Origin of the sequence: Streptomyces sp. TM32, from assembly GCF_004122755.1 — a bacterium.
Taxonomy (GTDB): Bacteria; Actinomycetota; Actinomycetes; order Streptomycetales; family Streptomycetaceae; genus Streptomyces; species Streptomyces sioyaensis.
Genome location: NZ_SDIG01000041.1, coordinates 1 through 40,464 on the forward strand (window position 1 = coordinate 1; position 40,464 = coordinate 40,464).

The 40,464-nt window shown below is 72.2% G+C and carries 34 protein-coding genes and 1 pseudogene; 17 read left to right on the forward strand and 18 right to left on the reverse strand.

What is annotated here, in order from left to right; all coding sequences use genetic code 11:
• The first annotated feature begins 259 nt into the window (after window positions 1-259).
• Complete coding sequence (locus tag EST92_RS12640; RefSeq protein WP_129281029.1) at window positions 260-655, forward strand: hypothetical protein; 396 nt, start codon at window positions 260-262, stop codon at window positions 653-655.
• Between the two features lie 300 nt (window positions 656-955).
• Window positions 956-2,554, forward strand: coding sequence for a SulP family inorganic anion transporter (locus EST92_RS12645; RefSeq protein WP_129281030.1), 1,599 nt, complete (start codon window positions 956-958; stop codon window positions 2,552-2,554).
• A gap of 100 nt (window positions 2,555-2,654) precedes the next feature.
• Here the strand turns inward: EST92_RS12645 and EST92_RS12650 are convergent, their stop codons facing one another.
• Window positions 2,655-3,764: an RNA-guided endonuclease TnpB family protein gene (locus tag EST92_RS12650; protein WP_129281031.1), complete on the reverse strand. Its 1,110-nt coding sequence runs from the start codon at window positions 3,762-3,764 to the stop codon at window positions 2,655-2,657.
• A gap of 317 nt (window positions 3,765-4,081) precedes the next feature.
• On the opposite strand from EST92_RS12650, the gene EST92_RS12655 reads away from it, so the two are divergent.
• Together EST92_RS12655 and EST92_RS12660 are read left to right on the forward strand one after the other, a co-directional pair.
• Window positions 4,082-5,485 carry a M1 family metallopeptidase gene (locus EST92_RS12655; RefSeq protein WP_129281032.1) on the forward strand — a complete coding sequence of 468 codons (1,404 nt, stop codon included), beginning with the start codon at window positions 4,082-4,084 and terminating at the stop codon, window positions 5,483-5,485.
• A gap of 203 nt (window positions 5,486-5,688) precedes the next feature.
• Window positions 5,689-6,624 carry an AraC family transcriptional regulator gene (locus tag EST92_RS12660; protein WP_129281033.1) on the forward strand — a complete coding sequence of 312 codons (936 nt, stop codon included), beginning with the start codon at window positions 5,689-5,691 and terminating at the stop codon, window positions 6,622-6,624.
• Window positions 6,625-6,751: 127 nt separating this feature from the next.
• Here EST92_RS12660 and sigJ read toward each other — a convergent pair whose 3' ends face one another.
• The 4 genes from sigJ to EST92_RS12680 all read right to left on the reverse strand — a co-directional run bounded on the left by sigJ (window position 6,752) and on the right by EST92_RS12680 (window position 9,902).
• Window positions 6,752-7,753, reverse strand: a complete 1,002-nt coding sequence (gene sigJ / locus EST92_RS12665; protein ID WP_254068785.1) for an RNA polymerase sigma factor SigJ — start codon at window positions 7,751-7,753, stop codon at window positions 6,752-6,754.
• A gap of 117 nt (window positions 7,754-7,870) precedes the next feature.
• On the reverse strand, window positions 7,871-8,734 hold the full coding sequence (locus tag EST92_RS12670) for a class I SAM-dependent methyltransferase (protein WP_129281034.1): 864 nt from the start codon (window positions 8,732-8,734) through the stop codon (window positions 7,871-7,873).
• Window positions 8,735-8,861: 127 nt separating this feature from the next.
• Window positions 8,862-9,431 (reverse strand): hypothetical protein, encoded by a 570-nt coding sequence (locus tag EST92_RS12675; protein WP_129281035.1) that lies wholly within the window; start codon window positions 9,429-9,431, stop codon window positions 8,862-8,864.
• Between the two features lie 153 nt (window positions 9,432-9,584).
• Window positions 9,585-9,902, reverse strand: coding sequence for an SH3 domain-containing protein (locus EST92_RS12680; protein WP_129281036.1), 318 nt, complete (start codon window positions 9,900-9,902; stop codon window positions 9,585-9,587).
• Window positions 9,903-10,072: 170 nt separating this feature from the next.
• On the opposite strand from EST92_RS12680, the gene EST92_RS12685 reads away from it, so the two are divergent.
• The gene (locus EST92_RS12685) at window positions 10,073-12,343 is read left to right on the forward strand and encodes a PQQ-binding-like beta-propeller repeat protein (protein ID WP_129281037.1); all 2,271 of its coding nucleotides are present in this window, start codon (window positions 10,073-10,075) and stop codon (window positions 12,341-12,343) included.
• A 160-nt stretch (window positions 12,344-12,503) separates the two neighbouring features.
• On the opposite strand, the gene EST92_RS12690 is transcribed toward EST92_RS12685, so the two are convergent.
• Complete coding sequence (locus tag EST92_RS12690; RefSeq protein WP_129281055.1) at window positions 12,504-12,695, reverse strand: hypothetical protein; 192 nt, start codon at window positions 12,693-12,695, stop codon at window positions 12,504-12,506.
• Between the two features lie 203 nt (window positions 12,696-12,898).
• On the opposite strand from EST92_RS12690, the gene EST92_RS12695 reads away from it, so the two are divergent.
• Together EST92_RS12695 and EST92_RS12700 are read left to right on the forward strand one after the other, a co-directional pair.
• The gene (locus tag EST92_RS12695; protein ID WP_129281056.1) at window positions 12,899-13,741 is read left to right on the forward strand and encodes a helix-turn-helix transcriptional regulator; all 843 of its coding nucleotides are present in this window, start codon (window positions 12,899-12,901) and stop codon (window positions 13,739-13,741) included.
• The gene (locus EST92_RS12700) at window positions 13,723-14,019 is read left to right on the forward strand and encodes a DUF397 domain-containing protein (RefSeq protein WP_129281038.1); all 297 of its coding nucleotides are present in this window, start codon (window positions 13,723-13,725) and stop codon (window positions 14,017-14,019) included. Before EST92_RS12695 ends, EST92_RS12700 begins: the two co-directional genes overlap by 19 nt.
• 151 nt (window positions 14,020-14,170) lie before the next feature.
• Here the strand turns inward: EST92_RS12700 and EST92_RS12705 are convergent, their stop codons facing one another.
• The 6 genes from EST92_RS12705 to EST92_RS12730 all read right to left on the reverse strand — a co-directional run bounded on the left by EST92_RS12705 (window position 14,171) and on the right by EST92_RS12730 (window position 19,950).
• Complete coding sequence (locus EST92_RS12705; protein WP_129281039.1) at window positions 14,171-14,842, reverse strand: nucleotidyl transferase AbiEii/AbiGii toxin family protein; 672 nt, start codon at window positions 14,840-14,842, stop codon at window positions 14,171-14,173.
• Window positions 14,839-15,207: a hypothetical protein gene (locus EST92_RS12710; protein WP_129281040.1), complete on the reverse strand. Its 369-nt coding sequence runs from the start codon at window positions 15,205-15,207 to the stop codon at window positions 14,839-14,841. Before EST92_RS12710 ends, EST92_RS12705 begins: the two co-directional genes overlap by 4 nt.
• 149 nt (window positions 15,208-15,356) lie before the next feature.
• The gene (gene ilvD, locus EST92_RS12715; protein WP_129281041.1) at window positions 15,357-17,207 is read right to left on the reverse strand and encodes a dihydroxy-acid dehydratase; all 1,851 of its coding nucleotides are present in this window, start codon (window positions 17,205-17,207) and stop codon (window positions 15,357-15,359) included.
• Window positions 17,208-17,460: 253 nt separating this feature from the next.
• Window positions 17,461-18,123 (reverse strand): TetR family transcriptional regulator, encoded by a 663-nt coding sequence (locus EST92_RS12720; protein WP_129281042.1) that lies wholly within the window; start codon window positions 18,121-18,123, stop codon window positions 17,461-17,463.
• The gene (locus EST92_RS12725) at window positions 18,120-18,944 is read right to left on the reverse strand and encodes a sugar phosphate isomerase/epimerase (RefSeq protein ID WP_174243998.1); all 825 of its coding nucleotides are present in this window, start codon (window positions 18,942-18,944) and stop codon (window positions 18,120-18,122) included. The genes EST92_RS12720 and EST92_RS12725 overlap by 4 nt, the downstream gene beginning before the upstream one ends.
• Before the next feature lie 79 nt (window positions 18,945-19,023).
• Window positions 19,024-19,950, reverse strand: coding sequence for a Ppx/GppA phosphatase family protein (locus EST92_RS12730; RefSeq protein ID WP_129281043.1), 927 nt, complete (start codon window positions 19,948-19,950; stop codon window positions 19,024-19,026).
• Window positions 19,951-20,025: 75 nt separating this feature from the next.
• Between EST92_RS12730 and EST92_RS12735 the strand changes: the two genes are divergently transcribed.
• Window positions 20,026-20,886, forward strand: coding sequence for a hypothetical protein (locus EST92_RS12735; protein WP_129281044.1), 861 nt, complete (start codon window positions 20,026-20,028; stop codon window positions 20,884-20,886).
• A 46-nt stretch (window positions 20,887-20,932) separates the two neighbouring features.
• On the opposite strand, the gene EST92_RS12740 is transcribed toward EST92_RS12735, so the two are convergent.
• Entirely contained in the window at window positions 20,933-22,714 is a 1,782-nt protein-coding gene (locus EST92_RS12740) for a sigma-70 family RNA polymerase sigma factor (RefSeq protein WP_129281045.1), read from the reverse strand.
• A gap of 218 nt (window positions 22,715-22,932) precedes the next feature.
• On the opposite strand from EST92_RS12740, the gene radA reads away from it, so the two are divergent.
• Both radA and disA read left to right on the forward strand, forming a co-directional pair.
• Complete coding sequence (gene radA / locus EST92_RS12745) at window positions 22,933-24,345, forward strand: DNA repair protein RadA (RefSeq protein ID WP_129281046.1); 1,413 nt, start codon at window positions 22,933-22,935, stop codon at window positions 24,343-24,345.
• 125 nt (window positions 24,346-24,470) lie between these two features.
• Complete coding sequence (gene disA / locus EST92_RS12750; RefSeq protein ID WP_129281047.1) at window positions 24,471-25,595, forward strand: DNA integrity scanning diadenylate cyclase DisA; 1,125 nt, start codon at window positions 24,471-24,473, stop codon at window positions 25,593-25,595.
• Between the two features lie 145 nt (window positions 25,596-25,740).
• Here disA and EST92_RS12755 read toward each other — a convergent pair.
• The 3 genes and pseudogenes from EST92_RS12755 to EST92_RS12765 all read right to left on the reverse strand — a co-directional run bounded on the left by EST92_RS12755 (window position 25,741) and on the right by EST92_RS12765 (window position 28,395).
• Window positions 25,741-26,725, reverse strand: a pseudogene (locus EST92_RS12755) (NAD-dependent epimerase/dehydratase family protein).
• 136 nt (window positions 26,726-26,861) lie between these two features.
• On the reverse strand, window positions 26,862-27,668 hold the full coding sequence (locus tag EST92_RS12760) for a hypothetical protein (RefSeq protein ID WP_129281048.1): 807 nt from the start codon (window positions 27,666-27,668) through the stop codon (window positions 26,862-26,864).
• A gap of 193 nt (window positions 27,669-27,861) precedes the next feature.
• The gene (locus EST92_RS12765) at window positions 27,862-28,395 is read right to left on the reverse strand and encodes a pyridoxamine 5'-phosphate oxidase family protein (protein WP_129281049.1); all 534 of its coding nucleotides are present in this window, start codon (window positions 28,393-28,395) and stop codon (window positions 27,862-27,864) included.
• A 192-nt stretch (window positions 28,396-28,587) separates the two neighbouring features.
• Between EST92_RS12765 and EST92_RS12770 the strand changes: the two genes are divergently transcribed.
• From EST92_RS12770 to cseC, 5 genes are all read left to right on the forward strand, one after another.
• On the forward strand, window positions 28,588-29,547 hold the full coding sequence (locus tag EST92_RS12770; RefSeq protein ID WP_129281050.1) for an A/G-specific adenine glycosylase: 960 nt from the start codon (window positions 28,588-28,590) through the stop codon (window positions 29,545-29,547).
• Window positions 29,548-29,947: 400 nt separating this feature from the next.
• Complete coding sequence (locus tag EST92_RS12775; RefSeq protein ID WP_040900274.1) at window positions 29,948-30,505, forward strand: SigE family RNA polymerase sigma factor; 558 nt, start codon at window positions 29,948-29,950, stop codon at window positions 30,503-30,505.
• Between the two features lie 292 nt (window positions 30,506-30,797).
• A complete protein-coding gene (locus EST92_RS12780; protein ID WP_254068786.1) occupies window positions 30,798-31,340 on the forward strand; it encodes a hypothetical protein in 543 nt (180 codons plus the stop codon).
• Window positions 31,341-31,349: 9 nt separating this feature from the next.
• On the forward strand, window positions 31,350-32,060 hold the full coding sequence (gene cseB, locus EST92_RS12785) for a two-component system response regulator CseB (RefSeq protein WP_129248540.1): 711 nt from the start codon (window positions 31,350-31,352) through the stop codon (window positions 32,058-32,060).
• 8 nt (window positions 32,061-32,068) lie between these two features.
• Entirely contained in the window at window positions 32,069-33,373 is a 1,305-nt protein-coding gene (cseC, locus tag EST92_RS12790) for a two-component system sensor histidine kinase CseC (protein WP_129281051.1), read from the forward strand.
• Window positions 33,374-33,560: 187 nt separating this feature from the next.
• Here the strand turns inward: cseC and EST92_RS12795 are convergent, their stop codons facing one another.
• Window positions 33,561-35,201 carry an MDR family MFS transporter gene (locus EST92_RS12795; RefSeq protein WP_275540877.1) on the reverse strand — a complete coding sequence of 547 codons (1,641 nt, stop codon included), beginning with the start codon at window positions 35,199-35,201 and terminating at the stop codon, window positions 33,561-33,563.
• 140 nt (window positions 35,202-35,341) lie between these two features.
• Here EST92_RS12795 and EST92_RS12800 point away from each other — a divergent pair, with 140 nt between their 5' ends.
• The gene (locus EST92_RS12800; protein ID WP_129281052.1) at window positions 35,342-35,953 is read left to right on the forward strand and encodes a TetR/AcrR family transcriptional regulator; all 612 of its coding nucleotides are present in this window, start codon (window positions 35,342-35,344) and stop codon (window positions 35,951-35,953) included.
• Here the strand turns inward: EST92_RS12800 and EST92_RS12805 are convergent.
• Window positions 35,935-36,606 carry a M23 family metallopeptidase gene (locus EST92_RS12805; RefSeq protein WP_129281053.1) on the reverse strand — a complete coding sequence of 224 codons (672 nt, stop codon included), beginning with the start codon at window positions 36,604-36,606 and terminating at the stop codon, window positions 35,935-35,937. The two genes, EST92_RS12800 and EST92_RS12805, sit on opposite strands and share 19 nt — an antisense overlap.
• A 634-nt stretch (window positions 36,607-37,240) precedes the next feature.
• Between EST92_RS12805 and EST92_RS12810 the strand changes: the two genes are divergently transcribed.
• Window positions 37,241-40,464 (forward strand): NACHT domain-containing protein (locus EST92_RS12810; RefSeq protein ID WP_161981734.1); only part of this gene is annotated, 3,224 nt, incomplete at its 3' end.

Consider the following 40,464-nt stretch of genomic DNA (forward strand, 5'->3'; position numbering starts at 1 on the left):
GGGTGAGGAGGCGGTGGGGTCGCTGTCCGGGAAGGGCCGGAGGCGGCCGGGCCGTTCAAGGTGGCGGGAGGGGCGGAATGGAGTGCAAGGGCGGCGCATTGCGGAACGGCGTGGAAGCAAAAGGGCGCCGGAGTGAACGGAAGCAGTCATTCCTGTCGGATAACTCCGCATTCACAGGGTGATTACATATTGAGTGACAATGTTGCGTGTTCGCTTGGACACAATGGGGTGACTGTCCAGCCGCGCCGGAAGGGGCGACATGGCGAAGACCCGGGCCGGCCGCATCGGCCGGCTCCTGTTGCTCGTCGTGGCGCTCGTGCTGGCCCTGCCGGCCGTCGCCGGGGGCGCGTACGGGGAGAGCGTGTCGGCGACCGCGAAGAGCGCCGCCCGCGGTGATTCCCCGGACGACGCGCAGTGGGCTTCGGACACCTCCGAGCACCCGCAGTCCGGCGCCGACCGCTGCCGGACGCGGCACGGCGGGCGCTCCACGGCCACGGTCTCCGCGCCGCAGCCGCCGCGCACGACCGTGTCGAGCGCCGGTCCGGTCCGCACCGAGAGCGGGCTGAGCGTGACCGTCCCGCTCACCGGCCGCCGGGCCGTTCCGCTGTCGAGATCAGGCGAACTGCCGCTCCGGCACCTCGTGATCCGCTGCTGAGAGCGGAGGGCTGTCCCCAGGGCCTCCCCCGGCCCGCGCAACCGACGGATCCAGCCGTCATCCCTTTCCTGGCGTGCGCCTCATGACACGGCGCGACGGCGGGTGAGCGCAGCCCTCGGGCCCGCGGTCACCGGCCGGTTGCGCGCCGCGTTCCGCTCGTGTGTCCCGGTGCGTCCTCGTGCGTACCCGGGCGCCCGCGCGCCGCCGCATCTCCTACTCGATGGAGGCATGCTCATGCGAAGGTTCCGTGTTGCCCGGCTCCGCCCGTCCCCGCCGTCCATACCGTCACGTCACACGCTGGTGCGCGCACGCGCCGACTTCACCGCCTCGCTCGTCGTCTTTCTCGTCGCCGTCCCGCTGTGTGTCGGGGTGGCCGTCGCGTCCGGGGCGCCGGCCGAACTGGGGCTGGTGACCGGCATCGTCGGCGGGCTGCTCACCGGGCTGTTGCCCGGCAGCAGCCTCCAGGTCAGCGGTCCGGCCGCCGGGCTGACCGTGCTGGTCTACGAGGCGGTGCAGGAGTACGGGCTCGGCGCGCTGGGCGTCCTGGTGCTGTGCGCCGGGGTGTTGCAGCTGGTCATGGGGGCGCTGCGGATGGGGCGCTGGTTCCGGGCCATTTCCGTGGCGGTGGTCCAGGGGATGCTCGCGGGCATCGGACTGGTGCTGATCGCCGGGCAGTTGTACGCCCTGGCGGATGCCAAGGCGCCGGGCAACGGGCCGGCGAACATCGCCGGACTGCCCATGCTCGCGGTGGACACCCTCGCCTCCGACCCGGCGCTGTCGGCGCTGGCCGTGGGCGCGGGCACCATCGCACTGCTGGTGCTGTGGCCCAAGTGGCAGCGGGCGGCGCGGGTGCTGCCGGCGCCGCTGGTGGCGGTGGCGCTGGCGACGGCCGTGGTCTCCGCGCTGGATCTGCCGGTGGCCCGGGTCGAGGTGGCGGGGCTGCTGGATGTCGTCCAGCCGCCGGGCGGTGCGGACTTCGCGCGGCTGGCGGACCCGGGGGCACTGGCCGGGGTGCTGGGCACCGTGCTGGCGTTCGCCCTGATCGCCTCGGCGGAGTCGCTGTTCAGCGCGGCCGCGGTGGACCGGCTGCACGACGGGCCGCGGACCGATTACGACAAGGAGCTGATGGCGCAGGGCGCCGGCAACACGGTGTGCGGGCTGCTCGGTGCGCTGCCGATGACCGCGGTGATCGTGCGCAGCGCCACCAACGTGCACGCCGGGGCGCGGACGAAGGCCTCGCGGGTGCTGCACGGGGTGTGGCTGCTGGTCTTCGCGGCGGCGTTTCCGGCGGCCCTGGGCGTGGTGCCGATCGCGACGCTGGCCGGCGTACTGATCCATGCGGGCGGCAAGTTGATCCCGGTGAAGCAGTGGCCGCCGCTGTGGCGGGAGCACCGGGGGGAGGCCGTGGTGCTGGCCGCGACGGCGGTGGCGATCGTGGCCACGAACATGTTCGAGGGGGTGCTGCTGGGGCTGCTGATGGCGGTGGCCAAGTCGGCGTGGGAGACCTCGCACGTCCACCTGGAGATCGTGGAGGCGAGCGAGCCCGGGGCGGGCGACGGCGGGGCGGGCCGCGGCGGCACGAACGGCGCTGACGCCGCGGGCCGTACCTCACCAGGCAAGGGGAAGCCGCGCACGGGGGCTCCGGGCCACGGCACGCCGGCCGGCCCGTCGTCCCGGCGGCCGCTCCTCGTCCGGGCCGTCGGCAATGCCACCTTCCTGCGGCTGCCGAAGCTGCTCGACCAGTTGGAGGCGCTGCCCGAGGACCGGGAGATCGAGCTGGACCTGTCCGGACTGCGTCATCTGGACCATGCCTGTGCGGCCGCCCTCGGCAGCTGGGCGGAGCAGCGGAGCGGTCGGGGCGGGCCCACCCGGCAGAAGGCGCCGTCCGTCACGCCGTGACGCGACCGGAGCGGAAGGGACCGGCGGAACGGCCGAAATGTCCGTAAGGTCGGCATGCTGGTGACCGCCGACCCTTGGAGTGCCTTGAATCCTCCCCCGCCTAAGGGTGGGGGATTCCTGGCTCACGTCGGCTGCGGACCGGCGGCCCGTCAGCTCTTACACGATCAGCACCAACCGGGTGGAGACCAGCCCGGACGAGCATCACGCGGGCGGAGTTCTTGTCTCTGGGCGAGACGGCTCCGCACGCGATGCACGCGTAGGTTCGTTCCGAGAGAGGTAGTGCGTGCTTGGTTCTCGCTCCGCACCGTGCGCAGTCCATGGTGGTGTGCGCGGGGTGGACCAGGTACACGGCCCTGCCGTGCTTGCGGCCCATCTCGACCAGGGCAGCCTTCGTGGCGCCGATGGCCGCATCCGCTGCCTTGCGAGCCATCGTGGACTTGGCCAGGAACTTCGGGCGGAAGTCCTCCACGGCCAGAGCATCATGGTCGCGCACGACACACTTGGCCCACTTTCGAGCGGTGTCCTGGCGTTGCCGCGCGACCTTCTTGTGCAGCTTCACGGCCTGCCTCTGTGCCCGGCGGTAGCCCCTGGATGCGGCCTTGCCGCGCGGGGCACGGCGGCGGGCCATCATCCGCTGATAGTGCGCCAGGCGCGTCGCGGCCTTCTTTCCGTGTTCGGCATGGGGAAGGTCGTGGTCGTCGCTGGTGGTGGTCGCGGTCTCCTTGACGCCCCAGTCAATGCCGATCACCGCGCCGGTTTCGGGCAGGTACTCGGTGGTGGTGGCCACGACGAACGAGGCGTACCAGTGCCCGATGCTGTCGCGGTATACGCGCACGGACGACGGGGGCTTGGGCAGCTTGCGCGACCACACAACCGTCACGACGATGCCGCCGGCGAGGTGCAGGCGGCCACCTGTGATCCGGAATCCGCGCTGCGTGTAGTTGAGGCTCGGGTCGGCCCGGTGCTTCTTCTTGTACTTCGGCATCCCCGCCCGCTGCCGCATCGGCAACCGGCCTTTGATGTCCTTCAAAGCCTTGGCACGCGACGTGGCGAAATCGCGTACGACCTGCTGCTGAGGAACGCTGGAACCCGCACGCAGCCACGCCATGCGGGTCCGGGCCTCGGTCAGCATCTTGTCCAACCGAGCCGGACCGCACTTCTCGCCCTCGGCATACGCCTTCTTCGAGCGGGCGCAGCACTCATTCCACAGCCACCGGCATCGCGCTTACTCCGCCTCCAGCAGGGCGGCTGCGGTGGACGACACACGCACACGGTAGGTGTACCGGGCCCGCCCGCCGCCTGCCGATTCCTGCGCCGTCGCCATAAGCACCAACATACCTAGGAGGTACGACAGTTGAAATCAATTGATCTCGGTAGGCCACCTCACCACCGCGACAGATCGACGCCGAACCGCCCTGACAGCAATCCGACATTCCCCGCCCTGCTCCACAGGGGCCCGATCCTCCCCCGCAAGCGGGAGGTACCCCCACCCCAGCCTGAAGGCCTGGGCATCCTCGGAGGTAGCCGGTGAACCGCCGGCCCCTTCGCTCCTGTGGTGCGACCGCCGCCCTCTCCGCCAGCCTGCTGCTCTCCGCGTGCACCAGCAGTGACCCGCGGGGGGCGGCGGGCAGCGGCGGGGTGGGCGATCCGCTCTTCCCGGCGCTCGGCAACGGCGGCTACCAGGTGCGCCATTACGGGCTGGACCTCGACTACGACGTCGAGAAAGGACGGCTGGACGCGACCGCCGACCTCACCGCCGAGGCCACCAAGGACCTGCGGTCCTTCCAGCTCGATCTGCAGGGGCTCAAGGTGTCCGGCGTCCGGGTCGACGGCGAGGACGCCGCGTTCTCCCGCAAGGGGCACAAGCTGATCGTCCGGCCGGCCGACGGGCTCCGCAAAGGCGCCTCGTTCCGTACGACCGTCCACTACGGCGGGAGTCCGCAGGAGCTGACGGATCCGGACGGGACGACGGAGGGGTGGGTCAAGACCCCCGACGGGGCCTTCGTCGCCGGTGAGCCCGCCGGCTCCATGACGTGGTTCCCCGGCAACAACCACCCCGCGGACAAGGCGACCTACGACGTCACGATCACCGTGCCGAAGGGGTATACCGCCGTCTCCAACGGCGAGTTGCGCGCGCAGCGGACCTCCGGAGGCCACACCACCTTCACGTGGCACAACGGCCGGCCGATGGCCAGTTATCTCGCCACCGCCACCATCGGCAGATTCGATGTCCGCACCTCCCGTACGCCCGACGGGCTGCCGCTGTACGTCGCGGTGGACCCGGCGGAGGTCGGGGCGAGCCGGGGGCCGCTGGAGAAGCTGCCGGAGATCGTGGAGTGGGAGAGCGGGCTGTTCGGCCCGTACCCCTTCGCCTCGGCGGGTGCCGTCGTCGACCGCACGCCGTCCCGGATCACCTGGGGGGCGCTGGAGACCCAGACCAAGCCGATCTACGCCGGGGCGCCGGACACCACGACCGTGGTGCACGAGATGGCCCACCAGTGGTTCGGTGACTCGGTGACGCCGAAGACCTGGGCGGACACCTGGCTCAACGAGAGCTTTGCGACCTACGCCGAGTGGCTGTGGGCGGAGCACAAGGGCGGCAAGACACCGCAGCAGCAGTTCGACGCGCTCTACAAGGACGCCCCGCACCACGAGCGCTGGGACTTCCCGCCGGCCCGTCCGGGCACGGCGAAGAACGTGACCGGCCCGCCCGTCTACGAGCGGGGCGCGATGTTCCTCCAGCAGCTGCGGAACGCCGTCGGCGACCAGACGTTCTTCCGGATCCTCAAGGAGTGGCCCGCCGCGTACCGCTACCGCACGGCCGATTCGGCGGATTTCCTCGCCTTCTGCCAGGAGCGCACGGACGTGGATCTGGCGCCGCTCTTCCAGGCCTGGCTGTACGGGGAGGGAAAGCCGAAGCGGCTGTACTGAGCGGGAGAGGCTGTACGGAGCGGTGCTGCCGTGCCTTCGTGCCCAGGTCACGCACGGGCGGCGGACCGGTTGCTCCAGCGTCGGTCGCGACGGACCCGACCGCCGGACCCGACCGCCGGACCCGACCGCGCCGGGCACAGGATGTCGGGTGCGGCAGGCTCGCCGCTTCCTAGCGTGAGGGTCGAAAGGGAAGGAGGCCCGGGGTGCTGGAGCGGCTCAACCAGGCCATGGAGCACATCGAGTCGCATCTCGACCAGCCGGTCGAGGTGGCTCATCTCGCGCGCATCGCCGTGACGTCGGAGTACCACTTCCGTCGGCTGTTCTCCGCGTTGGCGGGCATTCCGCTGTCGGAGTACATCCGGCGCCGGCGGCTGACCGTGGCGGGCGCCGAGGTGCTCGCCGGTGAGCGGACGCTGCTGGACGTCGCGACGCGCTACGGCTACGGATCGGGGGAAGCCTTTGCGCGTGCGTTCCGCGGCATGCACGGGGTGGGTCCGGGCGAGGCCCGGCGAACCGGTGCGGCGCTGCGCTCCCAGCCACGGATGTCCTTCCGACTCATCGTCGAAGGGAGCAGCAGTATGCGATACCGGATCGTGGACAAGGAGGAGTTCCGGGTGGTGGGCAGGAAAGCCCGGGTCCCGCTCGTCCACGTGGGGGTCAACCCGGCGATCGCCGAGTTCGTCCGGGGCATCGGCCCCGAGACGCTCCGGCGTATGACGGAGCTGTCCGACCAGCAGCCGGAGGGGATCGTCGCGGTGAGCGACCAGCTCGATCCGAGCCGGGCGGAGGGGACCGAACTCGACTACTACCACGGCGTGGTGACCCGCGCCGAGGCACCCGAGGACATGGACGTCCTTCCCGTTCCGGCGGGGGCCTGGGCCGTCTTCGAGAGCTCCGGCCCGTTCCCGCAGGCCCTGCAGTACCTGTGGCGGGACGTGTTCACGCAGTGGTTCCCGTCGAATCCGTACCAGAGCAGGCCGGGGCCGGAGATCCTGCGGGTCCGCCTGTCGCAGGACGGGACCCAGGCGGACGGGACCCAGGCGGACGGGACCCAGGCGGACCGGGCGCCGTCAGAGGGGGCGCAGGCGGACGCGGAGTTGTGGATACCTGTGGAACGGGTGGAGCGATCCGCCGTCTGAGCGGGCCCGTCGCGGCGGGCCGATGCGAGGTGGCCGGAGCCCGGGGCGGTGCCGTCGGCGCCGCCCGGGGTCCGGCCGGTTCACAGCAGGTCGTACGGCCGGTTCACAGCCGGTCGTACGGCTGGGTTCACAGCCGGTCGAGGTCCAAGTGGCCCAGCTTGTCGGGGTTGATGACGGCGTCCACCTCCGTGATCCGCCCGTCGTGGACGGTGAAGGCGAAGACCCCGGCCTGCCCGCTCTCCGGGTGGGCGAAGAGCAGCCCGGCGGCGCCGTTGACGTCCGCCACCGCGACCCGCAGCCCGCCTTCCTGGACGCCGCGGGTGACCAGTCCCCGCACAAAGCGGGCGACCTTGTCGCGGCCGATCACCGGTCGGCGGGCGGAGCTCACCTTGCCGCCGCCGTCCGAGCGCCAGATGACCTCGGGGTCGAGCACCGCCAGCAGCGCATCGAGGTCGCCGCCCATGACGGCGGACAGAAAGGCCTCGACGGTACGGCGGTGCTCCGCGCGGTCGACGGTGCGGCGCGGCGCCTCGGCCCGTACCCGCTTGCGGGCGCGGGAGGCCAACTGCCGTACGGAATCGGGGGTGCGGCCGACCGTCTCGGCGATCTCCGGGAAGGGGACCGCGAAGACGTCGTGGAGGATGAACGCGATCCGCTCGGCCGGGGTGAGCCGTTCCAGGACGGTGAGCAGGGCCATCCCCACCGATTCGTCGAGGGTGACCCGGTCCTCGGGGCCCTCGCTCCGGCCGGCGCCCGCGGCGCCGACGGGCAGCGGGCCGCCGGCGTCGTCGAGCAGCGGCTCCGGCAGCCAGGGCCCGACGTAGGTCTCGCGGCGGGCGCGGGCCGAGCCCAGCAGGTCGTAACAGATGCGGCTGACGACCGTGGTGAGAAAGCCGCGCGGGCTGGCGACCGTCGTGCCGGCGGGCACGGACTGCCAGCGCAGCCAGGTCTCCTGGACGGCGTCGTCGGCGTCCGAGACCGTGCCCATGATCCGGTAGGCGATGGCCCACAACCGCCCGCGCTGCTCCTCGAACTGCGCGAGCCGATCCCCGTCCGGCGCGCCCTCGCCACCGGCCGTTTCCGTCTCCCTCACCGCCTCCACCTCCGTCTCCGTCTCCGGCTGCGCCATCACCCGCTCCTCTGCTCTCGTACGCGGTCGCCGACCGCCGTCGTACGGGGCCGCGTCCGCCGTCATACGTGGCCGCGAACGCCCTACGACCCTGCCGGTCATCCTGGCCCCTCCCCCTCAGGACGAAGCGGCCGGCCGGAGTGTGACAGTCAGGTCCAGCGCATACGCCTCCTCGACGATGCCGTCCGGGAAGACGTCCAGCAGCGCGGTCCGCTCGTCCGCGAGGACCGGGGCGGCGGCCTCGGGTCCGATGGCCGAGAAGTACGAGCGGCTGCCCAGCATCGCGAGGTGGGTGTCGAGGGGGATCCGCCGCGTCCAGTGCAGGACGCGGCAGACCGGGTGGAGTCCCAGGCCGAGGCCGCGGATCAGGTCGGGGGCCTCCGGCGCGACGCCGTGCTCGTGGTACCCGGGAAGCCGCCGGGCGATCCTGGCCTCCTGTTCGGCCGCCCAGTCGACGTCCGGGTCGGGCACGTTCCACCACAGGGCGAGCGCGCCACCGGGCCGCAGCACCCTCATCGCCTCGGGGACGGAGCGGGCCGGGTCGGTCCAGTGCCAGGCCTGCGCATAGCCGACGAGGTCGAAGCCCGCGTCGTCGGAGAACGGCAGCGCGTCGCCGAGCGCGCGGACGAGCGGGGTGCCGGGGTGGGCGGCGCGCAGCTCGGCGGCCATGCCGGCGCCCGGTTCGACGGCGGTGACCCGGGCCCCGCGGGCGGTGAGCAGCGCGGTGGCGATACCGGTCCCGGCCCCGACGTCCAGCACCCGGGCCCCGGCCAGCGGCTGCCCCGCCAGCTCCTCGATCGCGTCGAAGAGGGCCGGTGGATAGCCGGGGCGGGCGGCGGCGTACTGGGCGGCGACCGCGTCGAACGACCGGGCCAGGGTGGCGTGGGCCGGTGACGGAGCGGGCGCCGGGTGTTGGGGTGAACGGGCCGGCGGTTGCTGGAGCGAACGCGACGGCTGTTGTTGCTGAGAACGTTCCGGCATGGGCGTCATCCTGCCCGCGCCACGGAGAGCGGGGAGGGCCATGGAAAAAATCAAACCCGGTTCAATTTTGAACCCGGTATGGCTATGGCGGGGCCGCGCCCAGGGGCCAGGGGCCCGGGCCCCTGGGTCAACGACGCTTCTTGCCCCCGGCCTTGGCCCCCGTCTTGGCCCCGGACTTGCGCGCGGCCGGGTTGCCGGTGCGGGCGCCGCGGCGGCGCTCGTACCGCTCGCGGGCCGCTTCGTACTCGGCGCGGTGCCGCTGCTCCCCGGGAGCCTCGACGAGGCTGCGGCAGAAGTAGGCGAGCAGCGAGCCGACGAAACCGATGAGCAGCAGGCCCTGCCCGGAGCCGTCGGCCACGGACGGCCCCGGCCGGCCGGTGAGGCCCGCCCAGGTGTGGCGGAAGGCCAGCGCGCTGCACACGGCGAAGCCGACGACGACGAGGGTGTTGACGAACGGGCCCACGGAGGCGATCTCCAGGCCCTGGAACGCGAAGCGCAGCACGGCCGCACCCGCCGCGGCGAGCGCGAGCGAGCCCACCGCGACGCCGGCCCGGCGCAGGCCGTAGCCGCCGTCGTGCCGGACCCAGCTGGTGCCGAAGAACCGGATCGGCGCCGGCTCCGGGCCGCCGTGCCCGGTACCACCGGACTCCCGGCCGCCCGGCTCCGGACCGTCGGCGGGCGCGTGCTGATCGCTCATGCCCCGATTATCCCCGGCGGGACACGGAAGAGGGACGCGGACGACGGGAGCGCGCTGAAGCGGCGGGCCGCAACAGCGGGCGGGCACCGGACCGACGGCCTCAGAGCAAGCCCCGACGGCACCCCGCCCGCCGCCCACGGCCCGCCTCGCGCCTCAGCTCGTGCAGCGCGGCGCGACCATGCCGCTGCTGCCCGTGTGGACGAAGGCGTCGGAGACGTACTGACCGGGCGCGATGTTGTCCCAGATGTCCGAGGTGCCGTACGGGCCGGACACCCGCTGGCCGTGCCGCTGGCAGCGGATCTGCACCCGGGCTCCCTCGGCCAGCTGGCGGACGACCGGGGAGTCGGTGGTCGGGCCCTGCCGGACCTTGACGCGGTAGCCGGGCGCGAGGGGATAGGTGAGGCCCCCCGCGGCGGCGAGCGCCTGCCCTTCCGCCGGCTCCTGCGCGCTCTGCTGATCCTGTGTGGTCATTTCTCATTCCCCCGTTTGCTACTGATCTTTTTCCTGCGGTGGCGATGCTCGCCGTGGTAGTGCAACGCGCACGCTAGCAAGCTTCATTCATCTCGTACGTGTTATCGACTAAGCTCCGCGCGTCGCACCTGCGACCCGCATGGCAATGGGAACGACACGGGGGTGGATCCATGCCAGCGCTGCGCGATTCCGGGCTGGGCCCGGAAGCGGAGCATCCGGAATACGCCGGGCAATACCGTCTGGAGGCGCGCCTGGGCTCCGGCGGAATGGGCGTGGTGCATCTCGCGCGCTCGTCTTCCGGGCTGACCCTCGCGGTCAAGGTCGTCCATGCCGAATTCGCCCAGGACCCGGAGTTCCGCGGGCGGTTCCGGCAGGAGGTGGCGGCCGCGCGGCGGGTCAGCGGGGCCTTCACGGCATCTGTCGTCGACGCCGATCCGGACGCCGAGCGCCCGTGGATGGCGACCCTGCACATTCCCGGCCCGAGCCTCTCCGACCATGTGAAACGGAATGGCCCGATGGTGCCCGCCGAGGTGCGGCAGCTGGCCGCGGGGCTCGCCGAGGCGCTGCGCGACATCCATCGCGCCGGGGTCGTACACCGCGATCTCAAGCCGGGAAATGTGCTGCTGGCCGCAGATGGGCCGAAAGTCATCGATTTCGGAATCTCGCGCCCGTCCGACAGTGAAATGCGCACCGAGACCGGCAAATTGATCGGTACGCCGCCGTTCATGGCGCCCGAGCAGTTCCAGCGGCCGCGCGAGGTGGGGCCCGCCGCGGACGTCTTCGCGCTGGGTTCGGTGCTGGTGCACGCCGCGACCGGGCGGGGGCCGTTCGACTCGGACAGCCCGTATCTCGTCGCGTATCAGGTGGTGCACGACGAGGCCGATCTGGCGGGCGTGCCCGAGGAGTTGGCGCCGCTGATCGAGAGCTGCCTGGCGAAGGACCCGGCGGACCGCCCGACGCCGGACGCGCTGATGGAACTGCTGCGGACGGCTGCGGCGGAGGACGGCGCACGGCCCGCCGCGGTGCCCGTGGGCGCACCGCTTCCCGGCGAGGCCTCCGGAAGCGCGCCGCCGGACGCCCCGATACCGGGACAGCCGCAGCCGGTACGGAGCAGGGCCACGCCCCCGCGCGCCGAGACGACGCATGTCCGCGCCCCCGTACCGCCCGCCCCTGCCGCACGTCGCCCCGCACGCACCGCCCTCCTCCGCGCCCGCCGCTGGCCCCTGTGGGCCGCCCTGGCCCTGGTCGTCACCGGGGCCGGTACGTTCGCCGGCATCCGGGCGCTGGCCCCGGCAGGCGACGGCCAGGACCCCGCGCTGCAAGTCCACCCGTCGCAGGCCGACCAGGCCCGCTTCCGCCCGTGGCACACCACGCTCACCAAGCGTCCCCAGGGCTACGCCGCCGAACTGCCCTTCTGCACCACCGGCTCCGGCGCCGTCTTCTGCGGCCGGGCCGGCACCCTGGCCGCCCGACTCGACCCGGGCACCGGCCAGGTGGCCTGGCGACGGAAGGACGACGCCACCACCGGCAAGAACTCCCTCAAGACCACCGCCTCACCGACCCCGCCGGCACTCTCCGGCGGCCTGCTGTACGTCTTCTCCGCCGACGCCAAGCGGCTGATGGCGCTGGACCCGTCGGCCGACGGCAAGGGCGCCACCCGCTGGAGCAAGGACGTCTCCGGGTACGAGGGCGGAGCCCGGATCGTCGGGGACCAGGTGCTGCTGACGGCGGCCGACGGCACGGTCACCGCACTCGACAGCGCCACCCACCGGCAGCTCTGGCACAAGCGCTTCCCGGGCCACGCACTGCCCGCCTTCACTGCGTTCGGCGACCCGCACACCGCCTACGCGGCCGAGAACACCCCCGACGGCACCGGCACCCAGGTCACCGCCATCGACCCGGCCCACGGCAGCGTCCGCTGGTCACACCGGCTGCCCGGCCTGCTCACCGTGGCCGGGCCCGGTACGTCCGGAGCGCTCTATCTGACCGTCACCGACCGGACGTTCACGTACCGCGCCACCGCCGTCCTCCGTTACGACCCGGCCACCGGGCACACGCGGCGCCTCAAGCTGACCGCACCGCTGGACGGGGCGTCCGCCGTAGTGCACGGCGAGTCGGTGTATCTCCTGGCCGAGGGCGGCACACTGCAAGCCGTCGGCGAACGGACCTGGGACACCGAGACCTCGGTCAGCCGCGGCTCGGCCCCGGTGGTGAGCGGCGGCCGGCTGTATTTCACCGCGGCGGACGGACGGCTGCTCGCGATCAACACCCGCTCCGGCGAACTGCTGGGCCAGACGCCGCCCCGGATGAACGGCCGCCACAACGGATTCGTGGAAATGCTGCCGGCCCCACTGGTGGACGGCCGACGCGGGCGCATCTACGCGGCGGCCCCGGACGGCAGCGTCTTCTCGGCGGCGGCCGGAGACCCGGCGGGCTGGTGACGGCCCGGGGCCCGCTCGCCGCCCGCATGGCAAGGACAGCCGCAGGCCTCACGCCGCACCCCTGGGACGGCCGCCGCGGTCTCGACCCCCGGGGTACCCGTGGTGCACCCCGGATGCCTGCCGACGTGACACGCCGGGGAGACGTACGGAACGTGCCCGCTCACCGGGCCGCCCTCTCCAGCACCGCGATGAGCTTGCGCGTCGTCGCCACGTTGCAGCGCCCCAACTCGACCAGTACACACGGCGGTTCGTAGCCGTACGTCACCGGGTCGACCGCCAGCGACGGCAGCACGATGCCGGTCCGCTTGAGCACGGCGGCCAGCTCCGCGCAGGCCACTTCGGCCTCGGTCATCGCGTCGGCCGCCGCCCGTCGTTCCGTCGCCATCTGCGCCCGCTCCTGTCTGCCGTTTTCCTGCCTGAGACTCCGGAGCGCCACTACCGTGTGTGTTCCGGCCATTACGAGAATGGACCCGGAAAAAGGCGCGAATGCCGCTTGCGGGATGAATTTCGCGACCACGCACCGTTAGTTCCACACCTTCCATGGAGGAGGTCGCCATGCCGCCGAGACGAGCCGTCACCGGTCGCAGCCAGGAGCCACGCCAACGCTTCGTCGAAGAGCTGCGATTACTGCGCGCGCAGAAGGGCGACAGCCTGCGGCAGCTCGGCAACGTGCTGGGCTGGGACTCGTCGCTCTTCGGAAAGATGGAGAGCGGCCAGACCCTGGGCAGCCCGGAGGTCGCGCAGGCGCTGGACCAGCACTACGGAACGAAGGATCTCCTGCTGACGCTCTGGGAGTTGGCGGCCGGTGATCCCACGCAGTTCAAGGAGCGGTACCGGCGATATATGACGCTGGAGGCGGAGGCGTTGAGCCTTTGGCACTACGCAGTGAGCGTCCTCCCTGGCTTGCTCCAGACGGAAGAGTATGCAAACGCGTTGCTCTCGGCGGGCGGCATCACTGGTGAAGAACTGACGCGCCAGGTCGAAGCGCGCGTAGGCCGCCGAAGTCTGCTGGACGGTGACGATGCACCCCGGTTCCGCGCCATCTTGTCTGAAGCCGCGTTGCGCACACCGTTGGAAGCTGCCGACGAGTGGCGCAGGCAACTTGAACACTTGCTAGACATGGGAGAACGCCGGAACGTCATCATTCAAGTCGTACGACAAGAAGTCGGCCTCCACGCCCTGACGAACACTCACACCATGTTCTTGCGGCTCCCTGAGGGGCGCACCCTGGCATGGGTGGAGACCGGTTATTCGGGCGAACTCGTCCAGGAAACGGCAGCCGTCGAAAAACTTCAGCTCAGCTACGATCTGGTCCGTGACCTAGCCCTTCCCCCGGCCGAATCACGGAAGTTCATCATGCGGATGTTGGAGGATGTGCCGTGCGATCCATCGACCTGAGCACCGTGACCTGGCGCAAGAGCACCTACAGCAACCAAGACGGCGGCGAGTGCATCGAGGTCTCCGACGACCTCCTCACCGCCGCCACTTGGCGCAAGAGCACCCACAGCAACTCGGACGGCGGCGCCTGCATCGAGGTCGCCGACAACTTCCCCTCCCTCGTCCCCGTCCGCGACAGCAAGGACCCCCGCCGCCCGGCGCTGATATTCGACGCCACGGCCTGGTCCTCCTTCGTCACCGCCGTCAAGGGTGGGACACTGCCCGTACCCAGCGCCTGACGCACCCCGGTCCTACGGGACCGGCCCACAGACCGGCCCCCGTCGCTCGCCCGCGACGGGGGCCGTTGGCTGACCACGGCCTTTCCTCAACGCATCCGTACCCCTGTGGTCGCGGCGGCAGGGCGGCAGAGCAACACGTTGCGCGGGGAGATCAGGTCTCCTCCGGGTCCTCCCCGGCGGAGAGCCGGGTATCGAGGTCACCGGCCCAGGCCAGGGCCCAAGCGCGCAGGTCCGCTACCTGTTCAGGGCTCAGTCCGTAGTCGGCGAAGTCCTGGTCGTCCCACCACTCGGCGCCGGCGAGGCGATCGCGCAGGTCGTGGAGGCTGAATTCGAAGCGGGCGTGGCGGCGGCCGAGGTTTTCGAGGTCGGAGGTGGAGTGATGCCGGGTGGCGGCGTGGACGTCGATGAGGTCGCGGACCGCGCCGCGGTCCGCGAGGGCGCGGACCTTGGTGCCGATCACGTCGTCCAGGGAGAGGACCGGACCGTGCTCGGTGACCGTAGGCGGCGCCCAGAACGCCTCTTTCAGGACATCGATCTCGCACTCTTCGCCCGTGGCGGGGTCGGTGGCGATGAGTCGGCCCGACAGCGGACTGGACTCGATGTGCTGCACACCCCAGCCACGCTCGGCCAGGCCGTCGCCGACCGTGAGGACGATCTCGTCCATGGGCGCCGGGTTTTCGGTGGCCACGTCCAGGTCCTGGGAGAGTCGGTCGACCAGGCCGTGGGCCTGTACGGCGTACCCGCCGGTGATCACCAGCGGGTAGGGGGTACCGATAGCGAGGACGTCGGCCAGGAGCCGGCGGTGCAGATCTGTCAGGTTCACGCGACCGTCGCGGCCCTCGCGGTGGCGAGCTCAGGGAAAGCGGCTTCCCACACGTCTCTGATCGGGCGGCTGATCAGTGTGCGCAGCACGGGCCACTGCGCGAGGAGGAGATCCCGGTTCAGGAAGTCGATCAGGTCCTGGCGCTGCCCTTCGGCCAGGACGGTGCGGTACAGGCTCATCCGCGAGCGCGGCTGCTCCAGGCCGTAGGAGCGGCGGCCCGACCAGACCACGTGCAACGGCAGGTCGACCGTGCCGCGGGCGGGACCGGTCAGGTCCTCCAGCTGCGCGGGCAGCCGCTGTGCGTACTGCGCACACAACACCTCGAACGCGTTCGGCACCGGAAACGAAGGAGACTGCACGGCCATGCCCCCAGTATCGCCCGGCAAGCCGCCCGGGCGCTAGCGGATCCGCCACAGGCCACACGCTAATCGCACGGCGGGCACACAAGCGGGCACACAGCAAAAGGCCCCCGTCACCCCACAGGGGCCTTCTCGCCGAGCGGGCTGGTGCCGCCTCAGCCCAGCTTGCTCACATCCCGCACCGCGCCCTTGTCGGCGCTGGTGGCCATGGCCGCGTACGCGCGCAGGGCCTGGGAGACCTTGCGTTCGCGGTGCTTGGGGGCGTAGACGCCGCCGAGGGCCGCACGGCGGGCGGTCAACTCGTCCTCGCTGACCAGGAGTTCGATCGAGCGGTTCGGGATGTCGATGCGGATGCGGTCGCCGTCCTCGACGAGGGCGATGGTGCCGCCGGACGCCGCCTCGGGCGAGGCGTGGCCGATGGACAGGCCGGACGTGCCGCCGGAGAAGCGGCCGTCGGTGACCAGGGCGCAGGCCTTGCCCAGGCCGCGGCCCTTGAGGAAGGACGTCGGGTAGAGCATCTCCTGCATGCCGGGGCCGCCCTTGGGGCCCTCGTAGCGGATGACGACGACGTCGCCCTCCTTGACCTGCTTCTTGAGGATCTTGTCGACGGCCTCCTCCTGCGACTCGCAGACCACGGCCGGGCCCTCGAAGGTCCAGATGGACTCGTCGACGCCGGCGGTCTTCACGACGCAGCCGTCCTCGGCCAGATTGCCCTTGAGGACCGCCAGGCCGCCGTCGACGGAGTAGGCGTGCGCCAGGTCGCGGATGCAGCCGCCCTCGGCGTCCACGTCGAGGCTGTCCCAGCGCTCGGACTGGGAGAAGGCGGTCGCCGAGCGCTTGCAGCCGGGGGCCGCGTGCCACAGTTCGACGGCGACGTCGGAGGGTGAACCGCCGCGCACGTCCCAGGTCTTGAGCCACTCCTCGATGGAGGCGCTGTGCACGGTGTGCACGTCCTCGTTGAGGAGTCCGGCGCGGTAGAGCTCGCCGAGGATGGCGGGGATGCCGCCGGCCCGGTGCACGTCCTCCATGTAGTACGTGCCGCCCGGCGCGACGTTCGGTGCGACCTTCGCCAGGCAGGGCACCCGGCGCGAGACCGCGTTGATGTCCTCCAGGTCGAAGCTGAGTCCGGCTTCCTGGGCCGCGGCGAGCAGGTGCAGGATCGTGTTCGTCGAGCCGCCCATGGCGATGTCCAGGGCCATGGCGTTCTCGAAGGCGGCGCGGGAGCCGATGTTGCGCGGCAGGACGGTGTGGTCGTCCTGCTCGTAGTGGCGCTTGGTGATCTCGACGACGGTCCGGCCGGCGTTCTCGTACAGCGCCTTGCGGGCGGTGTGCGTGGCGAGGACGGAGCCGTTGCCGGGCAGCGAGAGGCCGATCGCCTCGGTCAGGCAGTTCATCGAGTTGGCGGTGAACATGCCGGAACAGGAACCGCAGGTCGGGCAGGCGTTCTCCTCGATGCGGAGGATGTCCTCGTCCGAGATCTTGTCGTTGACGGCGTCCGAGATCGCGTCGACCAGGTCGAGGGTGCGGACGGTGCCGTCGACCAGCGTCGTCTTGCCGGACTCCATCGGGCCGCCGGAGACGAAGACGGTCGGGATGTTGAGCCGCATCGCGGCCATCAGCATGCCCGGGGTGATCTTGTCGCAGTTGGAGATGCAGATCAGCGCGTCCGCGCAGTGCGCCTCGACCATGTACTCGACGGAGTCGGCGATCAGGTCGCGCGACGGCAGGCTGTAGAGCATGCCGCCGTGGCCCATGGCGATGCCGTCGTCGACCGCGATGGTGTTGAACTCGCGCGCGATGCCGCCCGCCGCGTGGATCGCCTCGGAGACGATCCGGCCGACCGGCTGGAGGTGGGTGTGGCCCGGCACGAACTCGGTGAAGCTGTTGGCGACCGCGACGATCGGCTTGCCGAAGTCCTCGCGCGCTACCCCGGAGGCCTGCATAAGGGCTCGGGCGCCGGCCATGTTGCGGCCATGGGTAACGGTGCGGGACCTCAGATCGGGCACGATGGTCACTCCCTCGGGATTACGTCCGTACGACCGCCGGCTCCGGTATCCGGCCCTGCCGGGCACCGGGTGGCGTCATATATATGGGCTCCAGATATATGGGCTCCCGTCGAGATTACGCCCTTGATCCAAGATCTGGACAGCCTCTCCGCGATGTGAGACGGCTGCCCGGACTGCGGACAGCGCAGAGTGAGGACGTCAGTGCAGGTCAGGGGCGTTTCGGGGACGCCCGAGCGGGCCTCGCCCGAGGCTGTCAGGGCTGCGTCAGATAGCGCTGGAGGGCCGGGGCGACCATGGCGATGATCTCTTCCGTGTCCGCGGAGGCGACCGGGTCCATCTTGATCACATAGCGCAGCATCGCGATCCCGATGAGGTGGGAGGCGGCCAGCTGCACCCGGAACTCCGGGTCGGGTACGTGCAGTTCGCCGGCCACCCGCTGGAGCATCCGGCGCTCGATCAGCCCGCGCAGCACGGCCGCCGCGGTGTCGTTGGTCAGCGCGGAGCGCATGATCGCCAGCAGCGGCTGCCGGCTGACCGGGTTCTCCCAGACACCGAACATGAAGCGGGCCATCCGCTCGCCCACGTCCGCGCCGCCGCCCGCGAGAGCGTCGGGCATGGTCAGCGCGGGGGCGAAGGTCAGCTCGATGGCGGCCGCGAAGACCTGCTCCTTGGTGCCGAAGTAGTGGTGCACCAGCGCCGAGTCCACCCCGGCCGCCTTGGCGATCCGGCGCATCGAGGTCTTGTCGTAGCCGCGCTCGGCGAACTCCGTACGGGCCGCGGCCAGGATCCGCTCACGGGCGCCGGGACCGGCCTCGGCGGCGGCCCGGGCGGGGCGGCCCCGGCGGCGGGCCGGCGGCGGCGTAGCGGGCTCCGAGGACGCGTCGTCCGGCCCGTTCCCGTTCGCGCTGCCGCTCACGAGCCCGGGACCCGGTTCGGCGAGGCGAGGTGGAGGCGGGTGAAGGCCAGCGCCTCGGCCAGGTCCGCCTCGCGCTCGGCGGCGGACATCGCCCGGCGGGTGTTGACCTCGACGACCACATGGCCGTCGAAGCCGGTGGCCGCCAGCCGCTCCAGCACCTGGGCGCAGGGCTGGCTGCCGCGGCCCGGCACCAGATGCTCGTCCTTGGCGGAGCCGTTGCCGTCGGCGAGGTGCACATGCGCCAGCCGGTCGCCCATCCGCCGCACCATCTCCACCGCGTCGTTGCGGGCCGTGGAGGTGTGCGAGAGGTCGACCGTGAAGTGCCGGTAGTCGTCGTTGGTGGGGTCCCAGTCGGGGGCGTACGCCAGCATCTCGCGGTCCCGGTAGCGCCACGGGTACATGTTCTCGACGGCGAACTTCACGTCCGTCTCGTGCTCCATCCGCCAGACGCCGCGGACGAATTCCCGGGCATAGGTGCGCTGCCAGCGGAACGGCGGATGCACGACCACCGTCGAGGCGCCCAGCCGCTCGGCGGCGCTGCGGGCGCGCTGGAGCTTGACCCACGGGTCCGTGGACCAGACCCGCTGGGTGATCAGCAGACACGGCGCGTGCACGGCCAGCACCGGGACGCCGTGGTAGTCCGAGAGCCGGCGCAGCGCGTCGATGTCCTGGCTGACCGGGTCGGTCCACACCATGACCTCGACGCCGTCGTAACCGAGGCGGGCGGCGATCTCGAAGGCCGTCGCCGTCGACTCCGGATACACCGAGGCCGTGGACAGCGCGACCTTCGCATCCGGGATGCGCACCACTGGCTCTGTCACGAGGGACAGCGTACGGGCCGGGGCTGCGCGCGGGGCAGGAGGTCCGGGCGGCCGCGGCCCGCCGCCGGTCCGGGCACCACTACGGCAGGTGGTCCAGCCGCCGCAGAATGACGCCCTCGCGCAGCGCCCACGGGCAGATCTCCAGCGTCTCGACCCCGAACAGATCCATCGCCGCCTCGGCCACCAGCGCCCCGGCGAGCAGTTGCCGCGAGCGGCCCTCGGACACGCCGGGCAGCGTGACCCGCTCCTGCGCGGACATCGAGCCCAGCCGCGGCACCCACTCCTCCAGCTTCTTGCGGGTCAGCTCCCGCTGGACGTACAGCCCCTCGGCGGAGCGCGCGGCGCCCGCGATCCGGGCCAGCTGCCGGAAGGTCTTGGATGTGCCGACGACCCGGTCGGGAGTGCCGAAGCGGGTGAATTCGCTCACCACCTTGGCGATCTCGGCGCGCACCCGGCGGCGCAGCGTCCGCACGTCCTCGGAGTCCGGCGGGTCGCCGGGCAGATCGCCCGCGGTCAGCCGGCCGGCGCCCAGCGGCAGCGACACCGCCACGTCCGGGTCCTCGTCGAGGCCGTAGGCGATCTCCAGCGAGCCGCCGCCGATGTCCAGCACCAGCAGCCGGCCCGCGGACCAGCCCAGCCAGCGGCGGGCGGCGAGGAAGGTGAGCCGCGCCTCGTCCTCACCGGCGAGGACCTGGAGCTCGACCGCGGTCTCCGCGGCGACCCGGCGCAGCACCTCGTCGCCGTTGGTGGCCTCGCGGACCGCGGAGGTGGCGAACGGCAGCACGCTCTCGACGCCCTTGTCCTCGGCCACCTGGAGCGCCTCCAGCACGGTGGCCACCAGCCGCTCCACCCCGTCCTCGCTTATCGCGCCGCGCTCGTCGAGGAGTTCGGCAAGGCGCAGCTCCGCCTTGTGCGAATAGGCGGGCAGCGGGCGCGCGCCCGGGTGTGCGTCCACCACCAGCAGATGGACCGTATTCGAACCCACGTCGAGGACACCGAGTCTCATACGGGGAAACCTACTGCCCCCGATGGGCAGTCCTGTCGGCGCGGTGCCCGTCGCCGCTCGCCTTACGCTGGACTCGTGGCAAAGACGAAAAAGGCGAAGCACGAAAAAGCGCTGAAGAAGGAAGAAAAGCGGCGCGCTCAGGCGGCCGAGGAGGCACGGTCCCCGGGCGGGGCGGCGGCCGACGAGGTCGGCCTCGACTTCGCCCGCGCCTGGGTCACCTTCCCCGACCCGGCCGACGACGAGCAACTCTTCCGCTGCGACCTGACCTGGCTGACCTCCCGCTGGACCTGCATCTTCGGCAGCGGCTGCCAGGGCATCCAGGCCGGCCGGGCGGACGACGGCTGCTGCACGCTCGGGGCGCACTTCTCGGACGAGGAGGACGAGGAGCGGGTCGCGCAGCATGTGGCACGCCTCACGCCCGACCTGTGGCAGCACCACGACGTGGGCACCACGTCCGGCTGGGTCGAGGAGGACGAGGACGGCGACCGGCAGACCCGCCGCTGGCAGGGCTCCTGCATCTTCCAGAACCGCCCCGGCTTCCCGGCCGGCGCGGGCTGCTCGCTGCACATCCTCGCGCTGCGCGAGGGCCGCGAGCCCCTGGAGACCAAGCCGGACGTCTGCTGGCAGCTGCCGGTCCGGCGGACCTACGACTGGATCGACCGGCCGGACGACACCCGGGTCCTCCAGGTGACGATCGGGGAGTACGACCGGCGCGGCTGGGGCCCCGGCGGCCACGACCTGCACTGGTGGTGCACCTCGGCGACCTCGGCGCACGGCGCCGGCGACCCGGTGTACGTCTCGTACCGGCCGGAGCTCACCGAGCTGATGGGCAAGGAGGGCTACGCCAAGCTCGTCGAGCTGTGCGAGGAGCGGCTGGCGGCGACGCTGCCGATGGCGCCGCACCCGGCGGACCCGAAGCCGCAGCGTCAGCAGTGAGCGCGCGCCGGGCCCGCCGCGGGACCCGGCGGGCCGCCGGCCGCGCTCAGCGGGCGGGGTGGGTGGTGTTCGACGGCGTGGAGCCCGGCGCGGGCTTGGTCGGCGCGGGTGTCGGCGTCGCGGGCGGAGGCGTCGACGTCGGAGCCGGTGGGGTCGGCGTGGGCGTCGGCGTCGTGGCCGGCGGCGTCGGCCGCGGCCTCGGGTGCGCGGACCTGGTCCGCTGCGGCGCGGGAGCCGGGCCGCTCGCGCCGTAGCCCTTCATCGTGACGGCGGTGCCGCCGGGCTCGATGGCGATCCGGGCCCGCCAGTGGCCCGCGGGCTCCCGGTCGTGGTCGATGTAGACCGTGATCGTGGTGGACTGCCCCGGCCGCAGCGTGCCTGCCGTATGGCTCATCTGGAGCCAGGCCGCGCCCGCCGCGGCGTACCAGCGCACGGGGTGGGCGCCCGAGGCGCTGAGCGTGATCACCGTGGTCCGGCCGCTCGGCTGCGCGGCGACCGCCAGCCGGCCCGCCGACTCCGGCCGGCCGTGCGGCCCGCCCGTCCGCTCCGGGGTGCCGTTCGCGCTGATCACCTCGACGGACACATCGTGCTCCCCGTCGCCCGTGGTGAAGCCGGGCCCGGGCGTCGTCCTGGCGTTGCCGGCGTTCTCGTACGGGCGGCCGCCCATCCGCTCCCCGGTGTGGGATGCGCTGGCGGTCACGGCGGGTGAGTCGTCCGCGGCCTCGTCGGTGGCCGGCGTGCCGTGGTACGCCGCCCACAGGGCCAGCACCGGCGCCGCGACGACCGTGGCGACCACGGTGGTGGTCAGCGCGCGGCTGCGCAGCCTGCGCCGGCGGGCCACCCGGTCCGGCGGCGGGCCGACGGGGAATCCGCTGCGGTCATAGCGAGGAGAACCGTTTGCCCCACCTGCCCGGCCGCCACCTCCCGCACCGCCCCTCCCCTTCGCCCGGCCCGACGTGGCGGGCCGGAGCGCCGCCAGCGCACCCGCGACGGCCTCCCGGGGCGCGGGGACCAGCGGCAGCGTGCCCCGGTCCACCGGCGCGGTGCCGGGCCACGCCCCGGGCGCGGCGGCCCGCTCGGCGGTGCGCCGGCACACCGCGCAGTCGTCGACATGGCGCACCAGCTCCCGGCTGAGCGCCGGACCCAGCAGTACCTGGGTGTCGCCGGCCAGTTGCGCGACCTCGCGGCAGCGGCCGGACTCCACCACGGCCAGCGCCGCGCGGGTCCGTTCGACCTCGCAGGACGCGGTGGCCAGCAGCGCGCGGGTGGCGACCGGATCGGCCCCGAGCACCGCGGCGACCTCCTCGGCCGAGAGCTTATGGCGCACCGAGAGCTCCAGCGCCTCCCGCTGCTCGGGGGTGGTGCCGGCGGCCTCCGGCCAGGCCAGCGCGGCGAGTTCACGCTGCCGGCGCTCGGCGTCGCGGGCGGCTTCGGCGTCCGGCGCCGCGGTGCCGGGGTGCTTGGTGTCCGGCTTCCGGGCGCCCGGCCCGGTCCGTTCGGTGAGCCGGCGCAGACAGGCCCAGCGGGCCAGGGCGTAGAGCCAACAGCGGTGCAGCGCGGGGTCGGCGGGCCGCCGGTGGTGGTGCCGGTCGGCGAGCGCGAGCACCTCACCGAGCACCGCGGTCGCCGCGTCGTGTGCGCACAGCACGGAGAGGCAGTAGGTGAACAGCCCGTCCAGGAAGGGCTCGTAGCCGTCACGGGTGTCCGGGGGGCGCGGGGTGTCCGGGGCGGGCCGCGGGGAGGTCTGCGGCCGGCTCCGGCGCCGCGCGTCGCCGCGCGACCGGTGTGCGCCGGTGGAGTGCGTGGGGTGCTCGGGCCTGCTCATCACCCCGGCGACGGTAGGCGGATGATGCAGCCCGGCTTGCTCGCGTTGGCCACTTTTAACCCTTACGGGTGACCAGATCCCTCAAAAGAGGACACGAATCAGCCATTCCGCGGCTGGCGGACTCCGCGGAGACCACTCTCCGGTGCCACCGGCGGCGCCGGGGCCCCGCTTCCGCGCCCGCTCGGGAACGCGTTGTCGGACCCCGCCGTTACGGTGAGCCCATGGCAACGCGTAAATCGTCGGGCAAGGAGCGTCCCTCCTACCGCTGTACCGAATGCGGCTGGACCACCGCGAAGTGGCTCGGCCGCTGCCCCGAGTGCCAGGCATGGGGCACGGTCGAGGAGTTCGGCGGCGCCCCGGCGGTGCGCACGACCGCGCCCGGCCGGGTCACCACGGCCGCCCTGCCCATCGGCGAGGTCGACGGCCGGCAGGCCACCGCCCGCTCCACGGGCGTGGACGAGCTGGACCGCGTCCTGGGCGGCGGCCTGGTCCCGGGCGCCGTGGTGCTGCTGGCCGGCGAGCCCGGCGTCGGCAAGTCCACCCTCCTGCTGGACGTCGCCGCCAAGGCCGCCTCCGACGCGCACCGCACGCTCTATGTCACGGGCGAGGAGTCCGCGAGCCAGGTGCGGCTGCGCGCCGACCGCATCGGCGCCCTCGACGACCATCTGTATCTGGCGGCCGAAACCGATCTGTCGGCGGTGCTCGGTCATCTGGACACGGTCAAGCCGTCGCTGCTGGTCCTGGACTCGGTGCAGACCGTCGCCTCCCCCGAGATCGACGGGGCGCCCGGCGGCATGGCCCAGGTCCGCGAGGTGGCCGGCGCCCTGATCCGCGCCTCCAAGGAACGCGGCATGTCGACCCTCCTGGTGGGCCACGTCACCAAGGACGGCGCCATCGCCGGCCCGCGCCTGCTGGAGCACCTCGTCGATGTCGTCCTGCACTTCGAGGGCGACCGGCACGCCCGCCTCCGCCTGGTCCGCGGCGTCAAGAACCGCTACGGCACCACCGACGAGGTCGGCTGCTTCGAGCTGCACGACGAGGGGATCACCGGCCTCGCCGACCCCTCGGGCCTGTTCCTGACCCGCCGTGCCGAGCCGGTGCCCGGCACCTGCCTGACGGTGACCCTGGAGGGCCGCCGCCCGCTGGTCGCCGAGGTCCAGGCGCTGACCGTCGACTCCCAGATCCCCTCCCCGCGCCGTACGACCTCCGGCCTGGAGACCTCCCGGGTCTCGATGATGCTCGCCGTCCTGGAGCAGCGCGGCCGGATCAGCGCCCTGGGCAAGCGCGACATCTACAGCGCGACGGTCGGCGGCGTGAAGCTGACCGAGCCCGCCGCGGACCTCGCCGTGGCCCTCGCCCTGGCCAGCGCCGCCAGTGACACCCCGCTGCCGAAGAACCTCGTCGCCATCGGCGAGGTCGGGCTCGCGGGCGAGGTCAGAAGGGTCACCGGCGTCCAGCGCCGACTGTCGGAGGCGGCCCGGCTCGGCTTCACCCACGCCCTGGTCCCCGCCGACCCCGGCAAGATCCCCGACGGCATGCGGGTGCTGGAGGTCGCCGACGTCGGAGAGGCGCTGAGCGTCCTGCCCAAGCGGGTCCGCCGGGAGGCCCCACAGGAAGAGGGCGCACGCCGGTAGACTTTGCCCTGGTCTCGCCCGTCACCGCAGAATTGCCTGTCGGCCGCGTACGCTCCGCTGGTACGTCAACCACAGCATGGGCCGGGCGGCCTGCGGACCGACAGACCTTGCGACGGAGGAGTGCAGTGGCAGCCAACGACCGGGCATCGACTCCGGGCAGGGCCGGTGGCAGTTCCGGCACCGAGAGCCTGATGCGCGCCTCGCTGAGCGCCGTCGCGCCCGGTAGAGCCCTGCGCGACGGCCTGGAGCGCATCCTCCGCGGCAATACGGGCGGACTGATCGTCCTGGGCTTCGACAAGACCGTCGAGTCCATGTGTACCGGCGGCTTCGTGCTGGACGTGGAGTTCACGGCCACCCGCCTGCGCGAGCTGTGCAAGCTCGACGGTGCGCTGGTCCTCGACAAGGACATCACCAAGATTCTGCGGGCCGGCGTCCAGCTCGTCCCGGACGCCTCCATCCCGACGGAGGAGACCGGCACCCGCCACCGCACCGCCCAGCGGGTCTCGATCCAGGCCGGCTTCCCGGTCGTCTCGGTCAGCCAGTCCATGCGGCTGATCGCCCTCTATGTGGACGGCGAACGCCGCGTGCTGGAGGAGTCCGCCGCGATCCTCTCCCGCGCCAACCAGGCGCTGGCGACCCTGGAGCGCTACAAGCTCCGGCTGGACGAGGTCGCCGGCACCCTCTCCGCCCTGGAGATCGAGGACTTGGTCACGGTCCGCGATGTCTCCGCGGTCGCCCAGCGCCTGGAGATGGTCCGCCGGATCGCCACCGAGATCGCCGAGTACGTCGTCGAGCTCGGCACGGACGGCCGGCTGCTCGCCCTCCAGCTGGAGGAGTTGATCGCCGGCGTGGAGCCGGAGCGGGAGCTGGTCGTGCGCGACTACGTCCCCGAGCCGACCGCCAAGCGCTCCCGCACGGTCACCGAGGCGCTCGCCGAGCTGGACGCCCTCAGCCACACCGAGCTGCTCGAACTCCCCACCGTGGCCCGCGCGCTGGGCTACAGCGGCTCGCCCGAGACCCTGGACTCCGCGGTCTCGCCGCGCGGCTTCCGCCTGCTGGCCAAGGTCCCCCGCCTGCCCGGCACGGTCATCGAGCGCCTCGTCGACCACTTCGGCGGGCTGCAGAAGCTGCTCGCGGCCAGCGTCGACGACCTCCAGACGGTGGACGGCGTCGGCGAGGCCCGCGCCCGCTCGGTCCGCGAGGGCCTGTCGCGGCTGGCGGAGTCGTCGATCCTGGAGCGGTACGTCTAGGGCCTGTCGTTTGGATCAGCCCTAGGGGTCTCTCTCCGATCTCCGTGGGCTGCCCCTCGGACAGGCCCCGGCCGGCTTCGGTCCCCCCGCCGCGACGAGCCGCGGCCCCGCGCGTCCCTGCGGCGAGGGGTTCCGGGCGCGCCCGCTACCCCAGCACCGCCGCCTCCTTCTCCAGGGCCAGGCCGAGCACCGGCCGGTCCGGGCGCTGGGGCGCCGTGCCGCCGAGGGACCGCAGCCAGTCCCAGGTGTCGGCGACCGTTTCGCCCACGGGCCGGCAGCGCAGCCCGGTCGCCAGGGCCCTGGACACGTCGGCACCGAAGAACGCGTCCCCGCGCTTCACCGGGCGGCAGCCAGGCCGGCATTTCGGTCCAGGGCTCGATACCGGCGGCCAGGATGTCCTCCGGAGCGGTCCAGCGCAGCTCCGCGTCCGCGCCGGTGACCCGCACACAGCTCTCCAGCAGCTCGCCCATGGTGGCGTGCGCGGGCTCGCTCAGCAGGTTGTACGGTCCGCCGAGCCCGGACTCCAGGGCGCCGACGGTCCACTCCGCGAGATCGCGGACGTCGATGTACTGCAGCCCCGACTCCCGGGGCCCCGGCGCGAGGACCGGACCGCCGCGGGCGATCCGGCCCAGCCACCACGGCAGCCGCCCGATGTTCTCGTACGGCCCGAGGATCAGGCCCGCGCGCACCAGCAGCGCCCGGTTGCCGAACACCTCGGTCGCGGCCAGTTCGCCGCCCCGCTTGGCCGCCGCGTAGTCGTCGAACGTCGTGGCGCCGGCGGATCCGGCGACCAGCGGCGCATCCTCGTCGGCCCCGTACGGGGCCGGATACGCGTACACCGACCGGCTGGAGACATAGGCGTAGCGCCCGGCCCGCCCGGCGAGCAGCCGCGCCGCGTCCCGCACCGCCGCCGGGGCACGGCTCCAGGTGTCGACGACGGCGTCCCAGGTGCCCTGCTCCAGGGCCGCGAGCCCGGCCGCGTCCGCCCGGTCGCCGTGCAGAGCCGTCACCCCCTGGGGCGGGGCGTGGTTCCCGCGGTGGAAGACCGTCACCTGCCAACCCCGCGCCAGCGCCGCCTCGGTGACCGCCCGGCCGACGAACTCCGTACCGCCCAGCATCAGTAGCTTCATGCCGGCGACTGTGCCGGACGGCGGCGCCCTGGACCAGCGGCGCACGCTCTCGGCGGAATCACCACGGGCGAAACAAACAGAGAGCGGGCTTCCGGATCATTCGGAAGCCCGCCCGTCACACCGTTCCGCAGGGCGCTCAGCTCTTGGCCAGCTCGAAGGACGTACGGGCCGTCTCCAGCCCCGGGACGTCGGCCTGGATCCGGTACGTGCCGGCGGGCACCAGGGCCGAACTCGGCGTCGCACACTGCGGACCGCTGGCCCGGCGGTCCCACACGACGGTGCGCTGCACCGCGCCCTTGGCCGGCACCTTCAGCAGCGCGGGGGCGGTGCCCGACGGGCAGTCGTTCGAGGCCCAGACCCGGTCGTCGCCCGCGCTGTCGGTGATCGTGAGCACCGCGGCCTTCTGCCCGAGATCCACCTTGCAGGCCGCACCGGCGGAGTTCTTGACCGTCAGCTCGAACTCCGGCTTCGCGCCCGGCGCGTACGAGTGCTTGACGCTGCGCAGGACCAACTCGGCCTTGTCGGAGACGCAGTTCGGGAGGGAGGAACCGGCCGCGACGGCATTCTTGCCGGAGCCCTGGCCGATCGGCCCGCCACCGGGGCCGCCGGAGTCGGCACCGCCACCGGAGGAGTCGCCGTCACCGCCCGCCGAGCCGGCGCCGTCCCCGGAGCCGGATCCGCCGCCGCTGCCCGACTCCCCGCGTCCGCCGGGCTTTTCGCCGATCGCCGGGCCGCTGCCGGAGGGGCCGGGCGTGATGGACGTCGCGGGTCCCTGGCCGCGCGAGTCCTTGCCCTCGTCGCCGCTCTTGCCGCCGCCCCCGCCCAAGTTGAGGGCCCACACCACCAGAAGGGCGAGCAGGACGACGATGGCCAGCGCAACGGCCCTCCGCCGCCAGTAGATGGAGGAGGGAAGCGGCCCGATCGGATTGCGCAGTGATCCCACGCGGAAACTCTACGAGAGATCGGCAGCCGCACTGGCCAGTACCCGCCGTATCCGGCGCAACTTTTCGCATCATCGGCCCGGAGACGGCACCCCGGCCGCGTTTCCCTCCCGAAGGGGCCCGATGACCGTGCGGCCGACGGCTGTTCCGCCCCGGCCGCCCTGCCGTCGAGGGCCCCCTGCGCCCCCGAGGCCCTCACCCCCGCGACCACTCCTCCTTGTGCCCGAAGCCCTGGCCGTTGTCGATCAGCCGCAGCCAGTCCGGGCGCAGCTCCCACAGCGAGGTCCGCTCCAGGGCGCCGCGCAGCCGCTCGCTCTCGGCGACGAAGGGGAAGCGCGCGAGGTAGACCCGCCAGGCGGCGGCCCGGTCGGCACCGGTCAGGATGCGGCAGCGCCCCCGGCCCTGGAGCCCGGTCAGCCCGCTCCACTCCTGGCCGTCCCGCTGCGCCGTGAACGCGGCGCGGGCGCCGGGCCCGGCCAGCGCCCGGCCGTGCCGCGTGGTGGCCGCGGTGACGAAGTAGAGCGCGGGCCCCGGGACGGCGGCGCCGGCGCCGGCCGCCGCGCCGGTCTCCGGGCCGGTCGCATAGAGCACCGCGCAGGCCTGCGGCCCGTCCTCGTCCGTATACGCCAGCGTCATCGTCGTGTGCGCGGCGAGCGCCCGCCGGATCGCCTCCGGGCAGGCCGACCCGCCCGTACCGTTTCCGTCTTCCGTACCGGTCTTTTCCGCCATGACCGCATCCTCGCCCGCCGCGGCCGGCCGGCGCGCGGCGGGCCCCCGCCCCGGGCGCCGCACCGGCTAGCGCATACCGCCGGTAACCGCCACCCGTGCGCCCCCGGCCGTCCTGCGTGCGGGTGGGCGCGCGGCGGGGCGGGCCCGGCGCGTTCCCCGGGCGCCCCCGGACGTGCCAGGATCGGCAGTGCCATGACTTCGACGCCTGTCACCTCCACTGCCACGACCGCCGCCGCCGAGACCGCCCCCGCCGCCGACGCGGCCGCGGGAGCCGCCGACGGGACCGCGCTGCACGGCCCGGTCACCGACTGGTTCGACGAGCACGCCCGCGATCTGCCCTGGCGCCGCCCCGAGGCGGGCGCCTGGGGCGTGATGGTGAGCGAGTTCATGCTCCAGCAGACCCCGGTCAGCAGAGTGCTGCCGGTCTACGAGCAGTGGCTGGCCCGCTGGCCGCGCCCCGCCGACCTGGCCGCCGAGGCGCCCGGCGAAGCGGTGCGCGCCTGGGGCCGCCTCGGCTATCCGCGCCGCGCCCTGCGCCTGCACGCCGCCGTCTCCGCGATACAGGAGCGGCACGGCGGCGATGTGCCACGCGAGCACGCCCAGCTGCTGGCGCTGCCCGGCGTCGGCGAGTACACCGCCGCGGCGGTCGCCTCCTTCGCGTACGGGCAGCGGCACGCGGTGCTGGACACCAATGTGCGCCGGGTGTTCGCCCGCGCGGTGGCCGGCCGCCAGTTCCCGCCGAACGCCACCACCGCCGCGGAGCGCAAGCTCGCCCGGGCGCTGCTGCCCGACGACGAGAAGCTGGCGGCGCGCTGGGCGGCGGCCACGATGGAGCTGGGTGCGCTGCTGTGCACGGCGCGCTCACCGGAGTGCGGCCGCTGCCCGATCGCCGCGCAGTGCGCCTGGCGGCAGGCCGGGTCCCCGGTGCACGACGGTCCGCCGCGGCGCATCCAGACGTACGCCGGTACCGACCGGCAGGTGCGCGGCAAGCTGCTCGCCGTGTTGCGCGAGGCGGTCGCACCGGTGCCGCAGCAGGTGCTGGACGCGGTGTGGGACGAGCCGGTGCAGCGGGCCCGCGCGCTGGACGGCCTGGTCTCGGACGGTCTGGTGGAGCCGCTCGGCGGTGGCCGCTACCGGCTGCCGCTGACGTAACGCGCCGCTCACCACTCCCGCATACAGAGGGGCGCGGCCGCTGCGGTGGCCGCGCCCGTGGTTTCGCCGACTCCGTAACACCTTTCGGTGCACAATGACCGAAAAGCTCCGTGAGGCGACGCGAAGACGCCCCTCACACACTGCGATTGCCGCCCCGTCACACCTCATAGATCTTTCGGTGGGGGCGCCTCTCCCCCCGGAGTATGACGTCCGGAGACCCGCCGTCCGTCCGAGGGATGACCCCTCGCGGGCTGTTACACAACCGAGGGTTTTCCGTGCACTCCTTGTGGGGCCGACGCACACTACGCCGCAACACCCCCTCCGTAGCGTCTCCCTCGTGCTGGAGATGACCGCCAGCACGGCCAACGTGGGGAATCGAAAGCGGATCGGAGGCGTCGAGATGGCGACCAGCGGCGGCAAGGTACTGGACTTCGAAGAGTACGTGCGGACGCGGCAGGAGGCACTGCTGCGGAGCGCCCGTCGCCTGGTGCCCGACCCGGTCGACGCCCAGGACCTCCTGCAGACGGCACTCGTCCGCACCTACGGCCGCTGGGACGGCATCGCGGACAAGTCACTGGCCGACGCCTACCTCCGCCGCGTCATGATCAACACGCGGACCGAGTGGTGGCGGGCGCGCAAGCTGGAGGAGGTGCCCACCGAGCAGCTCCCGGACGCGAGCGTGGACGACGGCACCGAGCAGCGCGCCGACCGCGCCCTGCTGATGGACATCCTCGGGGTGCTCGCCCCCAAGCAGCGCAGCGTCGTCGTGCTGCGGCACTGGGAGCAGATGAGCACGGAGGAGACCGCGGCGGCGCTCGGCATGTCCACGGGTACCGTGAAGAGCACCCTGCACCGCGCGCTCGCCCGGCTGCGCCAGGAGCTCCAGATGCGGGACATCGACGCCCGGATGCTGGAGCGCGGCGAGCGGGGGCGGGAGCAGGAGCGGTGCGCGGCCTGACCGGCGGCGCACGGCCCAGGTCCCACCGCACGGCGCCGCACACATCCAAAATCGCGTCTTTATCCGACAAAGCAGACACATCGACAGGCGCCTCACGGCTCACAGTCCGACGCGCGACAATCACAACAGGAACAGCATCGGGAACGGCAGCTGTGCGAGCAGCACGGTGAGCGGGAGCGGATTGTCCAGGAACAGGTTGACCAGGATCGGGTTGACCAGAGGCGGCGCGGCCACGGCAGGAGTGGCCGCCGTCGGCCTTTTGCTGGCCGGATGCAATCCGGGGGGCGAGGGCGTGCGCAGCGAGGGGTCGGCCGGCCCCACCCACGCCCCCAAGGGTGCGGTGAGCACCACCCCCACCCCGGCCTCGACCCCCCGTGGCCAGAAGGTCAACGCGGTCCAGCTGCTGCGGGGCGACCCGAAGGTCGGCGCGTATGTGAAGAAGACCCTCTACAAGCCGTGCGCCGCCGACGCGTACCCGGTCGAGGTGACCTACGCCTCCCTGACCGGCAACTCCTCCCCCGATATCATCGTCAACGTCATGACCTGCGCGGACTCCGTCGGCATCGGCTCGTACGTCTACCGCAAGCGCAGTGGCGCGCAGGGCGGGTACGACGAGGTGTACGGAAATGAAGAGCCGTCGGTGTACGCCGGCATCAACAAGGGCGAGCTGGAGGTCTCCCGGCAGACCTACGCCGCCCGCGACAAGGTGTGCTGCCCCTCCGGCGAGGACGTGATCAGTTACCGCTGGAAAGGCGGCCACTTCATCCAGCACACCAGCTCTCACACGGACTACAACAAGGCCACGCCGGACGACGGCACGGCATCGGAGGGTTGAGACAACGGCATGGCCGAGACTCATGTGCTCTTCGTCGAGGACGACGACGTCATCCGCGAAGCCACCCAGCTCGCGCTGGAGCGGGACGGATTCGTGGTCACCGCGATGCCCGACGGGCTCGCGGGCCTGGAGGCGTTCCGCGCCAACCGCCCCGACATCGCGCTGCTCGATGTGATGGTGCCGGGGCTGGACGGCGTCAGCCTGTGCCGGCGGATCCGCGATGAGTCGACGGTCCCCGTGATCATGCTGTCGGCGCGCGCCGACTCCATCGACGTGGTGCTCGGCCTGGAGGCCGGCGCCGACGACTACGTCACCAAGCCGTTCGACGGCGCGGTGCTGGTCGCCAGGATCCGCGCCGTGCTGCGCCGCTTCGGTCACGCCAGCGGTCCGGACGGCGCCGCCGCCGTCCGGGCGGAGGCGGCGGACCCCGCCGAGACGCTGCTGCGCTTCGGTGATCTGGAGGTGGACACCGAGGGCATGGAGGTGCGCAAGGGCGGCGAGAACGTCGCGCTGACGCCGACCGAGATGCGGCTGCTGCTGGAGTTCTCCCACGCACCGGGTACGGTCCTCTCGCGCGACCGGCTGCTGGAGCGGGTCTGGGACTACGGCTGGGGTGGCGACACCCGCGTCGTGGACGTCCATGTCCAGCGGCTGCGCGGCAAGATCGGCCAGGACCGGATCGAGACGGTCCGCGGCTTCGGATACAAGCTGAGAGGCTGACACCTCCGGTGGTCAGGCTGGCCCTGCGGACGGGGCTGAGATGGAAGCTCAGCGCCGCGATCGCGCTCGTCGGAGCACTGGTCGCGGTCGCGCTGAGCCTTGTCGTGCACAACGCCGCCCGGCACTCCATGCTCGACAACAGCCGCGATGTGCAGATCGAGCGGCTCGACTTCATCCAGCGGGTCTTCCAGTCGACCAACCGGCTGCTGTACGGCGCCAAGATCAACGATCCGGAGCTGCCGGAGCCGCTGCGGGACGAGGTCGCCAAGAACAAGCGCGCCACCTACCTCCAGGACACCGGGCAGACCGCCCCCGAGGTGTGGGCCGCCTCGCCGCTCAGCAACGGCCGGGTGCTCTCCGTCCACGACCACTACCCCGACCGCTTCGCCGTCCTGGACGACCTGGACCAGGCGCTGGTCATCGGCTCGACCGCGGTGGTGGTCGGCGGCTGCGCACTGGGCGTACTGGTCGGCGGGCGGCTCTCCCAGCGGCTGCGCAAGGCCGCCGCGGCCGCCGGCAAGCTCGCCGACGGCGACACCTCGGTCCGCATCCGCGACGAGGTCGGCAGCGGGCGGGTCCGCGACGAGACCGACGATCTCGCCTGGGCCGTGGACGCCATGTCGGACGCCCTCCAGGAGCGCATCGAGGCCGAGCGGCGGGTCACCGCCGATATCGCACACGAACTGCGCACCCCGGTCACCGGGCTGCTCACCGCCGCCGAACTGCTGCCGCCCGGCCGCCCCTCCGAGCTGGTCCGCGACCGGGCGCAGGCGCTGCGCACCCTCGTCGAGGACGTTCTGGAAGTGGCCCGACTGGACGGCCATGCCGAGCGTGCCGAGCTCCAGGACGTCGTGCTCGGCGAGTTCGTCACCCGCCGGGTGCACGCCCTCGACCCCGGCATCGGCGTCGAGGTCACCCGGGAGGCCGAGGTCACCACCGACCCGCGCCGCCTGGAGCGGATCCTGGGCAATCTCATCGCCAACGCAGCCCGGCACGGCCGGCCGCCGATCGAGGTCACCGTCGAGGGCCGGGTCCTGCGGGTCCGCGACCACGGTGCGGGCTTCCCCGAGGCGCTGCTGCGGGAGGGGCCGAGCCGCTTCCGCACCGGCAGCAGCGACCGGGCCGGCCGCGGCCACGGCCTGGGCCTGACCATCGCGGCCGGCCAGGCCCGCGTCCTGGGCGCCCGCCTCACCTTCCGCAACGCCGATGAACTCACCGACGGCTCGACCGGCGCCGTCTCCGTCCTCTGGCTCCCGGAGAACGCCCCCACCAATACGGGCAGCTTCCCCGTCATACAGCTTCCGGACCGCTGAGTCAGCCGGCTTCCGGACCGCTGACGGGGCGGCGACGCCGGTCGTCCCGGTGACCCGCGCCGCGGTGGTCGGCCGGCCCGCTCCCGCACCGCCCGCTCCCGCACCGCCCGGTTCCGCCCGGACGCAGCACGGCGGCCCCCGGCACCGAGGTGCCGGGGGCCGCCGCGGGCCGAGAACGGGGGCCGGGTCAGACGGGCTCCGCCACCGCCACCCGGTCCACCGGAGCGTCCCCACCCTCCGGGCTCTCGGCAGCTGGGGTCGGGGCGCCGCGCAGCGGCACCTCCTTGAGGAACCAGGCCGCGGCGAAGCCGACGATGCTGATCGCCGCGCCCCACAGGAAGACGTGGTGGGTGCCGGCGGCCACCGCGTGGTCGTAGGCGTCCTTGATCATCGGCGGGAGCTTGGCCAGGCCCTTCGGGTCCATCTGGGCCCCGCCGCCGGTGACCTTCGCACCGGCCGCACCGATCCGCTCGACCATCGTGGACTGCACCTGGTGGGTGAAGATCGCACCGAAGATCGCGACGCCGAAGGAGCCGCCGATCGTGCGGAAGAGGGTCGCCGAGGACGACCCGACGCCCATGTCCTTCATCTCCACGCTGTTCTGCGCGATCAGCATCGTGGTCTGCATCAGGAAGCCCATACCGGCGCCGAGCACCGCCATGTAGACGCCCGAGGTGAAGCGGGTGGTGCCGGTGTCCATCAGGGACAGCAGAGCCAGGCCCGCGGTGATCAGCCCACCGCCGACCACGACGAAGATCTTGTACTTGCCGGTCTTGGTGGTCACCCGCCCGGCGAACAGCGACACCGCCATCATCGCGAGCAGCATCGGCAGCAGCAGCAGACCGGAGTTGGTGGCCGAGGCGCCCTGCACGGTCTGCTGGAACAGCGGCAGGAACGTCATCGACCCGAACATCACGAAGCCGACCAGGAAGCCGATCAGGGTGACCAGCGAGAAGTTGGGGTTACGGAAGATGTGCAGCGGCAGCACCGGCTCGCTGACCTTGCGCTCCACCAGCACGAAGAGGGCGAGCGCCACGAGGCCGAGCACCCCGAGGCCGATGATCTGGCCGGACAGCCAGTCGTACTCGGTGCCGCCCCAGGTGGTGATCAGCACCAGCGAGGTGATGCCCAGGGTGAGCAGCGCGGCGCCGACGTAGTCGATCCGGGTCTGCGAGCGCTTCTTCGGCAGATGCAGCACCGCGGTCACCATCACCAGCGCGATCGCACCGAGCGGCAGGTTGATGTAGAAGCTCCACCGCCAGCCGAGGTGGTCGGTGATGCTGCCGCCGACCAGCGGTCCGCCGATCATCGCGACGGCCATGACCCCGGCCATCATGCCCTGGTACTTGCCGCGTTCCCGCGGCGGAATCAGATCGCCGATGATCGCCATGACGCCGACCATCAGCCCGCCCGCGCCCAGACCCTGCACCGCGCGGAAGCCGATCAGCTGCCCCATGTCCTGCGCCATGCCGGACAGCGCGGAGCCGATCAGGAAGAGCACGATGGACGACAGGAAGACGCCCTTGCGCCCGTACATGTCGCCGAGCTTGCCCCAGATCGGCGTCGAGGCCGCGGTCGCGAGCGTGTACGCGGTGACCACCCAGGACAGGTGGTCCATCCCGCCCAGTTCACCGACGATCGTCGGCATCGCGGTGCCGACGATCATGTTGTCCAGCATCGCGAGCAGCATCGCGATCATCAACGCGAAGAGCACCACCCGTACGCCGGCCGGCTGCTTCTCCCCCGTGCCCGGCCCGGCGTCCGTTCTGGCCGCCGAGGCCGCTATTCGTCCGTCCCCCGTCGGGGTCGCAGACTGCGACTTCCCCATTACCCACTCCCACTTACTTGCCGCCCGGCTAGTTCAGTACGGTGTTGAAGGTAAGGGCCAACTTGCCGGGCGTCAAGTAAGTTTCTCTCCGGCCCCACGGGGCACCCCTCTGACCAGTACCGACGACGCAGGAGAGCACGATGAGCACACAAGGGCGCAGGGGGAACACCCGTCAGCGCATTCAGGACGTCGCTCTGGAGCTGTTCTCCGAACGGGGCTACGAGAAGACCTCGTTGCGCGAGATCGCCGAACAGCTGGAGGTCACGAAGGCGGCGCTGTACTACCACTTCAAGACCAAGGAAGACCTCGTCATCAGCCTGTTCCAGGACCTGACCGGGCCCATCGACGAGCTGATCGCCTGGGCCGGGGAGCAGCCCCGCACCCTGGAGACCAAGCAGGAGATCATCCGCCGCTACAGCGAGGCCCTGCGGTCGGCCGGGCCGTTCTTCCGCTTCCTCCAGGAGAACCAGGCCGCGGTGCGCGACCTGAGCATCGGTGAGGGCTTCAAGGAGCGGATGCTGACGCTCTTCGACCTCCTGAAGGAGCCCGGGTCGGAGCTGACGGATCAGGTGCGCTGCATCACGGCGCTGTTCTCCATGCACGCGGGCATGTTCGCGATGCAGCACGTGGAAGGCGACCCCGAGGAGAAGCGCAAGGCCGTCCTCGAGGTCGCCACAGAACTGGTCACGGCGGCAAACCCGCCGAGCCGCCGGCCAGCCCGGCCGGACTCAGCTCAGACGGCGTCGCCGTGAGCCCGCAGGAATCCGGTCGGCTCGATGCCCGACCCGTAGTTGGGGCCGGTGCGGACCTCGAAGTGCAGGTGGGGGCCGGTGGAGTTGCCCGTGCTGCCGGACTTGGCGATCTGCTGGCCGGTGCCGACCTGCTGACCGACCTGGACCTCGATCCGTGACAGGTGGGCGTACTGGGTGTACGTGCCGTTCTCGTGCTGGATCACGATGGCGTTGCCGTACGCCGGGCCGTCGCCGCCACCCCAGGGGCCGGCCTTGACGACGGTGCCCTTGTGGACGGCCTTGACCGCGGTGCCGGTCGGCACGACGAAGTCCTGACCACTGTGCTTGTGCGCCCAGTGGCTGCCGGGGATGCCGAAGGGCTCACCCAGCGTGTACTTGTCGACCGGCTTGACCCAGGCGTTGGGCTTCTTGGCCGCGTTCTTCTTGGCCTTGGCCGCGGCGGACTTGGCGTGCGCGGCGGACTTGGCCTGCGCGTCGGCCTGCGCGGTGACGGCCGAACCGACGCCCGAGGTGAGGTGCTGCAGACCCGCGTCGGCGGCGGTGGCGATACCGGCGCCGAGTGCGGCGGTCATGCCGACACCGGCGGCGACAATGGCGACGCGATTGCGCAGCGCGGACTTCTTCGAATTACGGAGAGCGGCGAACTTCGACATGCGGGTTTTTCCTCCAGGGAATCCAGGGAATTGATTGGTTTCCCGGCTGCGGACCGGGAGCGCCACACCTTGGTAACCCGCCTGCGCCGCCCCGCCAAGGGGCCTTTCTACTAACCCGGCCCGTATCAAAGGCCGGTCAAATCCGGGCCTTGACTCCGCGTCCGACCCCTGCATGAAACCGTCAAAATGGGACAACTAGGGTGTTACCAGTGCCCACAAGAGCGCCTCTGAGCTGCCCCTTTACCCCTCCATTGCACGGGCGGCACCTCACCTGGCGCTTATCTCGCCCGCGCCCCGCGCCCGCGTCCTCGGCAACCCCCGATCCACCGCCCCCGCCCTCCCCTAATTTCTTTAGTAGGGCAGAAATCGCCTGTGTGCCATGTCACGAGCAGGCAAGATCAAATGCCTTTTCCGTGTGACCTGGGCTACTTGGAATGCTGTGACGCGGGTTACGCACGGACCGCCGGGAATCAATTCGGAAGCCATTACGGCAGAGAATTCCGTGACGGGCGCCACACCTTTGTGCGCACACCGCCGCGCGCACGAACCTGGCGGAACCCCACCCCGGGGCCCCGGCATCCGCTCTAGCCTGGCCGGACCACAGCACCGGCCACGGGGGAGGGCGGACCGCACGATGGACCCGTCAGCAGTGGGCGTCCGACTCGCTTCCGGCGTGGTCGCGCCGCTCGTCAGGAAGCTCTTCGTCAAGGAGGGGCCGGGCGCCGGGCTGGTGGCGAAGCCGGTACGGGTCTCCGGGCTGGTCAGCTTCAAGGGCGAGCGGCGGACCCTGTCGGACCAGGACCTGCACAAGATCGCGGCGGAGCTGGTGGCCCGGGCCGTACGGACCGCCGGGCCCGGCGAGCGTCCCCTGGCCGAGGACGAGGAGCGGGCGGTGGCCGAGGCCCTGGCCACCACGCTGCGCGGCCTGGGCGACCTCGACATGGACGACGTACAGGCCGTCCGCCTGGGTGCCACCGCCCTCGCCGAACGCCTGGAGGCGGCGAGCCCGCATGCCGTCCGCGGCCTCTCCCGGGACGGCGAGCTGCTGCACGCCACCCTGCTCGGGACGGCCTGTCTGCACATCGTGCACTTCTTCACCCAGCGGTCGACCTTCGTGGCCCGCACCCTGGTCCAGCAGAGCCGGAGCCTGGACAGCCTGATCACGCTCATCGACGAGTTCCTCGACCGGCATCCGTCCCCGCGGGCCGCCGACGCCGCCTTCGAGCGCGGCTATCTCACGTACATCGCCCGCAAACACAGCCGGCTGACCATCTACGGCATCGATCTCGCCCACTCCCCGGACCGGTGGCCGCTGGATGCCGCGTACATGAGCCTGGAGGCGACGGCCACCCCGGCACGCGAGGTCACCACCGGCGCCCCCTGGGACGCGGCGGGCGGCCCCCGGACCGGCCCGGCCGTCCCCCTCCCCGGCCCCGTCCCCGCCGACCAGGCCCTGGCCGGGCGCGACCGATTGCTGCTGCGCGGCGTCGCCGGCTCCGGCAAGAGCACCCTGGTCCAGTGGCTGGCCGTCTCCTGCACCAAGGCGCCGGGCGAGACCGCCCTCCCCCACCTCTACGGCCGCATCCCCTTCGTCCTCCCCCTGCGCACCCTCACCCGCGAGGGCGCCGCCCTGCCCTCCCCCGGCCACTTCCTCGCGGCCGTCGGCTGCCCCGTCTCCGGCTCGCAGCCCGAGGGCTGGGTCGACCGCGTGCTGGCCTCCGGGCGGGCACTGCTGCTGGTCGACGGCCTGGACGAGATCCCCGAGCGCGAGCGCGAGCTGACCCGCCGCTGGCTGCGCGATCTGCTCGACGCCTTCCCGGACAACCTGTGGATGGTCACCTCCCGCCCCTCCGCCGTACGCGACGACTGGCTCGCCGCCGACGGCTTCGGCGAGCTGACGCTCTCCCCCATGAGCCGCGCCGAGGTCGCCGCGTTCATCGGCCGCTGGCACGACGCGGCCCGCTGCGACGCCGAGGACCCCGAACGCCTCGACGCCTACGAGCAGTCCCTCCTGGCCGCCGTGCACACCAAACAGGACCTCGCCCGGCTCGCCACCAACCCCCTCATGTGCGGCCTGATCTGCGCGCTGCACCGGGACCGCCGCGGCTATCTGCCCACCGGCCGCAAGGAGCTGTACGACGCGGCCCTGGGCATGCTGCTCTCCCGCCGCGACCGCGAACGCGACATGGGCGCCCCCACGGGCATCGAGCTGAGCGACGAGCCGCAGATCCAGCTCCTCCAGCGGCTCGCCTACTGGCTGATCCGCAACGGCCGTACGGAACTCGACCGGGACCGGGCGGAGCGGATCGTCGGCGAGGCGCTGCCGGCCGTACCCGCCGCCGCGGAGCAGGGCGACGCGGCGGCGGTCTTCCGCCATCTGCTGCTGCGCAGCGGTCTGCTCCGCCAACCGGCGCCCGGCTCGGTCGACTTCGTCCACCGGACCTTCCAGGACTACCTCGGCGCCAAGGCCGCCGTGGAGGACGGGGACTTCGGACTGCTGGTCGCGCAGGCGGAGGACTCCCAGTGGGAGGACGTGATCCGGATGGCGGTGGCGCATGCGCGGCCGCGGGAACGGGCGGAGATTCTCGGGGAATTGGTGGCCCAGGGCGACCGTCTCGCGGACGATGCCGCCCGGCTGCGTATCCACCTGCTCGCGATGGCCTGCCTGGAGCACGCGGCGGAGCTGGATCCGCGGGTGCGGGAGGAGGTGCAGGAGCGAGCCCGGGCGATTCTGCCGCCGCGCACCCGCGAGGAGTCACAGCTGCTGGCCACGGCCGGACCCCTGGTCCTGGAACTGCTGCCGGGCCCGGAAGGGCTGGAGGACGATGAGGCACAGGAGGTGGTGGCCACGGCCGCACTCCTTGCTTCGGACGCGGCGCTGGAGGTCATGAAGCGGTTCCGGGGCCATCGGAACGAACGTGTGGCATTTCAACTCGCGCTGTCCTGGCCGCACTTCGATACGGACCGGTATGCCCGGGAAATCATGCAGCACCTCGACACCGGCGTGAACGTCACCGTCACCTCACGCCCCGAGCTGCGTGCCCTCAAAGCACTTGGCGGTCGCCCCCGCATCATGGTCAGCGGCCCCTTCACCTCCCGCGAACTCCACGATGCGTTGATGCCCGGGCCGGTCAAAGTCCTGGACCTCTCGGACAATCCAGAGATCAGCGAACTCGACTTCCTCCACGGGTTTCCGTCCCTGGACACGCTGTCGCTCTGGCACTGTCCCGGGGTCGAAAGCGTCGCACCGCTCGCGGACCTTCACCTCGACTGGCTGGGCATCTCCGGGCCGCCAGACAAACCCCTGCCGACTCCGCACGGACTCGCTCGCCTGCGCCACATACGCCAATTGAGTCTGTACACCCGACTCCCAGCGGGTGGCTTGGAAGCACTACCCGCGGACGCCCCGTTACGGCACCTGGGCCTCGGTCTGCCCCTTGGCTCCGCATTCACCGGTCTGGAGCGCTGGCCCCATATGCAGAGCCTTCATCTGCAGCGCCTCACCAAGGGCTTCGCCGAGGAACAGTGGGGCGAACTGGCCTCACTGAACTCACTGGACACGCTTTCCTTCGGCGTGGCGGACGATGGTGTCACCCTGCGCGTCCCTGCCGGCCTCCAGCTCCCCCAGGTGAAAACCCTCAGCATCCTCAATAATGCACGCCAGCCCGCCCCCCACCTGAGCACCCTGCTGACCTCGGTCCTCCCGGCCTTCCCCGGCGTCCGGAAACTCCAGCTCTACGGGGTGCTCGACGCCCCCGTCGACCTCACGTCCCTGGCGCTGCTGCCCGAGCTCCAGGAGGTCTACCTCTCCTACCTCCGCCCCGCGCCCGGCAGCAGTTCCAGGACCAGGGGTCCGGC

Bases quoted from the DNA above. Each gene is read 5' to 3' on its own strand.
- EST92_RS12670 (WP_129281034.1), bottom strand. From the start codon at position 8,734: ATGCCGGAACGTTCTCAGCAACAACAGCCGTCGCGTTCGCTCCAGCAA.
- EST92_RS12680 (WP_129281036.1), bottom strand. From the start codon at position 9,902: ATGACCACACAGGATCAGCAGAGCGCGCAGGAGCCGGCGGAAGGGCAG.
- EST92_RS12690 (WP_129281055.1), bottom strand. From the start codon at position 12,695: ATGACCGAGGCCGAAGTGGCCTGCGCGGAGCTGGCCGCCGTGCTCAAG.
- EST92_RS12685 (WP_129281037.1), top strand. From the start codon at position 10,073: ATGCCAGCGCTGCGCGATTCCGGGCTGGGCCCGGAAGCGGAGCATCCG.
- EST92_RS12765 (WP_129281049.1), bottom strand. From the start codon at position 28,395: ATGGCGGAAAAGACCGGTACGGAAGACGGAAACGGTACGGGCGGGTCG.
- EST92_RS12805 (WP_129281053.1), bottom strand. From the start codon at position 36,606: ATGTCGAAGTTCGCCGCTCTCCGTAATTCGAAGAAGTCCGCGCTGCGC.
- EST92_RS12770 (WP_129281050.1), top strand. From the start codon at position 28,588: ATGACTTCGACGCCTGTCACCTCCACTGCCACGACCGCCGCCGCCGAG.
- EST92_RS12800 (WP_129281052.1), top strand. From the start codon at position 35,342: ATGAGCACACAAGGGCGCAGGGGGAACACCCGTCAGCGCATTCAGGAC.
- EST92_RS12640 (WP_129281029.1), top strand. From the start codon at position 260: ATGGCGAAGACCCGGGCCGGCCGCATCGGCCGGCTCCTGTTGCTCGTC.
- EST92_RS12710 (WP_129281040.1), bottom strand. From the start codon at position 15,207: ATGGCCGTGCAGTCTCCTTCGTTTCCGGTGCCGAACGCGTTCGAGGTG.
- EST92_RS12730 (WP_129281043.1), bottom strand. From the start codon at position 19,950: ATGAGACTCGGTGTCCTCGACGTGGGTTCGAATACGGTCCATCTGCTG.
- sigJ (WP_254068785.1), bottom strand. From the start codon at position 7,753: ATGGCGCAGCCGGAGACGGAGACGGAGGTGGAGGCGGTGAGGGAGACG.
- EST92_RS12795 (WP_275540877.1), bottom strand. From the start codon at position 35,201: ATGGGGAAGTCGCAGTCTGCGACCCCGACGGGGGACGGACGAATAGCG.
- EST92_RS12675 (WP_129281035.1), bottom strand. From the start codon at position 9,431: ATGAGCGATCAGCACGCGCCCGCCGACGGTCCGGAGCCGGGCGGCCGG.
- radA (WP_129281046.1), top strand. From the start codon at position 22,933: ATGGCAACGCGTAAATCGTCGGGCAAGGAGCGTCCCTCCTACCGCTGT.
- EST92_RS12695 (WP_129281056.1), top strand. From the start codon at position 12,899: ATGCCGCCGAGACGAGCCGTCACCGGTCGCAGCCAGGAGCCACGCCAA.
- cseB (WP_129248540.1), top strand. From the start codon at position 31,350: ATGGCCGAGACTCATGTGCTCTTCGTCGAGGACGACGACGTCATCCGC.
- EST92_RS12775 (WP_040900274.1), top strand. From the start codon at position 29,948: ATGGCGACCAGCGGCGGCAAGGTACTGGACTTCGAAGAGTACGTGCGG.